The sequence below is a fragment of the Muricoccus roseus genome (assembly GCF_900141905.1).
Taxonomy (GTDB): Bacteria; Pseudomonadota; Alphaproteobacteria; order Acetobacterales; family Acetobacteraceae; genus Roseomonas; species Roseomonas rosea.
In genome coordinates this window covers 112,695-165,667 of sequence record NZ_FQZF01000011.1, presented here as the reverse complement: position 1 = coordinate 165,667, position 52,973 = coordinate 112,695, and the positions used below count along the sequence as shown (strand labels likewise).

Here is a 52,973-nt window from a genome sequence, read left to right as displayed (position 1 = left end):
CCTCCATCGCATGTGGGCCGATGGCACGGAGTTCCGCTGGGGCAAGGAGGCGCAGGCAGCCTGATACAGCGCGGAGAGGATGGAGCTTCGGGCAGGACGGGTCAGTCCGATCCTGCTCGTCTGAGGTCCCGTCGCCGGGACGCGGGAGGCAGTGAGGCCGGGAGTAGTGCTGTGGAAACCCCCTGGGGCGAACCACGCGTCTTAGATTGGCCCGCTGGCTCCTTTCTGACCGCATGATGTGGCGGCCTCGTGCCGACCACGGACGGAAGCATGACACCGGCGACGTGGTACTCACTCGAGGGGCTTGACGCCCGAAGGCCCATTACGGAAGGCACTATGGATGACCGGGTAATCCGCGAGATCCAGGGGCGGATGCGCGGGGGCATTTTCGACCCCGAGGTGGCGGAGAAGCAGAAGAAGGAGACGGAGCGGGCCTACGAGCAACAGCAGCGCACCGCCGAGCGCACTTACGACCGCATCGCAGATTACGCCGGAGACACCTTCGCCGACATCTTTCTGGACACGGAAGGCGGCTGGGATCAGACCATGAAGCGCCTGGAGCGCACCGCGGTCGCCACCTTCGCGCGCATTGCCTTCGAGGCCGCGGCGCGGCCGATCATCATGCCGGTGATCCAGAGCTTCCAAGGGGTGATGGGAGGGGGGCAGGCGGTACCCGGCGGAACCGCGTCCACGCTGATGGGCGGCGTTGCGACTAGCGGCGCCCCTCAGGCAGTCCAGCCGAATGGCTTCAGCGCGCGCGAGGTAGGCGGTCTATTCGACAGCTCGTTCTTCGGCGGCACGCAGAAGTTCAGCGACGGCCTTGTTGGGCGATTTGACCGTTTTGCCCAGACGAATATCGGTGGCTTCCTGGATCGCCCCCTCTACACGGTCGGGACCGACACGAGCGCGGCGGTGTTTCCGGGCGAGGCAGCACAGTTCAGCACGGACGTGTCGATCGGCCAGGCGGCAGGCGGCGCAGTGGGCGTGATCGGCGGCGCGTGGGGCATCTACTCCGGCATCCAGCAGGGTGGAGCCAAGGGCGCGGCGAATGTCGTCAGCGGGACGGCGGGGCTCGCGGGCGGTGCGGCCACGCTGGCCGGCGGCGCGGCTGCGGGCGGCATCATCGGCGCGGTAGCCACCGTGGCCCCCTACATCGCTGCCATCGCGGCGATTGTCGCGATGATGCTCCCGGCCCAGAAGCCCTCCGACAAGACGCAGACCTCCACCGTGGATTTCTCCACGGACGGGATGACGGCGGGCGGACTGACCGGCGACCGCTATTCCAAGGACAACGCCGAGACCGCCACGAACATCGCAACGGCGTTGCAGGATCTGGCCAACAAGATCGGTGAGAGCTACGGCTTCACGGCCGGCGGGCGCATGCTGGTCGCGGCAGGTTCGCGGGATGGCCTGGTCCTGCAGCACGGCGCGGCCGGCTACCGCTTCAGCAATGACGAGGCCGGCGTCTCGGGCCTGCTCAAGAAGGCGACGAGCCTCATCCTTGAGGAGAACGCCCCGGCGCTCAGCAAGGATCTGGCGACCACCTATGCGACGGTCGGCGCCTCCGATCCGGACAAGCTCATCGCGGCCTTGGATTGGACCAACACGGTCTACAAGGAGCTGAACAAGACCTCCGAGGAGCTGGCCGGCAGCACGAACCAGTTCGCCGAGGCCATGAAGGCCCTGCGGACGCCGTTCGATGAGGTGATCGCCAAGGCCAAGGAGTTCGGCCTGGCGACCGAGACCATCGCGGAGCGCCAGAAGGAGGCCACGGACAAGCTCATCAAGGAGCGCGATCAGACCCTCCAGGACATCTTCACCAACATCTCCGACCGGGTTCTGGTGGCGACGGGCGGTGACACCTTCGACCGGCAGATGCAGGTTTACTACCGCCAGCAGGACGCCCAGCGCCGCGCCATGGAGGAGCAGGTGCGCCAGCTCGGCGCGGGCGCCAATGTGGTCCAGGACGTGCTGCGCGCCATGGTCGGGGCCATGGAGGCCGAGGCGGAGGCGATGGCGCGCCAGAACGAGGGCGCCCTCCTCACGCAGGAGCGGGATGCTCTCCGGGGCCTCTCCTCGCAGGGCAACGTACTGACCACCTTCCTGAACCGCGAGGCGCTAACGGATGCCAGCCCGCAGCAGCAGTTCCTTGCGGCCCAGGAGACCTACCGGGCGGCGCTGGAGCGGGCGAGCCAGGCAGAGGCGCATAACGCGGACCTCGGGTCCGTCACCAGCGCCGCATCCGAGCTGCTCAAGGCGACCGGGTCCTTCTACGGCGAGGGAGCCGAGGCTGCCCTGATCCGCACGGGCGTGACGAACCAGGTCCGGGCGCTCGGCGCGGATCTTGGCCTGCCCGGCTTCAGCGACAGCGCCAAGGTCGAGCAGACCCTCAACCGCTGGATCGAGGTCAGCACGGACAGCACGGCCGCGCTTGAGGGGCTGCGGGATGAGGTGAACCAGCTCAGGGAGGAGATGCGTCTCCATCGCATCGATCGGGTGGATGACCGCGCCGTGCGCTCCGATGACGAGTTCCTGAGGCCTCGCGCGGCATGACCCAGGCGGTTGATCCGATCTGGGCCGTGGCGGTGGCCAGTCCCGCGGCACGGGCGCCGATCCGCGTGCCCTACGGCATGACCGGCGCCCTCCCGGGCTCCACCTTCCGCATGCCCGCCCTGGGTTCCTCGGAGCCGCCGGTCAACTACTTCAGCGACCGCGGCTGGACGGGAGAGCCGGACGACCCGGACGCGCCCAACGTGGACTGGCCGGCCCGGCTGCTGGAGCCCCCGGCGATCGAGATGGCCGTCCCGATCTATCCGACCGAGGCGCGGCGGTTCGAGACCAATGCCGGCGAGGTCATCCTGGCGAACGGGGATGGCGCGCTGGACAACCTCACCACCGACTGGCGGCTGGCCGGCCGGACCTGCGAGGTGTTGCGCGGGCCCTATCAGAAGGGCCGGCGTGCCCCTCGGGCGTCCATCGTCACGGTGGCGCGGTTCCGCATCGCGCGCCTGGCCGCCGGCTCCTCCCGGCTGCGCCTGCCGCTGGGCAGCGCCGTGGGCGAGCTTTCCATGCCGGTCTGCGGCACCTATGCCGGCACGGGCGGGCCGGAGGGCACGGCCGCCATGGCCGGCCAGGAGAAGCCCTGGCGCGCGGGCCTGCACCGCAACGTCGCGCCCGTGCAGATCCACCCGGGCCTGCTCGCCTATCAGCTGCATGACGGCCGGATCCACGAGATCATGTCCGTGCGGGCGCGCGGCGCCGCGGTGGCGCCGGCCGGCGACTTCCCGACCTGGGCGGCCCTCGCGGCGGCGGTCGTGGCCGGCGGCACCTACGCCACCTGCCTCGCCCTCGGCATCCTTCGCATCGGCACCCCGACGACCTCCCTGACCGTCGATTTCCGCGGCGCGGCTCCGGCCGGCACGGGCTACATCGGCATCCCGGCGGTCATCGCGCAGCACCTCCTCCGCACCCAGGGCGGCATCACGGCCGACCGGGTGGACGTGGCGGACTTCGTCGCCTGGCCCTGGAAGGAGGTCCGGCTGGACGGGGCCGGCCTGTCGGTCGCCGGGGCCCTGGACAAGCTGGCGGCGGGTGTCGGCGGCTGGTGGGGCGCGGACCTCGCCGGCCGGTTCCGGGGGGGCAAGCTTGCCCGGCCCGAGGCCACCGCGCCGGTTCTGGCCATCCAGCCCTGGATGCTCTCCGCGCCGCCTGACGAGATCCCGGAGAGCGCCCAGCCGCCCTGGTATCGGGTGCGGGTGGCCTATCAGCTGCTCGGCGTCACCCAGGCTGGCGAGAACTTGGTGGGGACGGTCAGCGAGGAGATGCGCGCCTTCTGGGGCCAGGGCTATCAGGTCGCCACCTCCTACAGCGTCGAAACGCAGGCCTACGGCGCGGCGGTGGACGGGCCGCTAGTCGAGAGCGCCTTCGACACCTTCGATGACGCGGAGGACTACGCGGACGAGCTGCTGCGCCTCCACGCCGCGCCGCGCCGCGGCTGGCGCATTGGCATCCGCTCGGATCAGGCCTGGCGCTTCTGGGACGCGGTCCGGCCCGGCGCCGTGGTGTCGCTCATCTGGCCGCATGTCCGGGCGCTGCGCGACGGCCGCCCGATGGTGGTGCGCCGCTTCTCGGCCCGGGGTGACCGGATGGCCTTGGAACTCTGGGGGTAGAATGGGAGCGGTGATCTCCTGGGTGAACGCGCTGGAGCGGTCCGGCGCGGTCATGAGCGCGACCAGCGAGGCGGGGGGGCTCGGCGTGCGCTCCGTCCTCTCGCCGACCATCGCCGAGGTCTGGCGCAGCAATGAGGGCGGCGCGGCGACGCACCGCATCGAGATCGACCTGGCGGCTCATCTCCCGCTGCGCCTCTTCGCCTTCGCCGCGCCACGCGACGGCGTGCGGCCGGGGGCGGGGGCGACCTGGCGGGTGCGGGTGAGCAACGGCAGCATGGGCGCCAGCGAGGCGCTGAACTCGGGCGTGCTGCAGGCGGACGGCCCCACGGGCACCGCGGCCTATCTGGGCCCGGCCGGGGTCACCGGGCGCTATGTCCAGTTCTCCTTCTACGGCGTCGCCGGCGACCCCTACTGGCAGATCGGGCGCCTCTGGGCCGGGGACACCCTGCTGGTCGAGAGCGGCATTGCCATGGGCTGGCAGCGCGGGGCGGTGGACACGGGCTCCTCCGAGCGCTCCCCGCTGTCCGGCGTGCGGAACACGCAGCGTGGCGCGGTGGCGCGCCGCCTGGACTTCTCCTTCCCGAGGCTGACGCCTGCCGAGGCGGAGGCCCTGGATCAGATCGCCCTGGATGTCGGCACCACGGGCCAGGCCTTCGTCTCTCCCTTCGACGGCAACAAGCCCGCCATGTTCGGTCGCTTCACGTCCCCGCCCGACCCGGCACAGGTCCGGCACCAGCGCTTCTCCGCGCGCATCACCTTCGAGGAGGACCTCTGATGGGAACGCCAGTCCTGGGCGGCGATCGGGTCCTCGTCACCACCACGACCACCGGGACCAGCGCCTATGTGCTGGGCGCCGCTGCGGCCGACACCTTCCTCACCCCGGCCGCCGAGGGCATCCCGAGCGGCTCGCGGGTCATGTACACGGTGCAGGACAGCCTGGACGCGCCCACCCTGTTCGAGAAGGGCGAAGGCATCTTCACCGCGGGCTCCCCCGCGACGCTGACCCGCGCGCAGATCAAGGGCGGCTCGAACGGCACCTCGGCCGTCAACTGGAGCGCGGGGCCGAAGTACATCTTCCTGAGCCTGCACGCCGACAAGGTGGCGATCCGCGACACGGACGGCCGCATCCCGCACACCCAGGACGCACCGGGCCGCATCAGCCAGCTCCGGCGCGACACCGGCTTCTCCGTGCCGAACGACACCCTGGCGGACATGGCCTGGGACGTACGCGGGCCCGACAGCCTCGGCGTCATCGGCGCCGGCTCTGGGCCCTTCGGCCAGTTCACCGTGCAGGAGGCGGGGGTCTATGCCGTGGAGGCGACCCTCACCTTCGCGGGCAATGCCACTGGGCAGCGGCGCCTGGTGATCGTGGTCAACGGGGTGGAATGGGGCGCGGACCGCAAGCCGGCCGCGGGCACCGATGTCGTGGAGCTGGGCGTCAGCAAGCTCCTGGCCCTGGCCGCCTCGGACATCGTGAAGGCCCGCGCCTACCAGAACAGCGGTGGCGGCCTGATCGCCGGCGGCAACACCCTCAGCACCTTCAGCATCGCCAAGATCGGCGGCTGAGCCGCCCACCACCCCCTTCATTCGGAGTAGCGGCATGTCGGACACCGTCCCGGCAGAGGTCGTGACGACCCTGCTCGTCAGCGGCGTCGCCACCCGGCCGATGCGCTTCTGGGCCCATGAGAGCGTGCGCTTCACGCTCCAGTTCCGGGACGGCCCTCGCGGCGCGCTGATCGATGTGGACGCCGCGGAGATCTCGGTCGTGTTCCGCCCGCCTGGCGGCGCCGAGCAGATCATCCCCCAGGACTACGTCCAGCGCCTGAGCACCGGCATCTACACCTTCGCGGCCGTGCCGGCGCTCCCTGGCCCGTGGAAGGTCTTCGCGCGCTGCACCACCCCCTCCAGCACTGTTGCTGTCCGGATCTTCCGTGTCGCGCCTATCCCGGCAGGGGCTGTGCCGCCGCCCACCACGCTGATCACCGACGCATCGAAGCTGTTCCTGCTGCTGTCGCGTGACGGCTCCTTCATCTCCGCTTGACGAGGAAGCACATGTCCGGATCGCTCGCCTTTGGCACCAAGGGCATCGACGTTGCCATTGCCGAGACCCCCGCCGGCCAGCGCGCCATGTCGGCCTTGCAGCCGGGCACGGCGCCGTCTACCGCGGTCATGCACCAGTCCTTCACGGGAGCCCTGCTGCGGACCGTCGGCGGCAAGCTGACCGAGGCGCCGATCTCGCCATTCGACATCCTCAAGACCCCCTTCGACGGCACCGACTGCACCGCCTGGCTCACCACCCTGCTGTCCCGGGGCGGGGATATCTGGCTGCCGGATGGGGACTACCTCATCGCCAGCGCCGGGCCGGACAGCGGCGGGGTCAATGTCGTGCTCACCAAGTCCACCCGTATCCGCTGCGGCTCCGGGGCGCGGTTCTTCACCAATGCGCCTGGGCTCGACAACGACATGATCCGCTTCACCGTTCCGCCGAACGGCGCCGGCCTGCCGGCGAAGGGGATCGACTTCTCCTGGACCGGTGGGGTGTTCGACCAGGCGCAGCAGAAGGGCTCCACCTCCATGCCCTTCATGGCCGAGTTCCCCTCGCCGAACCCGGGGGCCTCCTCCACCTGTGACGGCCTCTCCATCCGCGGCGACTTCAAGGACCTGAACGGGGCGACCTGGGCGGGGATCCGCCGCTGCATCGTCAAGGACGTGGTCTTCGATGCCGGGGCGCATTGGCAGAGCGCCGGTGGCGATGGCGGGCTGTTCATCGGGGGCGTCCGCAAGGCCAGGGTGGAGGGGAACACCTTCAAGGGCTGCCGCGATGTCGGCTTCTACGCCTCCGCTTCGGATGACGGCGTGGTCGGGGGCAACTACGTGGTCCGCAACAACGACTTCCTGCACTGCTTCCATGGCGCCGCCATGAAGCGCGGCGTGCTGGGCTTCAACATCTCGGACAACTACGGCGAGGGCTGCGTCCGGATGGTCACGATCGACTATATCGTGGCCTCCGCCTATGGCGGCTCGGTGCGGAACAACACGGGCAAGAAGTGCCACGTCCTGGCGCGGGTGGACCAGGGCCGCAACATCACCGTCCAGGACAACCTCTCGATCGAGGCCGGCGCCTTCCTGGCGGATGGGGCGACGCCGGTCGCGGTGATGTCTCCCTATATCGTGGTGCTCCAGGGCGCGCAGGACTGCATCGTGGTCCATAACAACAGCACGGGCATCCACCCCACCGTCGCGGCCAACTACCCCACCTCGGGCTATGCCTATGCCGTCTCCAATGCCCAGGACGATGCCACGATCAAGTCCCAGAACAACCGCCTCATCAACAATCGGGCGACCGGCTGGCGCGGCCTGGGCGTGGATCAGGGCATCAACACCACCATGGTGGACAATGAGCTGATCGGCGGCACAGTCCCGCAGTTCCTGCTTGGCGGCAGCGGCCAGTACGAGGTGCGCGTCAACCAGGCCACCCGGCGCCGCGACTACTCCCACGGCATCAACCTGGCCGATGGCTCGCCCACCAATGTGGCGCTGGGGCGGCGCGGCAACGACAATCACGGCATCTACTGGGGCACGAACCTGATCGGGTTCGCCATCGCCGGCACGGCGCAGTTCATCGTGGACAACCGTGGCGTGCGACTGCCCGGCATCGCCACCTACCCCGATGACGCCGCGGCCCAGGCGGGCGGCCTGGTGCCCGGCAACCTCTACAAGACGGGCGACGGCACGCTGCACGTCGTGGGCTGACGCCAGGCCCTTCACCACCACCCACATCGCAGGAGCATGGCATGGCCATCCCGGAGGGCAGCCTGACGGCTGCCAGCCCCACCTCTGACTGGTTCGCGCCGACCGGCCCCTTCCGCATCTGGCGCGATGGCGGCACCGGCACCCTGGCGCTCCACGAGCGGGCCGCCGGCGACACCGGCAACGGCGTGGATACCGGCGCCACCCTGACCGCCGCCGGCTCCATGCAAGGCGAGGCGGGATACCGCGGCACGAGCGAGTTTCGCCTGGTGCTGACCGGCGCCGGCCCTGTCGCCTTCAAGGTCTTCGGCTCGTGACCTTGTGGCCGGTTCTCCGGCCGGTCCTGCGGCCGGCGCTGCGCGGCATGTTCGACACTGGCGACGCAATCCGCATCGTCGGTCCAGCCGCCTTCGCTGGAGCATTCAGCCGCACCACGGTGGGCAATGCGCGGCCGGCATCGGGGGCGGGCTGGGAGGCATACGCCATCGACCGGCCGAGGTTTACGGGCCCGGGTCGAGCGCTTCTGTGGGAGAACCTCCGCGCCAATCTCCTGCTGAACTCCGTGGCGCCGGCCACGCAGTCCGTCACCGTCACGGCGCAGGCCTATACCCTGACCTTCGAGGGCACGGGCAGCGTCACGCTGTCGGGGGCTTCGACGGGGACACTCGCCGGCACCGGGGCCAACAACCGTGTCTCGCGGACCTTCACGCCCACGGCGGGCAGCCTGACACTGACCGTCACGGGAGACGTGCGCCTGGCGCAGCTGGAGGCCGGAGCGTTCCCCACCTCCTGGATCACCACCGGCGGCAGCGCCGTCACCCGCGCCAGCGATGTGGCGACCTTCGCCCCGGCGAACGGCCAGCGCGGGACCCTGCTGGGGACGGTCACCTTTCCATTCCTCGACGCCTATCAGGCGCCGGTGCTGGTCTCGGCCAACGGCAACATCGCGAATGGCTTCTGGTGGCGCGTAAACAGTGCGGGGACGCTGGTCGCGCAGGGGGCGGTGGGGGGCGCGGCCAGCCAATCCGCCGGGGCTGTTGCCAGCCCGGCCGGCCACCCCCTGAACTTCGCACTGGCCTGGGACGAGGTGAGCGCGGTTCTGCGCGTTGCCGGGTCGGCCCCGCTGAACTTCGGTGGGATGGTTCCCGCCGCCGGGCTCAACCGGGTCAGCGTCGCGGGGCATTCCTCGTTCCCGACCTTCTTGGAAATGCCCCGGCTCGACTACTACGCCGCGAGGCTGCCAGACGCCCAGCTGCAGGCGTTCGCGGCATGAACCCCCGCTTCCGCGCCGCGCTGCGGCAAACAGGGGAGGCCTAGAAGATGCCCACCCCCATCCGGCGCGCCTACCGCACTTTCCGTTTCCTCTTCGAGCGGGAGCCGTGGGTGTTCGAGGTCATCTTTGGCTTCTTCACCGCCGTCTTCTTCCTCCTGCTCTGGGTGGACTGGCGCGACGGCCCGGCCTTCGGCTCCATCGTGGTCCTCTCCGAGGTGCGGCCGGAGGACTTCTGGAAGTGGGCCGGCATCGGTGGCGGTGCCTTCCAATGCGGTGCCGCCATCGCGAGCGACCGTGGCGTGCCCTACCTGAAATGGCCTCGATGGATCTGCGCCGGCTGGCTCTCCGGCCTCTGGGGCGCCATGTCGGCCGCCGCCTGGATCGCGGCGCCCTTCACGCCCACGGCAGCCATCTACGCGGCTTGCGCCGTGGCCAACCTCTATGTCGCGTTCCATGTGCTCTGGGAGGACGAGTATCGGCGTCCCCGCCGGGCGGGGGGGTAGTCCGTGGACCCTGTGCAAGCGGCCGGGGCGGTGTTCTCGCCCGCCACCATCGCCGCGATCGGCCCGACCGCCGCCGTCATCCTGTTCATGGGCATCATGCTCTGGGTCTGGGTGCGTGGCCGGGAGGAGCGGCAGGCCAAGATCAATGAGGACATCGCGAAGTCCCTTCGCGAGGATCAGCGCGAGCTCTTCGAGCGCCAGGCGGGTGAGATTGAGGGGCTGAAGGTGGACAGGATCGCGCTTGAGGCGCGGCTGAAGGCCACCGAGGAGCTGGTGAGCAAGCTGCGCGGCTGCCTCTACGAGCAGTACGTGTTCTGGCGCGAGGCGAACCACGCCGCCAACAACGCTCGGGACCTGCTGGTCAAGGCGCGGATCATGTCCGTGCAGGACTTCGAGCCGCTGCCCGAGCCGCGGCTTCCGAAGGCATAGTCCGCGCGGACGCAGCTCCCGCCGCTAGGAGCGCCCACCCGCATAGACTACCAGGGCCAAGCTGACGACGAAGAGGATGACACCCGTCGCAATGAAGAACTTCTCAAACACTGAGTGATCCCTCCTTGCCCAAATAGCGTCCGACGCCTGGCCGGGCGGCCGGGCACCATGAGAACTGCTGCGGCGGCTGTGTGGTGGGGGACCTGCCCGCATCCTAACGGAGCACCGCCCGAAGCAGCAGCATAAGGCATGCCAGCGAGATAGCGATAGCAATGCCCGCGTAAATCGTTGCCCTCATCAGCTGTGACCTCCGGGCATCTACTTACCATGCCGCCGCCCGGCGGTCAGCCGTCACTGAGGAGGTGCATCGGCAGCACGGCCTTCTCCTTCGCGGCATTGCGGATCTCCTCCGCTTGGGGCGCGGTGGGGTCCACGAGAGCATAGAAGCGCCCCATGAAGGTCTCGTAGCGGACCAGCATGACCTTCCTGCCCTTCCCCGGATCAAGGATTGGGTAAATCGAGAGCACCCGGGCGCTGCCTGGGGGAATGTCGTCAGCCATTCCACGCCTCCTCGGCCGGAGAGGCTGAGTGCCGTGCCGCCCGCCGCTGATCACTAACCTGTCCGAAGTTTTCGCACCCGCAGCCCGGGCGGTCATCCGGGGTACCTCTGACAATTTGGAGAAGACGATGAGTGACAGCCCCGAGCTGCCGCCCGCGGAGCCGCATGCGCCCGCGGGACGGATGAACCCTGCCCAGCTGCTGGTGGGCCTCGCCGCCCTGTCCCTCGCCGCCTGCGGGGTCGGCCTGATCGTGCTGGTGGACATGCCCACCGAGAAGGCCGTCATGGTGGCCGGCTTCGTCGGCGCCGCGGTGGGCTGGGCCGGCAATGTGGTGGCCTACTATTTTGGCTCCAGCGCCGGCAGCGCGGCCAAGGACGCGCAGCTGAGCCAGACGGTGCGGGGGATGTTCCGGTGAGCGCCTCTCGCTTCGCCACGCTGATCGACGGCGTGCTCGGCCGCGAGGGCGGCTACTCCAACCACCCCTCCGACAAGGGCGGGGAGACCATGTGGGGCATCACCATCGCCCGGGCCCGCGCGGCCGGCTACAGCGGCCCCATGCGCGCCATGCCGCGCGACACGGCGGTGGAGATCTACCGCCTGTTCTACTGGACCCAGCCGGGCTTCGACCGGATCGATGAGGTCGCGCCGGAGCTGGCCGAGAAGCTGCTCGACATCGGGGTGAACATGGGGGCCGCCGTGGCGGGGCGCTTCCTGCAACGGGCACTGAACCACCTCAACGGCCGGGGCAGCCTCTATGGCGACCTGGTGGTGGATGGGATCTGCGGCGCCATGACCCGGGCCGCGCTGAACTCGCTCATCCAGCGGCGGGGGAAGGAGCTGGCGCTCCGGGTGCTGCTGGCCATGGCCACGGCGCAGCAGTCCGTCCGCTACGTCGAGATCACCGAGGCCAATCCCGCCCAGGAGGACTTCGCCTGGGGGTGGCAGGTCAATCGGGTGGTGACCGCGGCCTGACCCTGGCACGCTTGCCGGAGCCGGATCCCGCTGCTCCTTACTTCGGGAAGAAGGTCAGGCCGGGCGGGGCGGAGGAGCGCCCCGCCCGGCCCCTCGGTGCATCTGGTGCAACCCGGCGGCATCGTGTTCGTTGCTGCACCGCACGCCCGTGGTGAACCCGGAGGCGGGTTCCGCAAGTCCGTCCCCCTGGGGCCGCTCCCCTGTACGACGCAGCCACGGCTCCCCTTTCGCGGCTATGAGATTATGCGGACGCGTCTATCCGGCCCTGGAGCAGAAAGACGCTCTGGCCTGCGCCATCGCCCGTCTGCTGCTCTATACGGACCTGGCGGCGTTGCTGGGCGTGGATCAGCCGAACGTAGGCTGGGCCTACTATCTCCCGATCCGTCCACCTAGCCGGGGGCACTTGCGGAACGAGGGGGAGGTAGTAGCAGCCTCCCGGACCATCTCCGCGACAATGACGAGCTGATCCACCAGGGCTGCAATCTCTTGGTCGCCTGCCGTGATCACCGGTTCGTTATCCGCCATGACGGGCTTGTACCGTCCTACTATGGGCCCAGCAAGCTCGGTGCGGGGCACAGGCCACACGGGCTTCTGGCCGTCGGCGTGCATCGTCAGGAGCCCTGCACTCGCTGTGGATGCCGCAGCGCCGGGCCGCGGAGCGGGAGCTGTGCGAGACGGGGCTGCCCTGATTACTCCTTGATCAGCAGCCCCCAATCGTCGTCGGTATCCGCAACGACAATATTGATGAGGCAGTGAGCGTCACTGTTTCCTTGGGGTTGGATATAGCTGAACAGCCTGCTCTGCACTTTCCCCGAGAAGCTGGCGCCAGTTTCTGCATTCTGAATACTTACATAGTCGCCAACGGACGGGAGCAGGCCAAACTGCTGCTCCGTGAAGGCGACCGGCATGGTGTCGCCCTCATCCCGCGGGCGCGCATCTCTTGCGGCCATGTGCTGGAAGTTCGCGAAATACTTCACTTCATTCCTCATTCTTGAGCGTTCCGCCGTGCCGCCGGAGCGGCGCGGGGGCCCAGGCTGTTTGCACCAGCCCGAGCCGCATGGGGTTAAGCCATGCACGGATGAACCGCCCCGCTACCTCCGGCCGGAGGCGGGGCCAGTAGAGTTGTCATCACCAATGCTGACAAGCCCAACCCCCGCCCCTTACCTCGGCGGGAAGCGCAACCTCGCGCGCCGGGTGATCGCCCGGATCGAGGCCATTCCCCACCGCACCTATGCGGAGCCCTTCGTGGGCATGGGCGGCATCTTCCTGCGCCGCCAGAGCCCCGCGCCGGTGGAGGTCGTCAACGACTTCTCCCGCGACGTCGCCAACCTCTTCCGCATCCTCCAGCGGCACTACGTCCAGCTGATGGACACCCTGCGTTGGCAGATCACCAGCCGGGCCGAATGGGATCGGCTCAACGCGGCCAATGCGGACACCCTGACCGATCTGGAGCGGGCTGCCCGGTTCCTCTACCTCCAGCGCCTCACCTTCGGCGGCAAGGTGGCAGGCCGCAGCTTCGGCGTGGATCCACGCACCTCGGCGCGCTTCGACGTGAACAAGCTGGGGCCGCAGCTGGAGGCCATCCATGAGCGCCTGGCCGGCGTGGTGATCGAGTGCCTGCCCTATGCCGCCTTCCTGGCGCGGTACGACCGGCCGGGCACCCTGTTCTATCTCGACCCGCCATACTTCGGGTGCGAGGGCGACTATGGGGCGGGCATGTTCAGCCGGGAGGACTTCGCCCGCCTGGCGGAGATCCTGGGCGGGCTGAAGGGACGCTTCCTGCTGTCGCTGAACGACACGCCGGAGGTGCGGGAGACCTTCTCGGGCTTCTCCTTCGAGGAGCTGCCCGTCACCTACACGGTGGGCGCAAAGCACGGCGGCGGAGGCAAGCGGGGGGAACTGCTGATCAGCGCCCCCGCCTGATCACGGGGGCGGCTCGAATGGGCCAGGATGGGCTGGCACCTCGGCGCGGTGGCGGTCCATCCAATCCTGGGCCGGGCCGAAGAGCCACTCCCCGTGCGCCCATCCCAGGTAGCGGAGCATGGCCAGCACGGCGGCGCTCGCGTCCCGCACGTCACCACCCGCCGCTAGATAGGCAGCCTCGGCCCTGGCCAGGCATGTGAGCTGGTCCTGGCCCTCGCCGCGGGCTGCCCGGTAGGCGAGCCCGGCTGCGCTCAGGTGGTCGCGGGGCCACCCAAGGTCATCGGCCGCCAGGGCGTTGGCGGGCATCGGCAGCGGTCGGTCGTGAAGGAAGTCAGGCCGCCACCGGCTCCGCCAGCGCCCGGCCGAAGGCGTCACGGATCGCGGCCATGCAGGCGGCGGCATTCTCGGCCATCCGGCGCTCGGCCTTCTTCGTGACCTCCACCTCATCGATCGCCTCGGCCGCCTGCTCGGCCGCCTCGGCGAAGCCGTCCCGCATCTCCTCCAGCCAGCCGCGGACCTGCTCCTCGTCGCCCTGCTCCCGCAGGCCGGCGATGATGTTCTCGACCTCGATCGTCATGCGGCCGGGGGTGGGGTTCTTCTGCATCAGGCGGGTGATGCGCTGCGCGACCTCCTGCTGGACGGACGGGCGCTGGGGCTGCTTGGCCATGGTCGGGTCCTCTGTGGGTGTGGCGAGTGAGGGTTGCCTAATATAGGTGGCGTTCCCTTTGTGTTCCAGTTTGATTGTCGATCCGGAGGGTTGTGAAGCCGCCCAGGTCAGCCATGATGAAGCCAGCGCGCTAACCGGGTAGATGGCCGGGTATATCGGCGGTGGCGGCGGGATAACAGGATGTGATTTCAACGGCGAAGCGGGCACAGTCGTATAGCCCCTGCGGCAACGCGCAGGGCCTCGGCGCGCGCTCGGGCGCCTTCCTGCGCTTCGCCTGGCAGGCGGCGCGGCTGGGGCTGGGCGGCGGCTTCGACCTGCTGCTCGCCTCCTCCACCCCGCTGACGGTCGCGCTGCCGGCCTTGGCGGCGCGGCGGCTGCGCGGCGTTCCCTTCGTCTTCGAGATCCGGGATCCCTGGCCGGAGCTGCCGCGCGCCCTGTCCGAGGCGCATCTGGGCGGCGGGGTGCCGGGGCCGGTGCTGGCCGGGATGGAGGCGCTGGCGAATGCCGCCTGCCGCCGGGCCGAGGCCGTGATCGGGTTGACGGAGGGGATGGCGGAGACGGCGGTCGCGCGCGGCGCCGATCCGGCGCGGGTGCATGTGGTGCCCAATGGCTGCGACCTGGACCTGTTCGGGCCGCATGTCGCCCCCTGGCGGCCGCCCGAGGCGGCCTCCTGGGAGGTGCTGGCCGTCTATGCCGGCGCGCATGGGCGGGCGAACGGGCTGGATGCCGCGATCGAGGCCGCGACGGCCCTTCGCAACGGTGGGGAGCGTCGAGTGCGGCTGGTGCTGGTGGGCGAGGGCGGCGAGCGCGCGCGGCTGATGGAGGAGGCGAACCGCCGGGCGCTGCGGAACGTCACCTTCCTCGACCCGTTGCCGAAGACGCGGCTGGCCGGGCTGCTTTCGGGCGCGGGGATCGGGCTGCATCTCCTCGCGCCCATCCCGGCTTTCGCGGAATGGACCGCGCCGAACAAGCTAATGGACTACCTTGCCGCCGGGTTGGCGGTGGTGACGAACGCGCCGGGGCGCGCCGCGCGGCTGATCGAGGCCGGCGCGGCGGGGGAGGCCTGCGGCATCGCCGTGGTGCCGGGCGATGCGCAGGGCCTGGCCGGAGCCCTGGCGGCGCTCGTCGCGGGGCCGGCCCGCCGCGATGCGATGGGCCGGGCGGCGCGGGAACGCGCGGTGCGGCTCTGGGACCGGCGGCTGCATGCGTCGCGCTTCTGCGACGTGCTGGAGGCTGCGCAGGCTTCCGCGATGCGGCGCCGCGCGGCCGGGGCAGGTGCGCTTGCTTCCTGAACTGCACCTCATCGCCGCGGCGCGGCCGAACCTGCCGAAGCTGGCCGCGCTGCTGCACGCGCTGGCCGAGGCGCCGGCCATCTGCGCGCCGGTTCTCGTGCATACCGGCCAGCATCATGACACGGCGATGTTCGGCGGGCACCTGGCCGATCTCGGCCTCGCGCCGCCGGATGTGTCGCTCGGCATCTCGGGCGGGGGACATGCGGCGCTGACCGGGCGCACGATGATGGCCTGCGCCGAGCTGTGGGCCATGCGCCGGCCGGCGATGGTGGTGGTGGCCGGCGACGTGGACGGCACGCTGGCGGCGACGCTGGCCGCGCGCAAGCTCGGCATTCCCGTCGCGCATCTCGAGGCCGGGCTGCGCTGCGGCGACCTCGACATGCCGGAGGAGATCAACCGCCGCGCGGTGGATGCGGTGAGCACGCTGCTCTGGGCGCCGGACGAGGCGGCGGCGGCGCGGCTGCTGGCGGAGGGGCATGATCCGCGGGCCGTGCGGGCCGTCGGGAATGCGATGATCGACAGCCTGCGCCGTGCCCTGCCCGCGGCGCGCGCGCGGGCCCTGCCGGCGAGACTCATCCCCGGCGGCTATGGCGTGCTGACGCTGCACCGGCCCGCGAATGTGGACAGCCCGGATGCGCTGCGCGCGTTGCTCCAGGCCGTTGCGTCGGCGACACGGAAGCTGCCGCTCGCCTGGCCGGTTCATCCGCGCACGGCCCAACGCCTTTCGGAATTCGGCCTTACCGTGCCAGAAGGCGTCATGCCCCTTCAGCCGCTCGGATACCTTGATTTCCTTGGCTTGATTGCAAGTGCGCGCCTTGTCGCAACCGACAGTGGTGGCGTGCAGGAAGAGGCCTGGGCGCTCGATCTTCCCTGCCTCACGCTGCGTCCTTCGACGGAGCGGCCCGTGACGCTGGAGGCGGGCACGAACCGGCTCGTGCCGCCCGCGCGGCTGGCGGAGGCGGTGGGCGCGGTGCTGGCGGGCGAATGGCCGCGCGCGCGGCCGATCCCGCTATGGGACGGGCAGGCGGGCGCGCGCATGGTGGCGCATCTGGCGGAGCGGCTCGGCGCCGCGCATCGGGAGGTCGCGGCATGAGCGGCGCGCGGAGGGGAGGGCCGGAGCCCTCGGCGAAGTCGGCCGCGCTGAAGCGGACCGCGGCGCGCGAGGCGCCGCTGGTGCTGATGCTCTCGGCCGCGCATCCGCCGACCGATCTTCGCATCGTCGGCAAGGAAGGCGCGGCGCTGGCCGAGGCGGGCTGGCGCGTGACGCATCTCGCCCCCGCGCCGCTGCGGGGCGCGCGCGACGTGCCGCAGAGCCAGGCGGGCGTCGAGATCGTCACCTATCCCCGGCCGAGCGGCTGGATCGGCCGCCTGCGCGCGGCGCGGGCGTTGGCGAAGCGCGCGGCGCGGCTGAAGCCGGACGTGATCCACGCGCATGAGCCTGACAGTTGGTACGCTGCCATCCTGGCCGCGCGGCAGACCGGCGCGGCCGTCGTGCTCGACGTGCACGAGCACTATCCCTCGCGGCTGGATGCCAGGTTGCCGGGCCTGTTCCGTGGCCTGGGCCGCAAGGCCGTGCGCGCGGCTTGCCGGTGGATGGCGGCGCGGGCCGATGCGGTGGTGGTGGCGAAGGACGGGCTGGAGGATGCCTTCCCCGAGGCGGAGGTGGTGCCGGTCCGCAACTATGCGGCGGCGGTGCCGGTGGAGCCGCGCGCGCATCGCCATGGGCCGGTGACGCTGACGCATCTCGGCGCGCTGACGCGCGAGCGCGGGGCCTTCGAGATGCTGCGCGCCCTGGCGCGCTGCCCGGAGGGCACGCGGCTTTCACTGATCGGGCGCTTCACCGATGCGTCGGAGACCGACTTCCTCTCCGAGGCGAAGCGGCTGGGGCTGGCGGGCGCCGTGGAGCGCCATGGCTGGTTGCCGCACGAGGCGGCGGTGCAGCGGGCGGCCGAGGCGGATATCGGCCTGGTGCTGTTCCAGCCCGGCGTCGAGAACCACCGGCTGGCGCTGCCGCACAAGCTGTTCGACTGCATGCTGGCCGGCCTGCCCATCATCGTGCCGGACTTCGCCGAGGAGGTCGCGGCGGTGGTGCGGGACACCGGCTGCGGCGTGCTGGTGGACACCGCCGACCCGGACACCGTGGCCGAGGCGGTGCGCGCCCTGGCCGACCCGCATCTGCGGGCCGAGATGGGCGCCGCCGGCCGTGCCGCCGCGCTGGGCCGCTTCGGCTGGGCGGGCGAAGCCGAGCGGCTGATCCGGCTGTATCAGGAACTGGCACCGCTGCCCCAGGCCGAGCGGCCGCGCGACGTGGCGCCCATGGCCGCTGCCCCGGGCCAGCCAGCCGCCGAGGCGGTGCCTGAGCCGTCCGCCGCGCCCGGCCCCTCGGTGCCGGAGCCGGTCCATTCCGCGCCGGTCCAGCTTTCGCCCACACCGCCGGCGCCGGTGCAGCCCATGCCCGCCCAGGCGCCCGAGCCAGTCCCAGCGCCAGCTCCAGCGCCCGTCCCAGCGCCGGTGGCGGCTCGTCCGGCGGAGCGCGTCGCGCCGCCAGTGATCCCGGCGCCCCGTCCCGCTCCCATGCAGGCTCCGGCTCCCAGCGCAGCGGACGCCTTCGCCCACCTGTCCGCGGCGATCCGCGGGGCGCGGCCTCATTCCCCTTCGCCCGAGCCAGCCGGACTGACGGGAGAGGCCGCGCCGCGGCTGCTGCTGGATGCGGCGCTGGGCGCGGCGCAGGAAGTTCCGCCCGTGCTCGCCGCGCTGCTCGCGCGCCAGGAGGCCGAGCCGGCGCCCGGGCCGTCGCCGGTCCTGCTGCCCGGCGAATTGCCGCCGCCTTCCCAGGTGCTCGGGCCCATGCCGGAGGCGGTGCCGGGTGTGCTGCCGATGGCAAGCGCGCCCACGCCATCGGCGGCGCTGGGGTCCATGGTGCAGGCGCTGCGGGCTGGTGCGCCCCCCGTGCCGCGGCCGGCCGCCCCGGCCGAGCCCGTCTTCTCCCTTCTGGCCGGGATGCGGGAGGCCTCCGAGGCGCCTTCCCCGCCGCCTGACACCCCCAGGCCCGTGCCGAAGCCGCCTGAACCCGTTCTCTCCGAGCTGACGGGCCGGGCCATTCCGGCTGCGCCGGAGAGAGGCGCGCCGGAGACGGGCGCGCCGCGGCTGCTCTCGGAGGCCGGTCTCTCCGGCGGCCGGGGGCTGCCGGCTTCGGTCGCCGCCCTGCTCGCGCGCGACGCGGCGGCGGTGGCGGAGGCGCCGGCGCTGCCGCCCATCGCCTCCGACGTGCCGCTGGTGGAGGCGGGGCTGCGCCTGGCAGACCGGCGGGCGCCCGATCCGGTGCCGCCGGAATGGCGCCTGCTGCAGGCCATGGCTGCGCCGCAACCCGCGGGAGTGGCGCAGCCGGCCGAGGGCCGCTAAGGGGGGCGCCATGGCGCCACAGCGCATTCTCCTGAATCTTGGCCTGGACCTCGCGCTGGCGGCGCTGGCCCTGCCGGCGGCGCTTTGGCTGGCCGCACCGGGTCAGTGGCCGCCCCTGGGGTGGTGGGTCGGCGGGCTCGCGGGCTCCCTGCTGGCCTTTGCGGCGGCGGCGCTGCCCCTGCGGCTGCCCCGGCAATACTGGCGCTATGTCGGGCTGCCCGACCTGCTGCCGGTGGTGGGGGCCACCGCCCTGGCGGCGGGGCTGTTCTGGCTGGGCCTGCTCGCTACCGGCGCCTGGCGGCCGCCCAATGGGGCTTTTCCGCTGCTGCATGCCGGGGTGATGGCCGCGCTGACCGGCGGGGCGCGCCTGCTGGGGCGCCTGCGCTCCGCGCATCGGGTGGGGCCGGTTTCGGACGTGCCGGCCCAGCCCGTGCTGCTGGCCGGCGGCGGCGATGCGGCGGATCTGTTCATCCGCGCCCTCATCGCGCAGCGCGCCCCGGGCTACCGGGTGGAGGGCATCCTCGCGCCGCGCGCGCGGCAGCGGGGGCGGCGGATCCTCGGCGTGCCCATCCTGGGCGCGGTGGAGGAGGCGGGCGCGGTGCTGGATGCGCTGCGCGCGGAGGGACGGCTCCCGGCGCTGCTGGTGCTGGCCGACCCCGCGCTGTCCGGTGCCGCGCTGGAATCGCTGCTGGACGCGGCGGACCGCCATGGCGTGCCGGTGCGCCGCGCGCCACGGCCCACGGCGCTGGACCCCGCCGCCGCGCGCCCGCAGGCGGTGCGCCGGATGGACCTGCGCCCCGTCTCGATCGAGGAGCTGCTGGACCGGCCGCAGGTGCCGCTCGACCGCGAAGGCATGGCGCGGCTGATCCAGGGCCGGCGCGTGCTGGTGACGGGCGCGGGCGGGACGATCGGCAGCGAGCTGTCACGCCAGATCGCGGCGCTGGGTCCTTCCACGCTGACGCTGCTCGATCATGGCGAGTTCGCGCTCTATGAGATCGACCTGGAGCTGTCGGAAAGCCATCCGGGCGTGGCGCGGCGCCCGGTCCTGGCGGATGTGCGGGACGAGGCGCGGCTGCGGCGGCTGATGGAGGAGATCCGGCCGGAGCTGGTCTTCCACGCGGCCGCGCTGAAGCATGTGCCGATGGTGGAGAACGATCCGCTGGAGGGGCTGCTGACGAATGCGCTCGGCACCCGGCTGATCGCGGATGCGGCGCGGGCGAATGGCTGCCGGGCGATGGTCTTCATCTCCACCGACAAGGCGGTGAACCCGACCAGCGTCATGGGTGCCTCCAAGCGGCTGGCCGAGATGTATTGCCAGGCCCTGGACATGCAGGCGCGGCAGGAGGGCGAGGACGCGCGCGCCGCGCGCGGCGGCGGCATGCGCTGCGTGACCGTGCGCTTCGGCAACGTGCTCGGCTCCACCGGCTCCGTCGTGCCGCTGTTCCGGCGCCAGTTGGAGCGCGGGGGGCCGCTGACGGTGACCCACCCGGACATGCGCCGCTACTTCATGACGGTGCGCGAGGCGGTGGGGCTGGTGCTGCAGGCCAGCGTGATCGGCGCCGAGGACCGGGAGGACCAGCCGAGGGAGCTGCGCGAGGGCGGGATCTTCGTTCTGGACATGGGCAAGCCGGTGAAGATCGTGGATCTCGCGCGCCGGATGATCCGGCTGGCGGGACTCCAGCCGGAGGTGGATGTGGAAATCCGCTTCACCGGCCTGCGGCCGGGCGAGAAGCTGTTCGAGGAACTGTTCCACGGCCAGGAACCGCCGCGGCCGACCGGCTTCCACGGCCTGCTGGTGGCGACGCCCCGCACGGCCGATGCCGCGCTGGTCGGGCGCGCGATCGACGAGGTATCCTCCGCCGCGCGCAGCGGACAGGCGCGGCTCGCCCTCGCCGGGCTGGCGCGGCTGGTGCCGGAATTCGAGCACGCGCCGAACACGCCGGTGGCCGGGCGGGCCTGATTTCGTCGGTTCTGGGCTGTTGGTTTGTCCCGGGGAGAGGAAGAAGGAATTCTTCCTCTCCCCGGCCCCCTCGCCTTCTTCTTTTTCTTCAGGTTGGAGTTGTCCGGCTGACGGTGCGCCTCGGGTCATCGACCCGAGGCGACCGCAACGGCAGGAAGGGCACTCTCAACCAGAGATCCCCTCGATCAAGGGTATCCACGGCAGTCAGAAGGGGTTCCAAGGGCCTCAGGCCCTTGGCGGGTGGGGGGGGGAGCCCTCCAACAGGAAGCTCTGATCAGCCCAGAACCTCTACCGCGCTGGCACAAGGCTCTTGCGACCCCGTTTCGTATGGGCTTCCTTGTCGCTCACGAAAAGGAGAGCGACATGCCTGCCCTTTGCCCGCGGCTTGGCGCGGCCTGACGCGATGGACGGCTCGGATGGTCCCGCCACCTGGCGCGACGGGCTGATCGCGAGGCTGGCGTTGCGGCATGCGCGGATCGGGGTGGTGGGGCTCGGTTATGCCGGGCTGCCGCTCGCGCTGCGCTTCGCCGAGATGGGCTTTCGGGTCGAGGGCTTCGACATCGATGCCGCGAAGGTGGAGGCGATCGGGGCCGGGCGGAGCCCGGTGCATGGGATTGGCGACCGCCGCGTGGCGGAGAGCGGGATGCGCGCCCATGCCTCGGCCGAGGCGGCGGCGGATTGCGATGTGCTGGTGATCTGCGTTCCCACGCCGATCGGGCCGCATAAGGAGCCGGACCTCTCGGCCGTGCGCGAGACGCTGGCGGCGCTGGCGCCGCATCTGCGGCCGGGCCAGGCGATTGCGCTGGAGAGCACGACCTATCCCGGCACGACGGAGGAGCTGGTGCTGCCCGTGCTGGCGCGGGCCGGGCTGCGCGTGGGGGTGGACGCCTTCGCCATCTATTCGCCGGAGCGCGAGGACCCCGGCAATCCGGAGGGCACGGTGGCCCGGGTGCCGAAGCTGGTGGGCGGTGCGACGCCGGCCTGTCTGACGGTGGGGCAGGCGCTCTATGCCCCCGTGGCGGGCGGGCTGGTGCCGGTTTCCTCGCTGGCGGTGGCGGAGCTGGCGAAGTGCTACGAGAACGTCTTCCGCGCCGTGAACATCGGGCTGGTGAACGAGCTGAAGCGCATCGCCCATGCCATGCATCTGGACGTGCATGAGGTGATCGACGCGGCCGCCACCAAGCCCTTCGGCTTCATGCCCTTCCGCCCCGGGCCGGGGCTGGGCGGGCACTGCATTCCGGTCGATCCCTACTACCTCGCCTGGAAGGCACGGGAACTGGGCGTGCCGAGCGATTTCGTGGAGCTGGCCGGGCGGGTGAACGACGCGATGCCGGCCTATGCCGTCGCGCGGCTACGGGATGCGCTGGACGACCGGGGCGTGACGCTGCGGGGCGCGCGGGTGCTGCTGCTCGGCCTCGCCTACAAGCCGGGCGTGCCGGATACGCGGGAGAGCCCGGCGGTGGAGATCTTCCGGCTGCTTGAGGAGCGCGGGGCGGTGCTCTCCTATCATGACCCGCTGGTGCCGCGCTTCCCGGCCACGCGGCGGCTGCATGGGGCCTCGCCGGAGCTGGAGAGCGTGTTGCTGGACGAGGAGGTGCTGGCCACGCAGGACGCGGTGGTGCTGGTGACGCCGCAGCCCGGGATGGACCTGACGCTGGTGCGGCGCGCGGCGCGGCTGGTGGTGGATACGCGCGGCGCGTTGCGAGGCGAGGGGCCCGGGGTGGTGGTGACGGCCTGAGGGTAGCGCTGGCCGCTTCAGCGCCGTGTCGCCGCGGGCGCCTGGGCCAAGACGACACCGCCCCGTGCTCTTCCCCCGTGCTCTTCCCCCGTGCTCTTCCCCCGTGCTCTTCACGGGCAGCCCCTGCGACGGATAAGAGCAGTTCCGTCGCACCGGGGCGGGTGCATCAGCCCGCCGATGGTCCGTCGCCGACCAAGGAGACGCCGATGATCGTGGACCTGCGGATCTACACCTGCCAGCCCAACCGCATGGCCGAGTTCGTGAAGCTCTATGAGACGATGGCCTGGGAGCTTCAGAAGAAGTATCTCGGCCGCTGCCTCGGCTGGTACACCACGGTGGAAGGCCCGCTGAACCGCGTCGTCCATCTCTGGGCCTATGACAGCCAGGCGGACCGCGAGCAGCGCCGCGCCGCGATGGCGGCCGACCCCGCCTTCCAGGCCTATCTCGCCAAGGCCGCCGAGCTCGGCGTGCTGCAGGAGATGGAGAACCGCATCGTCGCGCCGGCGCCCTTCTACCGGGCGCATCTCGAAGCGCAGCAGCAGAAGTAACGGGAAAGGGCCGGGGGATGTCCCCGGCCCTTCCACCAAGCCGTTCCGGCGCGCCGCGCTGGGCCTAGAGGCGCGACTTCAGGAAGGCGTTGACGCGGTCGAGCAGGCTCTCGCCCTCATGCACCGCATGTCGGCCGCGCTTCTCCGCCTCATGCCGCGCACGGCCGAACAGGCTCCAGCCGCGGTCCCGCGCATCCTCATAGGCTTCATGCCCATCGGCGCGGGCGCGCTTGAACAGGTGCCAGCCCCGGTCGCGCGCATCCTCATACGCGTCCTCGCCGCGGTCACGGGCATGCCCGAACAGGCTCCAGCCGCGGTCCCGCGTATCCTCATAGGCCTCGCGGCCGTCGGCGCGGGCGCGCTTGAACAGGCCCCAGCCCTGGTCGCGCACATCCTCATAGGCATCCTCGCCCCGCCCGCGCGCATCCCGGTAGAGGGAACGGCCGCGGTCCCGCGCGCCTTCGTACAGATCTTCGCCGCGCTCGCGCGCGTCGTCGTAGAAGGAGGAGGCGTAGCGGCGCGCGCGGTCGGCGAAGCGCTCGCTCTCCTTCCGCGCACGGCGCAGGAGGGGCCGCGCCTCGCGCTCGGCATGGTCCGCATAGCCGCGTGCCCGATGCGCGATCCGCCCGGCCTCATGCCCCAGCGAGCCGATGCCGTGCCGCGCCTCGTCCGCCAGGGAGCGCCCGAGCCGCCAGGCGCGGTCGGAAAGGCGCTGCGGCAGCGGCTTCGGCCGGCGCATGGTGTACATGCCGACCGCAGCCCCCGCGAGCAGCGCCGCCGCCCCGAGCATGAGCCCGGCCGGGCCGAGCGGGTTCATCTGTGCTTCCAGCAGGAAGGAGGTGCGGCGCGGCGGCGGGCCGGAGAGGGACGAGGTCTCGGCCAGGTCCTCCTTCGGCTCGTACAGGTTGTCGCGCCGCTCCTCGCGGCCGGGCTGGTCGGAGGATTGGCTGGGCTTGGCGATCTTGCTCATCATCAGGTCCGTCAGTTTCGGGGCGAGGCGGCCCAGGGCCGGAATCATCCACCCGCCACCCCCCACGACGAGGTCGCGCACCGGCGTCTCGCAGGCATAGAGGATGGCGCGCGCCACCACGCGCGGGTGGTAGCTCGGGGGCGGGTTCCTGGTGCCCGGCGTCCCCATGAGGTTGCGGGCATGCTCCATATAGGGCGTGTCGATCGGGCCGGGTTTCACCAGCGTCAGGCTGATCGGGTAGCCCTCCGCGTCGAATTCCGTGCGGAAGCTCTCGGTGACGCCCTTCACGGCGAACTTCGCGGCGGAATAGGCCCCCTGCAGCGCCATCGCGCGGTCGGACAGCACGCTGCCCGTGTTGACGATGGCGCCACCCTTGCCCTTCAGGTGGCGCGCCGCGACGAGCGTGCCGTGCACGACGCCCCAGTAGTTCACGTCGAACAGCCGCCGCTGGTCCTCCAGCGGCACGTCCTCCAGCTCGCCATAGATCGCGACGGCGGCGTTGTTGCACCAGGAATCGAAGCCGCCGAAGACGCGGATGGCGGCCTCGCTGATGGCCTCCATCTGCGCCATGTCGGCGACATCGGCCACGACAGGCTCCGCGCGCCCGCCCTTGGAGCGGATCTCGTCCGCGAGGGCGTTCAGCGCCTCCTCGTTGCGCGCGGCGATCACCACCGCCGCCCCCTGCTGCGCCGCCATCCGCGCGGTGGCGAGGCCGATGCCGGAGGTGGCGCCGGTGATGACGACGACCTGCTCGGAAAGAGGTTTCAGGGTGACGGAGGGCATGAGCTGGTCCCTGGCATTGCGGGGTCTCAACGGCGAAAGCCTTCCAGGGTTCCGCCGCATCCCCCGGGGTCGGAAGAGCCCTGCTGGACGTTCCGCAGGCCAGAAACGTTCCCCCGAACCGGCCCCCCGGACTGGCCCTTGCCGATCCCGCCCGCGGCCTATCCCACCACGGCCCGTGTCACCCGCCCCTCCGCCTCCGCGAAACCGACCTCCGCGATCACCGGCAGATGGTCCGAGGCCTCCCGCGCCGCCTTGTCCGTCCAGCTCCGCAGCAGGGCAGCACGCGGGCGGGCGTAGATCCGGTCCAGCGCGAAGAGCGGGCGCCGGACGGGGAAGGTGCGCGCCCGGGTGCGGGAGGGGAGGGTGCCCAGGAAGGCGCGGTCCACCGGGCCATGCGGCTCCCAGTCGTTGAAGTCCCCCATCGCCAGCAGCGGGTCCGCCGTGGCCCGCGCGATGGCGGCCAGCCGGGCTGCCTGCGCCCGCCGCTCCCCCCAGCCCAGGCCGAGATGCGCGGTCAGCAGCCGGAGCGTCCCGCCAGGCGTCTCCACCCGCGCCGTGATGGCGGTGCGCGGCTCCCGCCCGGCCACCGAGATGTCGTGGAGCGCCGCCTCCTCCAGCGGCCAGCGGCTGACCAGCATGTGGCCGTAGCAGCCATCCGTGGCGCGCAGCGTCGGCGCCTCCACCGCGTGCCCGCCCAGCGCGTCGCGCAGGGCGGTGAAGGGCAGTACCCCTGGCCGGCTGCGGCCCTCCACCTCCTGGATGGCCACGATATCCGGCGCGTGCCGCAGGATCAGGTCGATGGCCCGCTGCAGGTCGTGCCGCCCGGAGGGGCAGACAGCGCCATGGATGTTCCAGGTCATGACCCGGAACGAGGATGCGTCCGTCATGCGGGAGGGCTACTCCCGGCGCAGGCGCCGGAACAGGGTCTGCAGGCCCCAGGTGACGCCGGCCCAGACGGCGAGCACGAGCACCAGCATCCCGATATTGCGCGGCGTCGGGTTTTCCAGGATGCGCGACAACCCCTCCCCGACGAGGGAGAGCAGCGCGATCCCGGGCAGCAGCCCCAGCGCGGTGCCGATCATGTAGTCCAGGAAGCGGATCCGCATCGCGCCCGCCACCAGGTTCACCAGGGTGAAGGGCGCCACCGGCAGCAGGCGGATGGTGGTGACCGCCAGGATGCCGTTGCGGTTCACCGCCTGGCTCACCCGGCTGATCCGCGGCCCCAGCACGCGGCGCAGCAGGTTCGGCCCCAGCTTCCGCCCGAGCCCATAGGTGGCCGCGGCCGAGACCATGGCGCCCACCGCCGCATAGGCCAGGCCGGGCCAGGTGCCGAAGGCGGCCGCCGTGCCGAGGATGAGCACGTTCACCGGGAAGGCCACGAAGCCCAGCAGCAGGAACAGCCCCACGGAGAAGGCGGGGCCCCAGGACCCGCCGGCGGTCAGCGCGTTCCGCATCGCCTCCGGCGTCATGTAGCCGGCGATGGGCGTCATCTTCCAAAGCAGGAACAGAAGCGCCACCGGCACCAGCATCAGCGCGGCGCGCGCCAGCAGCGGCCAGGGCTTGCCCGAGGGCGGCGCGAGGTCGGGATGGCCGAGATAGTCCGCCAGCGCCTCGCCCGTCTCCATCGGCCGGCGCGGATCGGCCGCGCGCTCGATGCCCGGCAACAGGCTGCGCGCGGGCTGGTCGCCATCCTCCACGTCGCGCAGGCTCTTGCCCCCGGCGGAGAGCCCGTCCACCGCCTGCAGGATGGACCCGGTGGCCTTGATGCGGGCGGAGACGGCTGCGGGCGGTACGCCGGTATGCTCCGCGATCAGCCGGTCGCGCACGCGCTCCACGGCCGCGGCCTGCTCCGCATCCCGTGCCTCCAGCACGAGGTCGCATTCCGTATCCGTGCCCATGGAGCGGTTGCAGAGGTTGGAGGAGGCGACGCGCAGGAGGCGGTCATCCACCGCCATCACCTTGGAATGCACCATCACCTCCGAATCCGCTCCTCCATTGCTCACATGCGGGAAGACGAGCCGCACCCGGTCCCCCAGCCCCGCGCGCCGGATGGCCCGCATGAAGCGGATGCGCCCGGCGAGCATGGTGCGGTGCTCCAGCCAGGTGTGATGCGTCTTCGGCGCGACGATCAGCGCCTCCAGCGAAGGCCGCTCCTTCATCCGCCGGATCAGGGCCCGCGCCAGCCGCCCGCAGGTAAGGAACTGGTTCTCGATGTAGAGGATGCGCTCCGCCGCCCCGATCATGTCGAGATAGAGCGCCTCCACCTCCCGCACCTCGGGTTCGGCCCCCTGGCGGGGCATGGTGCGCGCGATGCCGAGCCGGGCCTCGCGGAACTCAGGCTCCACCGAGGCGGGCCAGGGATCGTGCTCCGCCTCGATGGGCTCCGGCAGTTCCAGGCATTCCTCGCAGGCGCGGTTCCAGCGCTCGCGCACCAACTCCTCCAGCGCCGCCGCGGCCCCTCCGTCCACCAGCATCTGCACGTCGTGGAAGGGGGGATAGGGCTTGCCCGCCGGGTCCACCCGCGCGGGGTCCAGCGGATCATGCGCGCCCCGGTCCCAGCGCCGGATCGTCAGGTCCAGCCCGCCGGAGAAGGCCACCTTCCCGTCCACCACCACCACCTTCTGGTGGTGGGAGGCGCCGAAGGGCGTGCGGTCGTCGAGGCACAGCTCCACGGCCTCCGGCGTGTTCCAGCGCAGGTGCAGCGCGGGCAGCGGCTCGCGCTCCAGCGCGTAGAGCACCGAATAGTCCCAGAGCAGCAGCTTCACCGAGAGGCCCGGCCGCCGCTCCACCAGCGCGGCGAGGAAGGCGCCCAGCTCCTCCGGCAGCCCGTCCTCCGGCGGCGCCTCGCCGACGAGGCGGGTGCGGCTGTCGATATCCCAGCCCAGCACATGGATGCTCTGGCGCGCGTTCAGCATCGCCTCGCGCACCGCGGCGAAATAGGTGGCGCCGTCGGCCAGCACCGCCGCCCGCCGGGCATGCGCCACGCGCCAGGCATTGCGGCCGGGGGCCAGCAGGGAGGCGGGAGGGGCGGCCGCCGGGCGCTCGGGCGCCGTGCGGGGCCGCGCGCGAGGGGGCGCTTCGGTCAGCATCGCTCCCGCTAACGCAGCAGGAGCAGCTTCGTTCGCCCGCTGCACGAAGCGCGGCCTGCCTCTTGCTAACTTCACGGAGAGGGGCGCCCCGGGCCGGCCTGACCATCGGGGCCGGACCATCGGGGCGAAATCGTTCGGGGGACTGGAATGCTGTGGGATCTGGCGCGGGCCGAGGGCCCGGTTGCGGCGGCGCAGGCCGCGCTGGACCGGATCGAGGCATGGGACGACCCGGCCCTCTTCATCACGCGCGTCTCGCCCGAGGCGGTGCTGGCAGAGGCCCACCGCCTGGAGGCCGAGGGCCCGATGGGCCGCCCCCTGCACGGCATCCCCTTCGTGGTGAAGGACAATATCGACGTCGCCGGCCTGCCCACCACGGCCGCCTGCCCGGACTACGCCTATACCCCGGCCGAGGACGCCCCCTGCGTCGCCCGGCTGCGGGCCGCCGGGGCCGTCCTACTGGGCAAGGTGAACCTGGACCAGTTCGCCACGGGGTTGGTGGGGGTCCGCAGCCCCTATGGCACGCCGCGCAACGCCATCGCCCCGGACTGCGTGCCCGGCGGCTCCTCCTCCGGCTCGGCCAGCGCCGTCTCGGCCGGCATCGCCGCCTTCTCCCTCGGCACCGACACGGCCGGCTCAGGCCGCGTGCCGGCGGGGTTCCAGAACATCGTGGGCCTCAAGCCCAGCCTTGGCCTGGTCCCCAGCCGGGGCGTCGTGCCCGCCTGCCGGTCGCTGGACGTCGTCTCCCTCTTCGCCCTCACGGCCGGGCAGGCCGCCACGGTGCTGGAGGCCATGGCGGGCCCTGACGCCGACGACCCCTATTCGCGCCCCGCCCCGCCGGGCTGGCGCGCCACGGGCGGCACCCTGCCGCCGCATCTGCGCGTGGCCGTGCCGGAGGAGGTCGATCTCGTCTTCGACACGCCGGACGATGCCGCCCTCTTTGCCGCCGCCCTCTCCCGGCTGGAAGCCCTGGGCGCGACGCTGGAGCGCGTCTCGATCGCGCCCTTCCTCGCCCTGGCCCGCCGCCTCTATGACGGCGCCTGGGTGGCCGAGCGCACCGCCGCCCTGCGGGAGGTGGTGGAGAACCACCCGGACGCCCTGCACCCCGTCACCCGCATCATCCTGGAAGGCGGGCTGCACCGCCGCACGGTGGACGCCTTTGAGGACTTCCACGCCGCGGCCCAGACCCGCCTGCTCTCCCGCGCCCTTTTCGCGCGCTTCGACCTCCTGGCCGTTCCCACCGCGCCCGGCATCCCCACGCTGGAGGCCGTGGCGGCCGAGCCGATCGCGGCGAACAGCCGGAACGGCACCTACACCAACTTCGTGAACCTGCTGGACCTCTCCGGCATCGCGCTGCCCTCCGGCTTCCGGGCGGACCGGCGCCCTGCCGGCATCACCCTCCTCGCCCCTGCCTTCGCCGAGGCCCGCCTCTGCGCCGTGGCCGCCGCGCTTCACCACGCGGCGGGCCTGCCCCTCGGCGCCACCGGGGAGGCCACGCCCGCGCCCATCTCCGCCGCCGGTACCGAATCTGGTCCCGAATCTGGTACCGAATCTGGTACCGAATCTGGTACCGAATCTGGTACCGAATCTGGTACCGAATCTGGTACCGAACCGGGCGAGATCGCCCTCTTCTGCATCGGCGCCCATATGTCCGGCCTGCCCCTCAACGGGCAGATCACAGGCCTCGGCGGCCGCTTCCTCCGCACGGACCGGACGGAACCGGCCTACCGGCTCCACGCTCTGGGCAACCGCCCCGGGCTGATGCGCGTGGCGGCGGGCGCGGCGACCCCGGGCGCGGCCATCGAGGGCGAGGTCTGGGCCCTTCCCGCCGCTGCCATCGGTCCCCTCCTCGCCCAGGTCCCGGCGCCCCTCGGCTTCGGCACCGTCGCGCTGGCATCCGGGCCATGCCTGGGCTTTCTCGCCGAAGCCGCGGGGGTGGAGGGCGCGCCCGACATCACGGCCCATGGCGGATGGCGGGGCTGGCTGGCGGCGCAGGCCGGCTGAAAGGCCGCTTCCTCGTCGCTCCGGCCGCAACGCCTCACCCGGCGGGTGGCGGCGCGACCGGCAAGGCGGGGGTGACGGGCTCGATCCGCAGGGTCTCGTTCCGCATCAGGGCAACGCGGCGCAGGGCGGCGTAGCGGGTGGAGCCGTCGGGCGCCCGGCCGACCGCGTAGAGCCAGACGGTGAGCTGGCCGTCGGCCACGAGCTTACGGGCGATGCGCTCCACCTCCGGCCCGCTGCCCAGGGCGGAGAGCTCGGCGGCGGTCAGGCCGATGGTGACCTCGTCGCGCGGGCTGACGACCTTGAAGAGCCGGACGCCCGCCTCCTGTGCCAGAGCCGGCATGACCAGGGCCGGCATGGCCAGGGCGGCGGCGATCGTGAGGGCGAGGCGGCGGCCTGGGCCGGCATGCTGCATCTGGGTGGTCCTCCCTGCCCGCGGCTCCTGCCGCGCGGCCGGACTGTGCCGCGAGGTCAGACGGGACCGCAATGTTCCGGGAGCGGCGTGTGGAACGCTATCCCAGCGCTTCCCGCCCATGCGGGGCGGTGAGGTCCTGGACGGGGCCCAGAGGCACGATGCCGGTCGGGTTGATGCCGGGGTGGCTCTCGTAATAGTGGCGCTTCATGTGCCCGAAGTCGCAGGTCTCGCCGAAGCCCTGCGTCTGGAACAGGTCCCGCAGATAGGGAAAGAGCGCGGGAAGGTCCGCGATGCGGCGCAGGTTGCACTTGAAGTGGCCGTGATAGACGAGGTCGAAGCGCACGAGGGTGGTGAAGAGCCGGATATCGGCCTCGGTCAGCCGCCCGCCCATGAGGTAGCGCTGCCCGGCCAGGCGGCGGTCCAGCGCATCCAGCGTCTCGAAGAGCGGGCGCACCGCATCCTCATAGGCGGCCTGCGTGGTCGCGAAGCCGGCCTTGTACACGCCGTTGTTCACGCGGTCGTAGACCGTGGCGTTGAGGTCGTCGATCTCGGCCCGCAGATCCTCGGGGTAGTGGTCCTCCGCGCCGCCGAAGGCGTGGTCGAGCATGCGGATGATCTCGGCAGATTCGTTGTTCACGATCGTCCGGCGCTGCCTGTCCCACAGCACGGGCACGGTGACACGGCCGGAATAGAGCGGATCGGCCGCCGTATAGACCTGGTGGAGGAAGGAGGCGCCGTTCACCGTGTCGGGGATGACGCCGGGGCCTTCCTCGAAGGTCCAGCCATCCTTGCCCATGCGCCAGTGGACGACGGAGAGGGTGATCGCCCCTTCCAGCCCCTTGCGGGCGCGCATGATCAGCGCGCGATGCGCCCAGGGGCAGGCGAGGGAGACATAGAGGTGGTAGCGCCCCGGTTCCGCCGCGAAGCCGCCTTCGCCGGAGGGGCCAGGGCGGCCATCGGGCGTGATCCAGTTCCGGAAGGCGCTTTCCTTCCGCACGAAGCGGCCGCCCGTGGCCTTGGTATCGTACCACTGGTCCTGCCACTGGCCGTCCACGAGCAATCCCATCGCGCCTCTCCCGGTCCCTTTCCGTGCAACGCCGTGGGGCGCCCTTCGGATCAGCCGGCGCGATAGGCGGAGAGGATGGCCTGGCCTTCGGCCCCGGCGCGGCTCGCCCATTCCGCGATGACGGGCTCGGCCGCGCCGCCGAGGGCCGCGCGCAACGGGGCGCCGCTGGCGAGGGTGACGCCATTGGCGCGCATCCGCGCCTCGTTCTCGGCCAGGCGAGTGCCGATGGCGCGGAACTGGCGCGCTTCCGTCTCCTGCGCGGCCCGCGCCACCGCATCCCGCGCGGGGGCGGGCAGGGCCCGCAGGGCGGCCGTGTTGCAGAAGGCGAGGCTGAGGGGAGAGGCGTAATCGAGGACGGTGAAGTGGGGGAGGATTTCCCACAGCCGCGCGCCGGCGCCGCCATCGCCGGAGGAGAGTACCGCGTCCATCTCCCCGCTGCGCAGGCGCGGCATGGCGTCGGCGAAGGAGATCTGGGACGGCGCGGCGCCCGCGCGCTGCATCACCGCGGTGCTGGCGGCGTCATAGGTGCGGATCTTCAGGCCGCGCAGGGCTTCGGGGCCGGTGATGGGATGGCGGGACCAGAGGCCGCTGGCCGGCCATGGCGTGGCGTAGAGCAGGGTGACGCCACGGGATTCCAGCGCGCCCGCATAGGCCGGGCGGGCCACCCGCAGCAGGCGCGCCGTATCCTCGGCGGAGGCGGTGAGGAAGGGCAGGGCGGAAAGGGCGAAGATCGGTGCCTCGGCCGCGAGCGGGCCGGTGAAGGCATCTGTCGCCTGCACCCGGCCCTCGGCGGCGGCGCGGATCATGGCGGCGGAGCGGAGGCCGTCCGGCGCGTCGAAGCCGGGGGCCACGGTGAGGGCACCGGCGGAGAGGCGTGTCGCGGCTTCGGCGAAATGCGCGATGCCTTCGCCGGGCATGGCGGTGGCGGGATATTCCGTGACGATGCGCCAGGCATCGGCGGCACGCGCATGGCGGGAGAGGGTCAGGCCGGGAAGGAAGGCCGGAAGCAGGGCGGAAAGGGCGCGGCGGGGGAGCATCGGCGGGCGACTCCGGGACTGTCCGGATCGAGTATCGGCGCGCGGTGGCGTGGGGCAATGGTGGCTTCTGCCCTTGCCCCGCCGCCTCTCCGGGGCCGCGCCCCTCCTCCAGCCGCATGTGGGGAGGAGAGGCGCGGCGCCCGGGCGAGGGGATCAGCCCGCCTTTTCGGCTTCCGGCCGCCGGCGCAGCGCGCCGAGGCCGAGCAGGCCGATGCCGAGCAGCGCCAGGGAGGCGGGTTCGGGCACCGGGATGGTGGCCGTGGTCTCGCCCGTGAAGGTGCAGGGGGCGGCCGCGCAGAGGAAGCTGGAGCTGAACAGGCCGGTGAAGCCGCTCCCCGCCAGCGTGATGTCCAGCGAGAAGACGGGATTGTCCACGCTGATGGTGCCGAAGGGCAGGCCCCCCGGCGCGGAGGTGATCGTCGCCGCGGCGGTGGTTCCGGCGGGGAAGGCCGCGGGGTTGAGGAAGTCGGCATCCGCCAGGTTCAGGGGGAAGCCGAGCACGACGACCGACACCAGGAGCGAGACCAGCCCTTCCGCTCCCGTCAGGGTCGCGCCGTTGCCGTCGAGCGAGTAGGCGAGCGTGCCGCCATTCGCGAAGGCCTCGTCCGTCAGCACGGCCTGCGCGAAGAAGCTGGCCTTGTTCGATGGGGCCGGCGTCACCTGCTCGAAGGACAGGATGACATCCGCGCGTGCCGGGGCGGCGGAGAGAAAGGCAAGCCCGGCGGTCAGTGCCAGGGCCTTCGGGTTGAGCAGCATAGGGGCTCCTTCCAGTTCTTGGCGCCGCAGCGCGTGGGATGGAAGGAGCAACATCGAGGCCGCGGAATTTCGCGTTGCAGAACAGAGCGATACGAGAAGGCGAGTGGACGCGGGGCCTGTTCCGTCAAGTTCTTCGACAAGCCCGGGTGGCTCACGTCACCCGGGCTGGCCCGCGCCGCCTATTCCGCCGCCTGCCGGGCGTTGGACAGCACGCCGCGGCGCAGCTGGTCTTCCTCGATGCTCTCGAACAGGGCGCGGAAGTTGCCCTCGCCGAAGCCGTCGTCGCCCTTGCGCTCGATGAACTCGAAGAAGACAGGGCCGATGACGTTGGCGGAGAAGATCTGCAGCAGCAGGCGGGCCTTGCGGTCCTCCACCACGCCCTCGCCGTCGACCAGCAGCCCGTTCTTTTTCAGGCGGGGCAGGTCCTCGCCATGGCCGGGCAGGCGGGCGTCCACCTTCTCGTAATAGGCGTCCGGCGGGGCGGGCATGAAGTTGAGGCCGGCCTCGCGCAGGCCCTCGATGGTGCCGTAGATGTCGTCGCAGCCGCAGGCGATGTGCTGGATGCCCTCGCCCTTGTAGGCGCGCAGGTATTCCTCGATCTGGCTCTCGTCATCGGCGCTCTCGTTCAGCGGGATGCGGATGCGGCCGTCGGGAGAGGTGAGGGCGCGGGAGAAGAGGCCGGTATACTCGCCCTTGATGTCGAAGTAGCGGATCTGCCGGAAGTTGAAGATGCGCGCATAGAAGTCGTACCAGAAGTCCATCCGGCCGCGGAACACGTTATGCGTCAGGTGGTCGATGTAGTAGAGGCCCGCGCCCACCGGCCAGGGGTCGCGCGCGCCGAGCCATTCGAACTCGGCGTCATAGGCGGAGCGGCCTTCGCCATACTGGTCGATGAAATAGAGCAGGCTGCCGCCGATGCCCTTGATGGCGGGGATGTTGAGGGTCTTGCCCTCGGTGGCGGGCTCGGCGCCGTTCCTCACCGCATGGTCGAAGGCGTGCTGCGCGTCCACCACGCGGAAGGCCATGGACGGCACGCAGGGGCCGTGCTCAGCCGCGAAGCGCACGGCGTGGGAGCCGGGCTCCTCCGTCAGGAGGTAGTTGATGTCGCCCTGGCGGTAGAGGGTGCTCTTCTTGCCGCGGTGCCGGGCAACGGCGGTGAAGCCCATCTGGCGGAACAGGGCATGGAGCTTCTCGGGCTCGGGGCTCGCATATTCGACGAAGCCGAAGCCATCCGTTCCGGCCGGGTTGTGGTCGGAGATGACGGCGCGGGGGGCGTCATGCGGGAACGGGCCCATGGAAGTCTCCTCTGCGTTTCCTGGAAGCCTAGTCCGGACCGGGCGCGAGAAGCGTGCGAACTTGGCCCGATCCTGGCGCTGGACGCACGCTTCGTGCGCCGTATGATCCTTCGATGCATGAAACGGTTACGCTCAACCCGATCGACCTCCGGCTGCTCGCGGCCCTGCAGGAGGATGCGCGGCTGACCAACCAGCAGGCGGGGGAACGGGTGGGGCTCTCCCCGTCCCAATGCTCGCGCCGCCGCCTGGCGCTGGAGGCGGCGGGGGTGATCCGGGGCTATCACGCCGAACTGGCGGCGGAACCGCTCGGGCTGCGGCTGCTGGTTTTCGTGCAGGTGACGCTGGCGACGCATAGCCGCGACAATGCCCAGCGCTTCCGGGAACTCGTCTCCCGCCTCGAGGAGGTGCAGGAGGCCTATGCCATGACCGGCGATGCCGACTACCTCATCAAGGCGGTGGTGCCGGACCTCAAGGATCTCTCGGCACTCGTGAACGACGTGCTGCTGCCGCATGAGAGCGTGGCGCGGGTGCGGTCCTCCATCGTGCTGGAGCGGATCAAGGAATCGAACCGACTGCCCCTGGGGGCGCTGCGGCGGGGGTAGCGCGACGGCGCCGCTGAATGCCTGTGGGGAATGAACAGCATAGCCGGTCGGCATTGGAGGTTCGGGTCTGGAGGGATCAGGTTCTGGGTCACGGAAGCGGCGCCTCCGCCGCGGAACACAGAGCTGAAAGGGACCTTCCCATGCGCAAGATGATCGCCACGCTGAGCCTCGCCACCGCCCTGGTCGCGGGTGTGGCCGCCCCCTCCTTCGCCGAGGGCGACTATGTCTCTGGCCCGACCGCCTCGGGTGCCTTCAGCCAGGCCGATGCCAGCCGCACGCCGCTGGCCGGCGCCAGCAACCAGGGCGCCAACTTCGACATGTCCCGCCAGGGCGCCTGAAGCGCCTGCCTCCGAACCCCAGGGAGAACACCCCCATGCGCAACCTCTTCAACATCGCCACCCTTGCCGCCGCCCTCGTCGGCGGCGCGGCCTCCTCCCCGGCGCGGGCCGAGGGCGAGTATGTCGCGGGCCCCGTCGCCTCGACAGCATGGGGCCAGGGCGAGAGCCGCACGCCGCTGGCCGGCGAGATCCGCCAGGGCAACGCCAATTTCGACATGAGCCGCCAGGGCGCCTGAGCCCCTCCCCGGCTCGCCTTCCCCGCCAGCCTCGCCGTCCCCTCCCCGGGGCGGCGGGGCTTGCCGTTTTCCGGGCATAGCAACGTCGCGGCCATCCTCGCGAACGGCCCGTGCCTTGACGCTCCGGGAGCCGGATGGGAGCGTCCCGCCATGGTGCGCATCCGTGAACTGCCGTGCCCTCATGGCGGATGACGCGCTGAAGGCGGTCAAATCCGCCGATCGCGTCCTCACGCTGTTCGAGCTGCTGGGCCGCTGGGGGCGGGAGATGTCCCACAGCCAGATCGCCGAGGCGCTCGACATCCCGAAGAGCAGCCTCACCCAGTTGCTGCGGAACCTCGTTGCGCGCGAATGGCTCCGCTTCTCGCCGCTCACCAAGGGCTATTCGCTCGGCCCGGCCATCGAGGCGCTGGCGCGCCGCGCGATGCAGGCGCGGGACCTGGTGCAGCTCGCGCAGCCCATCCTGGCGACGCTGACCGCGACGGTGGGCGAGTCCTCCGCGCTCAACCTCCTGAAGGGCGACATGGCCGAGGTGGCGGCGACGGTTCTGGGGCCGCAGCGCCTGGTCTCGCATATGCGGCTCGGCGACGTGGCGCCGCTTTACGCCACCTCGGGCGGCAAGGTCATCCTCGCCTTCCTGCCGCGCGAAATGCAGGAGGATTATCTCTCGCGCGTGGTCTTCGAGCCGAGCACGCCGAGGACCCTGCGTGATCCGGCGGCGCTGCGCCGGCAGCTCGCCACCATCCGGCGCCGCCGCACCGGCCATTCGATCGAGGAGTGGACGCCGGGGATCGTCGGCATCGCGCAACCCGTGCTGACGCGCGCGGGGAGCGTGCTGGGCGCGATCAACGTCGCCATGCCGCGCCTGCGATACGACAAGGCGGGCGAGGTGCGGATCATCGAAGCACTGGCGCGTGCTACCGCCGCACTGTCGGAGAGGGTGGAGGGCGCGCCGCCGGCCTAGGGTCGTGGTGTCCTCAGGCGTCTCCGGCCAGGTCCCAGCCGGGGCGGCGATGCGCGAGACGTTCGCGGGCACCCTCGCCCGGAAAGATCGAGGCCAGGTCATAGACGCCGCCGATCTCCGCCGCGCCGTGCGGCAGGAAGGCAGTGAGCGCGGCGTCGAAGGCGCGCAGGGCGGAGGGCCGGTCCAGCGCCTCGATCAGCAGGACGGAGCCGAAGGATGCCGGGCCGTCCGGTGCCCGGGAGCTCGCCCAGGCCGGAGCGGGCTCCTGAGCCTCATGCCGCCCAAGCCGAAGGGCGACCACGCCCGGAGCCTCGGCGAGAGAAGCCAGAACGCCCTTCGCCTCGCCGTCCGCGGGCTGGCCGGGCAGGCGCATCACGGCAAGGGACGCGCCGCGGCCGAAGCCGGCGCGATGCGCGACGGTGCAGGGCGCGCGGAGGAAGTTCCGAAAGCTCGGGCGCATGGCGGCCGACCAGGGCGTGGGGTGCTGCAGGAGGTCGCGATACTCCGGTGTCGCCAGCGCGGCGAGGCTCTCCAGCTCGTAGAGCGTGAAGTAGCGATGCACGGGGTGGTCCCGGTCCACATAGCGGCAGCCGCTGCGGAAGCCGGGGGCGGCGACGCGCTCCGGCACATGCTCCCGCGTATGCCAGCGGTCGTATTCCGCCTCGCGCCCGCGTTCGATATCGTTCCAGAGCGCGAGGAAGGCGGTGCCGCGCGCCGTCATGCCTGCCCTTCCGGGGCGACGGATTGCGGACGCCCCGCGAGCTGCGCGCCGCCGGCGACATGCAGCACCTCCCCCGTGATGAAGCGCGCCTCCCCGGAGGCGAGGAAGGCGACGGCATTCGCCACGTCCTCGGGCGTGGCGAGCCGTGAGAGCACGCCGAGGCGGAGATGCCGGCGCTCGGTTTCCGGGCCGCTTTGGGAGTTGAAGGCGCTGCGGACATAGCTGGGCGCCACGGCGTTCACCGTGACGTTGAACTCGCCGAGCTGCACGGCGAGCGAGCGCGTGAGGCCCACCAGCCCGGCCTTGGAGGCCGTGTAGGCCGGGCCCGCGCCGCTGAGCCATGTGCGCGAGGCCATGTTGACGATGCTGCCGCTGCCTTGCGCGCGCCAGAAGCGCATGGCCGCATGGGCGAGGAGCATCGGCACCGTCAGGTTGATGCGCATCACCGCCTCCCAATCCGCGAGGGAGATGGAGGCGATCTGATGCCCCGCGCTGAGGCCGGCATTGTTCACCAGGCAGTCCAGCCGGCCATGGCGCTGCGCGATCTGCTCCATCGCCCGTGCGGCTGCGTCAGCCGCCACGAGGTCGAGCGCGATGTGAGAGGGCGGGAGGCCGAACTCGGCCTCGAGCGCGGCCGCGCGCTCGCTCAGCCGGGCGGCGTCCCGGTCCAGCATCACGGGCAGCATGCCCGCACGCGCCAGGCGGCGGCAGATGGCGAAGCCCAGCTCTCCCGCACCGCCCGTTACCGCCGCGACGGGCCGGCCCGCGCTGCTCATGCCCGCGCCGCCCATGCCTGGTACGGGCAGCTGGCGTTCCACCGGTTCCGTGGCGGCATGGCGATCCTCCTCTCCCGGCCAGCCATGCGCTTGACGCGCATGGGATCGAGTGCACTGATCTGAACACGTTCAAGACAATGAACCAAGGGGCGGCGCCATGGAGGAAACCAGTGATCGGGCTGCCACGGAGGCCGAGGAGGTGGCCGATCGCCGCCGGATCCGCGAGCTGCTCCAGAACTGGGTCGTCTGGCGCGACGCCGGCCATTGGGAACGCTTCCGCACGGTCTGGCACCCCGATGGGCGGATGATGGCGACCTGGTTCCAGGGCTCGGGTGACGAGTTCATCCGCGTCAGCCAGGAGGGCTGGGCCAAGGGCGTGAGCATCCTGCACTTCCTCGGCGGCATCTCGATCGACCTCGCCGGAAGCCGCGCGGTCTCGCAGACCAAGATGACCATCTCCCAGCGAGGAGTGGTGGAAGGCGTGTCGTGCGACGTGGTCTGCACCGGCCGCTTCTACGACTTCCTGGAGAAGCGGGACGGGCGCTGGGGCATCGTCCTGCGCCAGCCCATCTATGAGAAGGACCGGCTGGATCCGGTGACGCCCGGCGCGGTGCCGCAGCTCGACGCCGCGCTGCTGGCCCGCTTCCCCGAGGGCTACCGCCACCTCGCCTATATCCAGACCCGCATCGGCTACACGGTGAAGCCGGACATGCCCGGGCTGAAGGGACCGGAGGTCGAGGCGCTCTACGCGCGCGGCGCGGCCTGGCTGCGGGGCGCCCCCATCTGAAGCGGCGCCTCGTCGCCCCTGGGTGATTTGGCGCGCGGCGCCGGGGCCGGGCATCCTGCCCCGAGCATGGATGCATGGATGCATGGATGCAGGGGGGGCAGCGCTTGGGCGCCGAGGGGTTCGACGTGGTGGTCGCCGGCGGCGGCGCGGCCGGGATCGGCGCGGCGGTGGGCGCGGCCCAGGCCGGGGCACGCACGCTGCTGTTGGAGCGCTACGGCTTTCTCGGGGGCGCGGCGACCAATGCGAATGTGCTCACCTATTGCGGCCTCTACCAGGCAGGCGAGACGCCGCGCCGGGCCGTGGCTGGGGTGGCCGAGGCCATGCTCGCCGGGCTGAAGGCGCTGGGCGGGGACATCACCCCCCGGCGTGGGCAGACCGGCAACTGGATCGTCGTCTTCGACCCCGAGGCGCTGAAGCGCGCGGCGGACCGCGTTGTCATCGCTGCGGGGGTCGAGACTTGGCTGCATGCGCGGCTGACCGGGGCCGTGCGGCGGAACGGCGTCCTGGAGGCCGTGCGGGTGACGGACCATGCCGGCACGCACGAGATCGCGGCCCGCGCCTTCGTGGATGCGAGCGGCGAGGCGGATCTCGGCGTGCTCGCGGGCCTTCCCATCGCCTTCCCCCGGCCGGGGCTGGATGGGGTGCAGCCGGGCTCTGCGCCGCTCCGGCTCGGCGGCCTTACGCCGGGCGCCATGCCGGACCGCGCCTGCCTCGCCCGTGTCGCCGCCGCCGCCAACCGCCTCCTCCCCAGCCCCTGCGTCCGGCCGGAGGGCGGGATCTTCATGCCGATGCCAGGGCCGGGCGAGGCCTGGTGGATGTGCATCGACCTGAACACCGACGGCCTTTCGGCCCCGGACCTCACCCGGGCCGAGCAGAGGGGCCGGGAGGCGGCCTGGGCCTGCATCGAGGCGCTGCGGCAGGAGCGGGGGATGGAGGGGGCGCATCTCCTCTCCACCGGCCCGCAATTCGGCATCCGCGAGACGCGGCGATGCACCACGCGGCAGATGGTCACGGGCGAGCAGGTCGTGGCCGGCGCGCGCTCCCCGGACGGCGTGGCCCGTGGAGCCTGGCCGATGGAGGTGCATGAGGCGCCGGGCCGCGTGGCGCTGACGCCGGTGGGCGCGGAAGGGTTCTTCGACATTCCCCTGCCCGCGCTGCAGGCGGCGGGCATCGACAACCTCTGGTGCGCCGGGCGGGTGATGGGCGCGGACCGGGCGGCCTTCGGCTCCGTGCGGGTGATGGGGACGGCGCTGGCAACCGGCCACGCGGCAGGCGTGGCCGCGGCGCTGCGGTCGGCGGGAGTTGGCGAGGTGCAGGCGGAACTGCGGCGCCAGGGGGCCTTGGTGTAGGTCGTTTTGCGGCGTTCTGAACTGCTGGTCTGTCCCGGGGAGAGGAAGAAGGAATTCTTCCTCTCCCCGGACCCCTCACCATCATCTTCTTTTAGAAGCTTGGAATCACGGGGCTGACGGTGCGCCTCGGGTCATCGACCCGAGGCGACTGCAGGGGCAGGAAAAACACCCGTCCACCAGAAACCCCGCCGATCAACGGTATCCACGGCCGTCAAACGGGGTTCCAAGGGCCTCAGGCCCTTGGCGGGTGAGGTCCGGAGAGGGCGGAGCCCTCTCCGGCAGGCCTCCGGCCAGGCCAGAACGCGACGGGCCGCCTCAGTGCGGAAGGGCGCGCAGCGCGGCCAGCACGTCGTCCGGTTCGGCGCGGCGGGTGAAGTCCACATCCACGAAGGACCAGCGGACGATGCCCTCCCGGTCCACCACGAAGGTGGCGGGCACGGGCAGGAACCAGGAGCTGCTGCCTTGCCGTTCGCCGAGGTCCAGCTTGTCCCGGCTCAGCAGGCTGCGATAGGCGGCCGGCGTCTTGAAGGCCACGCCGCAGGCCAGGGCGAGGCCGTGATCGACATCGGAGAGGAAGCGGAAGCCTGGCGGGGCCTTGAAGCCGGGGCGGAGGGCGTTGCCGCTGGTCTCCGGCGAGACGGCCACGAGGCTCGCGCCCTCGGCCCGCATCGCGGGCAGGCATTCGAGCATCGAATCCAGCGCCGCCACGCAGATCCGGCACCAGTGGCCGCGGAAGAAGGTGACGACCAGCGGGCCCTTCTCCAGCAGCTCGTCCCGTTCCACCAGATGGCCGGTGGGGCAGGGCAGCATGAAATCGGGGAAGGGCTCGCCGACGGACAGGGCGTGCAGCCCCGTGCCGTTCCGGCGCAGCTCGGCCACCGCTTCCTTGATCGCGGCCATGACGCCGGGCGAGTCCGCCGCGCCGTCCCTGATGCCGTCGAGGATTTCACTCAGCCTCATCTGGCCCTCCTGTAGGCAGCAATCTGAGCGCTTCGCCCGAAGGAGTCAGCCCGCCGACCGGGCATGGTTTCGATGCCCCCCTGTTATCAGGCCTGCCTTATCAAGCCATCGCCTGGCGTATCCACTCCGCCCAGCACAACGCTTCGCGGTCCCGTCCGGGTGCGGCGACGATCTGCACGCCGAGCGGAAGGCCATGCGGGCCGGTGCCTGCCGGCACGCTGACCGCCGGGGCGTGCAGGGCGGTCCAGAGCAGGTTGAAGGCGGGATCGCCCGTCCAGGCGATGCCCTCCGGTGCCTCGCCCGGGGCGGCGGGGGTGAGGACGGCGTCGTATTCCGCGATGGCGGCGGGAAAGGCGGCCTGCGCGGCGGCGAAGGCGGCACGTGCCTCCTCCAGCGCGCGGGCGGGCAGGGCGAGGGCGGGTTCCAGCTTTTCCAGCAGGGCGGCGGAGATCCGGTCCCGGTGATGGGCCAGCTCCCAGGCCAGGGCCTGGGCGCTTTCCATGTTCATCACCGTCGGGTGGGCCTCGGCCGCGGCCATGACGGCGGGCGGAAGCACGCCGCGCGTCACCCGGGCGCCGGCGCGGCTGGCGGCCTCGGCCGCGCGCTCCATCAGGGCCAGGGTCTCGGGCGCGGCCTTGTCGGCATGGGGGCCGAGGCAGAGCAGCAGGCGGGGGGCGCGGTCTGGGTGGGTTTCGGGGTTGCCCATCTCCCGGCCGCTGACGGCGCCGATCAGCAGGGCGCAGTCGGCCACCGTGCGGGCCAGGGCCCCGATGGTGTCGAGCGATTCGCTCATCACCTTCATGCCGGCGCGGTGGATGGAGGCATGCGTGGGCATGAAGCCGACGATGCCGCAGAAGGCGGCGGGGCGGAGCACACTGCCCGCGGTCTGGGTGCCGAAGGCCAGTGGGAACAGCCCCGCGGCCACGCCGGCCGCGGAACCGGAGGAGGAGCCGCCCGGCGTGTGGGCGGGGTTCAGCGGATGGGTGGTGGGGCCGGGGTGGCGGGTGGCGAATTCGGTCGTCACCGTCTTGCCCATCACCACCGCCCCCGCGGCGCGGGCGAGGGCGACGCCGGCGGCATCGGCGCGCGGCACATGGCCCGCCCAGATCGGCGAGCCGTAGCCGCAGGGCATGCCCCCGACATCGAGCACGTCCTTCACGCCCAGCGGCAGGCCGTGCAGCGGGCCGAGGGGGGCGCCGGCGGCGGCGCGGGCATCGGCCGCGCGGGCCTCGGCCAGGGCGGCCTCGGGGTCGAGATGGGCGAAGGCACGCAGCACCGGCTCCCGCTCGCACGCGCGTTCGAGGCAGGCCTCCATCACCGCCGTGGCGGTCAGCGTGCCCTCTCGCAGGCGGCGGGCGGTGTCGGTGGCGGAGAGGGGGCTGGCACTGGTCATGGCGCCGGGAGTGTCGGCGCCGGGCGGGCCGGGGGGAAGGGGCTTTTCGGTGCCCTTCTCAGCCCAGCAGCGCGGCCGCCAGCCAATAGCAGAGGGCCCCAACCGCCGCGGCGGCGGGCAGGGTGACCACCCAGGCCCAGACGATCCGCCGCGCGACCCCCCAGCGCACCGCCGAGGCGCGGCGGGAGGCGCCCACGCCCACGATCGCGCCCGTGACGGTGTGGGTGGTGGAGACGGGGATGCCGAGCCAAGTGGCGCCGAAGAGGGACAGCGCGCCGCCGGTTTCCGCGCAGAAGCCCTGCATGGGCCGGAGATCGGTGATGCGGGAGCCCATGGTGCGCACGATGCGCCAGCCGCCCATCAGCGTGCCGAGCCCCATGGCCGCGTGGCAGGAGATGACGATCCAGAAGGGCACGTGGAACTCGGGCCCCAGCAGCCCCTGCGAATAGAGCAGGATGGCGATGATCCCCATGGTCTTCTGCGCGTCGTTGCCGCCATGGCCGAGGCTGAAGAGGGAGGAGGACAGGAGCTGGAGCACGCGGAAGCGCCGGTCCACCGCGAAGGGGGTGGACCGGCGCGAGAGCCAGCTGGTGATGAGCACGAGGAGGAGGGCGAGGAGGAAGCCGACGAGGGGGGAGATGACGATGAAGGAGGCGATGGTGCCCACCCCGCCCCAGAGCACGGCCCAGAACCCCGCCTTGGCGATGCCCGCCCCGATCAGCCCGCCGACGAGGGCGTGGCTGGAGCTGGAGGGGATGCCCCAGATCCAGGTGGCGACGTTCCAGGCGATGGCGCCCAACAGAGCGCCGCCGACCACCAGCGGATCGACCACCTCGGCCGAGATGATTCCCTTGCCGATGGTGTTGGCCACATGCAGGCCGAAGAACAGGAAGGCGATGAAGTTGAAGAAGGCCGCCCAGACCACGGCGACGCGCGGCGAGAGCACGCGGGTGGAGACGACGGTGGCGATGGAATTGGCCGCGTCGTGCAGGCCGTTCAGGAAATCGAAGAACAGGGCGATGAGGATGAGGCTGACGAGCAGCGGCATCCCGATGGTCATGGCGGTCATGCGGCGTGCCCCGCGGCTCAGACCTGTTCGATCATGACGGCCTGGATGAGGTCCGTCACATCCTCGCAGCGGTCCGCCACGGCCTCGATGCCGTCATAGACCATCTGCACCATCAGCTTGTGGCCGGGGGAGGGGCCGTCCACCGCGCCGCCGAACAGCTCGTCCATGCCGGATTGCAGCGCGCGGTCGGCCTCGCTCTCGATGGAATCCACCGCCTCGCACATGGCGGCGATGCCCTTGGCGTTGCCCGAGATGTCGCCCAGCAGCGGCATCCCGTCCCGCAGCCGCTCGCAGGCGCGCAGGATGCAGTCCGCCATCTCCAGCATCTGCGGCGTGACCGGCACCTTGTAGAGCAGCATGCGGCGGCCGGCATCCTTCATGCGGTCGATCACGTCATCCAGCGCATCGGTCAGGGCCAGGATATCCGAGCGGTCGAAGGGCGTGACGAAGACGCGGTGGATGGAGCGGATGGTGGCGCGGTTGATGTCATCCGCCTCGCGCTCGATGCGGCTGAGCTGGGCGTGATGGGCGGGGGCGTTCGCGGGTTCGGCCAGCATGGCGCGGAAGACCTGCGCGGCCTCCACCGTCTTCGCCGCCTGGGCCGAGAAGGCGGCCACGAAGATGTCGTCCCGCGGCATGAGGAAACGGAAGAGCTTCAGGACCATCGCACGGCTCCGGGGGGCGGACGGCGCTGCCCCTAGCCCAGAACCGCTGTCACGTCGATGTCACATTCGCCTCAGGGAGGCCTGTCTCCGGGCCGGGCCGCCTCATCGGCGGCCGTTGATCGAGGTCAAAGCAGAAAGGCCCGGCCTGGCCCAAACCCATGCGGCGAAGGAGGCCGGATGGTGGTCGATCGATTGGACGGCGGGGTGGCCAGGAAGCGCTTCTGCGACTCCTGGCGCGACCAGACGGAGAGGCGGATCCAGGCGCTGGTGGCCGAGCATGTGGTGCTGCGCGCCCTGTGCGACCGGCTGGAGGCCATCGCCGACGGCCTGCCCCGGCTGCCGCCCCATGGGGAACGCCAGCAGCTGGCCCGCCATCTCACCACGCTGATCACGCCGCATCAGGCGCGGGAGGATGACCTGCTGGAATCCCTTCTGCCGCCGGAGGGCGCCTCGGCGGTGGAGCGTTCGCTGGTGGAACGGATCCGAGGGCAGCACATCATGGATGCGGTGCACGCTCAGGACCTCGGCGCCGCTCTGGAGGCGGCCGGCCCTGGCGAGGACCCGGAGGCGCTGGGCTACATGCTCCGCTGCTTCTTCGATGGCTGCCGCCGCGCCATGGCCTTCGAGGAGCTGACCCTCCTCAACCTCTGCGGGCGGCGGCTCTCCCCCGGCACGGATGCCCTGCTCTCCGCCTGCCTGCGGACCGGGCCGGCGCTGAACTGAGGAACGCGGCTCAGGCCGCCTCCGCACGCTCCTGCAGGGCCCGGCGGTCGCGGATGGTGACCACGCGCCCCGAGGGCAGGCCGATCAGCCCATCGCGCTTCAGCTTCGTCATCTGGCGGCTGACCGTCTCGATGGTCAGGCCCAGCACATCGGCGATCTGCGCCCGGGTGAGGGGCAGGTCGAAGCTCGTCTCCCCCGGCTGGCGTGGGCCGCCGAGATGATGCGCCATGTCCAGAAGGAAGCTGGCCACCTTCTCCTCGGCGGTCTTGCGGCCGAGCATGAGCATGCGCGCCCGCGCCTCGTCCAGCGCGGCCAGGGTGCGGCGGAGCAGCAGCCGCTCCATCCGCACATGGTTCTCCAGCGCCGCCTCGAAGGGCTTGCGGGGGAAGACGCAGAGCTCGACATCGGTCAGGGCGGTGACGCTGTGCTCCGCCTCCTCCGCGAAGGGGCGTCCGACGAAATCGGCGGGGTAGAGCAGGCCGACGATCTGCTCCCGCCCATCCGCCGTGGCGGCGCTGAGCTTGAGCACGCCGGAGAGGAGGTTGGCGCAGAGAACCGCCTCCTCCCCCGCCCAGACGAGGGTCTCGCCCCGGGCCAGGCGGCGCTGGCGGCCGATTCGGTTGAGGGCGGTCAGTTCCTCGTCGCTCAGGCTGCCGCAGAGCGATTGGTCGCGGACCGCGCAATCGGAACAGACGGTGCTGATGGTGCGGCCCTCCTGACGATTTCGTGATTATAGGGAGCGACTGGTCCGTTTTGGACTGGAATATGCGGGTAGGCGGGTCGCGTCGGCGGAATGCCGCGGAAGGGGTGGCCTTTCGGCCACCCCCTCATGCCTTCCCGGCGCGGCTCAGGCCGCGGGGTGGTCCCGGTCGTCCAGCGGCAGGTGGAATTCGTGCCAGATGCCGTTCAGCACGCCGAAGGTGACGGCGAGGCCGAGGCCGAGGACCCAGGCGAAGTACCACATGGCGGGTTCCCTCTCAGTAGAAGTGGGGGTTGCGGCCGACCTCCTCCGTCGTCACCCGGCCCCACAGCACCCGGAAGACCCAGGCGGTGTAGGCGAGGACGAGGGGGAGGAAGATCACGGTGACCACCACCATGATGAACAGCGTCCTCTGCGAGGAGGAGGCGTTCCAGACGGTGAGGCTGGAGGTGGGGTCAATCGAGCTGGGCAGGATGTAGGGGAACATGCTCAGCCCGACCGTGGCGATGATCCCGAGCGCGGAAAGCGAGGAGCCCGCGAAGGCCGGCACCTCCCACTTCGCCCGGATGCCGAGCAGCGCGAGCGCGGCGCCGAGGAAGCCCAGGGCGGGGGCGATCATCATCCAGGGATGGGCGGCGTAGTTGGCCAGCCAGGCGCCGGTCTCCCGCACCGAGGTGGTGCGGAGGGGGTTGGAGGGGCCCACCGGGTCCACCGCGCTGGTGATGCGGAAGCCGAGATCGCCCCAGGCCACGAAGGCCCAGCCCGCGGCGAAGAGGGCCAGCGAGAGCAGGGCCGCCACCGTCCCGAACCGCCGGGCCCGGTCATGCACCGGCCCGCGCTCGATCCGGATGGAGAGATAGGCCGCGCCATGCAGCACGATCATCGCCACCGAGAGCAAGCCGCAGAGCAGGGTGAAGGGCGTGAACAGGCCGAAGAAGCTGCCCTCGTAGAAGGCGCGCAGGTTGCCATCCAGCCGGAAGGGCACGCCTTGCAGCACGTTGCCCACGGCGACGCCGAAGACGAGGCTGGGGACGAAGCCGCCGATGAAGAGCGCCCAGTCCCAGCGTGCGCGCCAGGCAGGGTCGGGCCTCTTGGAGCGGTACTTGAAGCCCACCGGCCGCAGGATCAGCGCCGCCAGCACCGCGAACATGGCGAGATAGAAGCCGGAGAAGCTGACGGCATAGACGAAGGGCCAGGCGGCGAAGATGGCGCCGCCGCCCAGGATGAACCACACTTGGTTGCCCTCCCAGGTTTGGCCGACGGCGTTGATGACCATCCGCCGCTCCACATCGGTCTTGGCGACGAAGGGCAGCAGGGCGGCGGCGCCGAGGTCCCACCCATCGGTGAGGGCGAAGCCGATGAGCAGGACGCCCATCAGGCCCCACCAGATCAGCCGCAGCGCGGCGTAGTCGAATGCGAGATCCATGACGGTCCCCTCCTTCAGGCGACCATGGGGGTGGCGGGCAGCGAGCCGGGGGCGGGGTTCGGGTCCTCATGCCCGGCGAAGGGTCCCTTCTTCACCGTGCGGATGATGAGCCCGACCTCGATCACGGCGAGCACGCCATAGACGAGGGTGAAGCCGGCCAGCGTCATCCACAGTTCCGCCCGGCTGAGGGAGGAGACGCCGAGGAAGGTCGGCAGCACGCCCTCGATCGCCCAGGGCTGTCGGCCCAGCTCGGCCAGCACCCAGCCCAGCTCCGCCGCGATCCAGGGCAGCGGGATGGCGAGCACGGCCAGGCGCAGGAACCAGCGCTGGTCGAACTTCCGCAGGCTGCAGAGCAGAAAGGCGGTGGCGAAGAGCGCGATCATGGCAAAGCCGATGAAGGCCATGATGCGGAAGCTCCAGAACATCAGCGGCACGTTGGGCACGGTGTCCCAGGCGGCCTGCCGGATCTGCTCCGCCGTCGCCTCGCGCGGGTCCGCGACATAGCGGGTGAGGAGGAGGCCGTAGCCGAGGTCGCGGCCATGGCGGGCGAAGACCTCCCGCGCCGCGGCGTCACTCGGGTTGGCCTTGAGAGCCTCCACCGCGCCGAAGGCGAGGCGGCCGGATTCGATCCGCTCCTGCGCCAGCAGCACCAGCTCGCTCATGCCCGTCACCTGCTTGTCCAGGCTGCGGGTCGCGATGACGCCGAGCACCCAGGGGATGTTCACGGCATAGTCGGTGTGGCGTGTGGTGCTGTTGGGCAGGCCGAAGAGGGTCAGCCCGGCCGGCGCGGGTTCGGTGTGCCAGGCGGCCTCGATGGCGGCCAGCTTCATGCGCTGGTTGTCGGTCAGCGCGTAGCCGGATTCGTCACCCAGCACGACGACGGAGAGCGAGGAGGCCAGGCCAAAGGCGGCGGCCACCGTCATCGAGCGCCGCGCGAATCCGACCCAGTGCCCGCGCAGCAGGTAGAGCGCCGAGACGCCGAGCACGAGCACGGCGGCGATGACATAGCCGGCCGAGACGGTGTGGACGAACTTCGCCTGCGCGATGGGGTTGAACAGCACGGCGCCGAAGTCCGTCACCTCCATGCGCATCGTCTCCGGGTTGAAGGCGGCGCCCACCGGGTTCTGCATCCAGCCATTGGCGATGAGGATCCAGAGCGCGGAGAAGTTGGTGCCCAGCGCCACCATGAAGGTCGCGAAGAGATGGCCGAGCTTCGACAGCCGCTCCCAGCCGAAGAACATCAGCCCGACGAAGGTCGCCTCCAGGAAGAAGGCCATCAGGCCCTCGATCGCCAGCGGCGCGCCGAAGATGTCGCCCACATAATGGGAGAAGTAGGACCAGTTCGTGCCGAACTGGAATTCCATGGTGAGCCCGGTGGCGACGCCGAGCACGAAGTTGATGCCGAAGATGGTGCCCCAGAACTGCGTGACCGTGCGCCAGATCGGGCGGCCGGTCATGACATAGACGCTCTCCATGATGACGAGCATGAAGGAGAGGCCGAGGGTCAGCGGCACGAAGAGGAAGTGGTAGAGCGCGGTCAGCGCGAATTGCAGCCGCGACAGGTCTACGACGCCGGGATCCATAGGTTTGCTCCGCCCAACTGGCGGCCGCGCGCATGCGGGCGGTCCGCTCTCGGGTGGCGGCAATAGGCGCCCGGGGCGCCTCGCCTGCCCTGACATGGATCAAGGTAGCGCCTCCCCTGATGGGCGAGAGGGAAGGCATGTCGCAGCCCGCCCCGGACAAGCAACGCAACGCCCGCCGTCAGGCTTGGCTGAAGGAGGCCGCCAGGGCGGGTGGCCGCTGGAACGGCCTGGCCACCGGGCTGCTGCTGCTGGACGGGGTTGCGGCCATCGGCTTCGCCGGTGCCCTGGCGGGCGGGCTGGGTGCGCTGGAGGGCGGGATGGCGGCCGCCTGGCCCTGGCTGGCGTTGGGCGTGGTCTCGGCCGCCGGTCGCGGGGCCTGCGCCACGCTCTCCGCCCGGGCGGGGGCCGAGGCGGCGCGGCGGGTGAAGACCGCCCTGCGCCGCCGGATCACCGTGGCCAGCCTGGCCATCCCAGCCGGGGAAAGGCCGCCGGTGGGCAGCCTCATGGCCTCGGCGGTGGATGAGGTGGAGGCGCTGGACGGCTATGTCGCCCGGTTCCTGCCGGCCCGCCGCGCGGCGGGCCTCGTCCCCTTCCTCGTCCTGGGCGCGACGGCCGTCGCCAGCCCCCTCAGCGCGGGCATCCTGGCGGCGACGCTGGTTCCCTTCATCCTCGCCATGGCGCTTGCTGGCGGCGCCGCGGCGGACCAGGCGCGGCGGCAATTCGAGGCCCTTTCGCGCCTCTCCGCCCTGTTCGCGGACCGGGTGCGGAGCCTTCCGGCCGTGCTGGCCTTCCAGGCCGAGGCCGCCGAGACTCGGCGCCTCTCGGGTGCGGCGGAGGAACTGCGGGGGCGCACCATGGGGGTGCTGCGCCTCGCCTTTCTCTCCTCCGGCGCGCTGGAATTCTTCGCCGCTCTCTCCGTCGCGCTGGTCGCGGTCTATGCGGGCTTCAACCTGCTGGGGCTGCTGCCCTTCCCCGTGCCGGAAAGCCTGACCCTCGGCCCGGCCTTCTTCGTGCTGGCCCTCGCACCCGAATTCTACGCGCCCATGCGGCGCCTCGCCGCCGCCTATCACGACAAGCAGGCGGCCGAGACCGCCGCCGACCGGCTGGAGGCGCTCGAGGCCCTGGCGCGTAGCCCCGCCGCCCTGGCCAGGCCGATCCCCCGCGCGCCCGCCATCCGCTTCCGGGGCGTGACCATCCGCTATCCCGGCGAGGACCGCGCGGCGGTCGATAACTTCGGGCTCGAGATCGGGCCGGGCGAGGTGGTGGCGCTGCTCGGCCCCAGCGGCTCGGGCAAGACCACGCTGCTGAACCTCCTGCTCGGCCTCGCGCCACTGACAGGGGGCGAGGTGCTGGTGGACGGGCTTCTCCTGTCCGAGGCCGGGTCCTTCGCGCCCTCCATCGCCTGGATGGGCCAGGCGCCGCTCATCGTCCCCGGCAGCATCGCGGCCAATGTCGCCCTCTCCCGCCAGGATGCGCCGGCGCATGAGATCGCGGAGGCCGCGGAGCGCGCGGGGCTGGGGCGGATGCTGCGGGAGCGGCCGGAGGGGCTGGATTCCGTGCTGGACGAGCGCGGCGGCGGGCTTTCCGGCGGCGAGCGCCGGCGCATCGCCCTGGCGCGCGCCCTGCTGAAGGATGCGCCCATCCTGCTGCTGGACGAGCCCACCGCGCATCTGGATGCGGAAGCAGAGGCCGCGATGATCCCGGTCATCCTCGACGGCGCGCGTGGCCGCACCACCCTGATCGCCACCCATTCCCCGCGCCTGGCCGCCAGGGCCGACCGGATCGTGAGGCTCGCCTGACCATGTCGAATCCGGGGCGCCTGAAGGACCTCGTCGCCGCCGAGCGGGCGCGCCAGCGCGGTCGGCTGCTGATCGCCGGGATAGCTGCCGCGGTGGTCACCGCCGCCTCCGTGGCGCTGCTGGGCCTTTCCGGCTGGTTCATCACCGGGGCGGCGCTGGCGGGGGCCGCGGGCGCGGCCTCGGCCCAGGGCTTCAACTACATGCTGCCCAGCGCCGGAATCCGGCTGCTGACCATCCTGCGGACCGGCAGCCGCTATGCCGAGCGGCTGGCCGGCCATGACGCCGCGCTGCGGGCCCTGGCCCGGATCCGCCCGGCCCTGTTCGCCGGGCTGGCAGCCGCCCCTCCCGCGACCGCCATGGCTCTCTCCACCGGCGAGGCCTCGGCGCGTCTGGTGCAGGACGTGAACGCGGTGGAGGCGCGCTTCGTGCGGCTTTCCGGGGCCTGGGGCATGATGGCCTCCATCGCCACGGGCACCGCGCTGCTGCTTCTCGCCGGGCCGATGCCCGCCCTGGCCGCGCTGGCCGTGACGGGGACCTATCTCCTCGTGGCGGACCGGCTCGCCACCCTGCTCCAGGCGCCGGGGCGGGAGGCGCAGCGCGCCGCCGGGCGGCTGAAGGAGGATTTCGCCACCCTGGCCGGCGCCGCTTCCGAATTGCGCGCCTATGGGCTGGAGGGCTGGGCGGCGGAGCGGATCGGTGCCCGCAGTGCCGAGCTGGCCGAGGCGCAGCGCCGGGTGACGGGCGGCGCGGGCTGGTTCGAGCTGGCCCAGGGCGTGGCCACGGGCCTGGCCGCCATGGGGGCCATGGCCCTTTCGGCGGAGCAATCCCTGCCGATCGCCGCCATGGCCGCGCTGGGCGCCGCGATGATGGTGGATGGCGTGGCCGGCTTCGCCCGCGGGCTGGAGCGCCGCGGCACGCTGCGGGAGGCCGAGGCGCGGCTGGATGCGATACTCGGCATGGCGGAGCCGCCCCGCCCCGCGCGCCCCGCCCTGGCCGATGCGCCGGTGATCCGCCTGGCGGAGCCGGATGCCCTGCTGCGGCCCGGCATGGTGGCCGCCATCACCGGCCCCTCGGGCTGCGGCAAGACCACCTTGCTGGAAACCCTTCTCGCCCTGCGCCCGGTGGAGCCCGGCCGGATCAGCCTGGGCGGCGCCGACATCGCGGCCCTGCCGCCGGAAGCCGCCCGCCGCTGCTTCGCCCATGCGGCGCAGGACGCCGCCCTGCTGGCCGGCACCGTGCGGGAGAACCTGCTGCTGGCGAGCCCGGACGCCACGGAGGCCGAACTGTGGGACGCCCTGCGCGACGCCGCGCTGGATGCGCGGGTTCTGGCGCTGCCTGGCGGGCTGGATGCCTGGCTGGGCGAGAACGGCGCGCGGCTCTCGGGTGGGGAGCGGCGGCGGCTGGTGCTGGCGCGCGCCCTGCTTCGCCCGGCACCTTGGCTGCTGCTGGACGAGCCGACCGAAGGGCTGGACGCCGCGACCGAGATCCGCGTGCTGGAGCGCCTGCGCGCGCGGCTGGCGGCGACAGGGCAGGGCGCGCTGATCGTGACGCATCGCGCGGCGCCGCTGGCGCTGTGCGGGCGGGTGCTGGAGATGGGCGGCGAGCGGCGGGTGGCGGCGCTGGCGGCTTGAGGTCAGGCCCGATTCGGCTTCCAGCTCCGCCGCCTGGCTGATGGCAGAGGCCACGTCCTTCAGCATCTCACCGGCGCGGCCGGTGGGCGGGCGCCTTTTACGGCCGGAAGGTAGCGGAGCGGGCCTTCATTCATGCGGTGCGATGGGGCCGGCAATGGCCCGGGCGGGCGGCATGGGCTAGACCGGCTGGGCATCCTTCCTGGCCCGGGAGTCGTTCCCATCGTGCCGACGCGCACCGACCCGCTGCTCGATCCGCTGATCCTCGCCGCGCCGCCCGTGATCGACCCCGGCGCGCTGGGCCAGGCGCTCGCCGCGCATTGGGGGCTGGAGGGGGCGCTGCATTCCCTGGGCGGGGAGCGGGACCGGAACTTCCGGCTGGACCGGCCCGGTGCCGCGCCGCTGCTGGTGAAGGTCGCGCATCCGGACGAGGATCCGGCGATCACGGAGTTCCAGACCGCGGCGCTGCTGCATCTGGAGGCCACGGGACCGGACCTGCCGGTTCCGCGCATGATCCGCACGCGGGATGGCGGGACCGGCACCCCGCTCGCCGCGCAGGATGGGCGGCTCTGCCTGTTGCGCGTGCTGACCTTCCTGCCCGGGCGGGTGATGACGGAGGCACTGGCCTCCGCGCGCGAGCTGGGCGTGCTGACGGCGCGGCT

General features: G+C 71.7%; 52 protein-coding genes (1 of these 52 only partly in view). 30 read left to right on the top strand and 22 right to left on the bottom strand.

Translation table 11 applies throughout. From position 1 onward, the window contains the following. Positions 1-336: 336 nt before the first annotated feature. From BUB97_RS11350 to BUB97_RS11305, 10 genes are read left to right on the top strand one after another with little or no spacing between them, the layout of a single operon-like run. Complete coding sequence (locus BUB97_RS11350) at positions 337-2,553, top strand: hypothetical protein (RefSeq protein WP_073134764.1); 2,217 nt, start codon at positions 337-339, stop codon at positions 2,551-2,553. Further along, positions 2,550-4,169: a hypothetical protein gene (locus BUB97_RS11345; RefSeq protein ID WP_073134763.1), complete on the top strand. Its 1,620-nt coding sequence runs from the start codon at positions 2,550-2,552 to the stop codon at positions 4,167-4,169. The genes BUB97_RS11350 and BUB97_RS11345 overlap by 4 nt, the downstream gene beginning before the upstream one ends. 1 nt (position 4,170) lies before the next feature. Then, positions 4,171-4,944, top strand: a complete 774-nt coding sequence (locus tag BUB97_RS11340) for a hypothetical protein (protein WP_073134762.1) — start codon at positions 4,171-4,173, stop codon at positions 4,942-4,944. Further along, positions 4,944-5,735, top strand: coding sequence for a hypothetical protein (locus tag BUB97_RS11335; RefSeq protein WP_073134761.1), 792 nt, complete (start codon positions 4,944-4,946; stop codon positions 5,733-5,735). Before BUB97_RS11340 ends, BUB97_RS11335 begins: the two co-directional genes overlap by 1 nt. 34 nt (positions 5,736-5,769) lie before the next feature. Beyond that, a complete protein-coding gene (locus tag BUB97_RS11330) occupies positions 5,770-6,210 on the top strand; it encodes a hypothetical protein (RefSeq protein WP_073134760.1) in 441 nt (146 codons plus the stop codon). Between the two features lie 11 nt (positions 6,211-6,221). Then, positions 6,222-7,922 (top strand): right-handed parallel beta-helix repeat-containing protein, encoded by a 1,701-nt coding sequence (locus BUB97_RS11325; protein ID WP_073134759.1) that lies wholly within the window; start codon positions 6,222-6,224, stop codon positions 7,920-7,922. 41 nt (positions 7,923-7,963) lie between these two features. Further along, the gene (locus tag BUB97_RS11320) at positions 7,964-8,236 is read left to right on the top strand and encodes a hypothetical protein (protein WP_073134758.1); all 273 of its coding nucleotides are present in this window, start codon (positions 7,964-7,966) and stop codon (positions 8,234-8,236) included. Positions 8,237-8,283: 47 nt separating this feature from the next. Further along, entirely contained in the window at positions 8,284-9,192 is a 909-nt protein-coding gene (locus tag BUB97_RS11315; protein ID WP_139281331.1) for a hypothetical protein, read from the top strand. 47 nt (positions 9,193-9,239) lie between these two features. Beyond that, positions 9,240-9,695 (top strand): hypothetical protein, encoded by a 456-nt coding sequence (locus BUB97_RS26205; RefSeq protein WP_073134749.1) that lies wholly within the window; start codon positions 9,240-9,242, stop codon positions 9,693-9,695. A 3-nt stretch (positions 9,696-9,698) separates the two neighbouring features. Next, positions 9,699-10,124 carry a hypothetical protein gene (locus tag BUB97_RS11305; RefSeq protein ID WP_139281330.1) on the top strand — a complete coding sequence of 142 codons (426 nt, stop codon included), beginning with the start codon at positions 9,699-9,701 and terminating at the stop codon, positions 10,122-10,124. Positions 10,125-10,468: 344 nt separating this feature from the next. On the opposite strand, the gene BUB97_RS25830 is transcribed toward BUB97_RS11305, so the two are convergent. Then, the gene (locus BUB97_RS25830; protein WP_139281329.1) at positions 10,469-10,684 is read right to left on the bottom strand and encodes a hypothetical protein; all 216 of its coding nucleotides are present in this window, start codon (positions 10,682-10,684) and stop codon (positions 10,469-10,471) included. 127 nt (positions 10,685-10,811) lie between these two features. Here BUB97_RS25830 and BUB97_RS11300 point away from each other — a divergent pair, with 127 nt between their 5' ends. Both BUB97_RS11300 and BUB97_RS11295 read left to right on the top strand, forming a co-directional pair. Further along, on the top strand, positions 10,812-11,099 hold the full coding sequence (locus BUB97_RS11300) for a hypothetical protein (RefSeq protein WP_073134744.1): 288 nt from the start codon (positions 10,812-10,814) through the stop codon (positions 11,097-11,099). Further along, entirely contained in the window at positions 11,096-11,656 is a 561-nt protein-coding gene (locus tag BUB97_RS11295; RefSeq protein WP_073134742.1) for a glycoside hydrolase family 108 protein, read from the top strand. The genes BUB97_RS11300 and BUB97_RS11295 overlap by 4 nt, the downstream gene beginning before the upstream one ends. Positions 11,657-12,345: 689 nt before the next feature. Here the strand turns inward: BUB97_RS11295 and BUB97_RS25825 are convergent. Then, positions 12,346-12,645 (bottom strand): hypothetical protein, encoded by a 300-nt coding sequence (locus BUB97_RS25825; protein WP_073134740.1) that lies wholly within the window; start codon positions 12,643-12,645, stop codon positions 12,346-12,348. Between the two features lie 145 nt (positions 12,646-12,790). On the opposite strand from BUB97_RS25825, the gene BUB97_RS11285 reads away from it, so the two are divergent. Then, complete coding sequence (locus BUB97_RS11285) at positions 12,791-13,579, top strand: DNA adenine methylase (RefSeq protein WP_073134738.1); 789 nt, start codon at positions 12,791-12,793, stop codon at positions 13,577-13,579. Here the strand turns inward: BUB97_RS11285 and BUB97_RS11280 are convergent, their stop codons facing one another. Both BUB97_RS11280 and BUB97_RS11275 read right to left on the bottom strand, forming a co-directional pair. Then, positions 13,580-13,885: a hypothetical protein gene (locus BUB97_RS11280; RefSeq protein ID WP_073134736.1), complete on the bottom strand. Its 306-nt coding sequence runs from the start codon at positions 13,883-13,885 to the stop codon at positions 13,580-13,582. 25 nt (positions 13,886-13,910) lie between these two features. Continuing rightward, positions 13,911-14,246, bottom strand: a complete 336-nt coding sequence (locus BUB97_RS11275; protein WP_073134735.1) for a hypothetical protein — start codon at positions 14,244-14,246, stop codon at positions 13,911-13,913. A gap of 182 nt (positions 14,247-14,428) precedes the next feature. Between BUB97_RS11275 and BUB97_RS11270 the strand changes: the two genes are divergently transcribed. From BUB97_RS11270 to BUB97_RS11245, 6 genes are all read left to right on the top strand, one after another. Further along, positions 14,429-15,538 carry a glycosyltransferase family 4 protein gene (locus tag BUB97_RS11270; protein WP_073134734.1) on the top strand — a complete coding sequence of 370 codons (1,110 nt, stop codon included), beginning with the start codon at positions 14,429-14,431 and terminating at the stop codon, positions 15,536-15,538. After that, a complete protein-coding gene (gene wecB, locus BUB97_RS11265) occupies positions 15,528-16,631 on the top strand; it encodes a non-hydrolyzing UDP-N-acetylglucosamine 2-epimerase (protein ID WP_073134733.1) in 1,104 nt (367 codons plus the stop codon). Before BUB97_RS11270 ends, wecB begins: the two co-directional genes overlap by 11 nt. Beyond that, positions 16,628-18,940, top strand: coding sequence for a glycosyltransferase (locus BUB97_RS11260; RefSeq protein WP_073134732.1), 2,313 nt, complete (start codon positions 16,628-16,630; stop codon positions 18,938-18,940). The genes wecB and BUB97_RS11260 overlap by 4 nt, the downstream gene beginning before the upstream one ends. 10 nt (positions 18,941-18,950) lie before the next feature. Beyond that, positions 18,951-20,900, top strand: a complete 1,950-nt coding sequence (locus BUB97_RS11255; RefSeq protein ID WP_073134731.1) for a polysaccharide biosynthesis protein — start codon at positions 18,951-18,953, stop codon at positions 20,898-20,900. 403 nt (positions 20,901-21,303) lie between these two features. Then, complete coding sequence (locus BUB97_RS11250) at positions 21,304-22,638, top strand: nucleotide sugar dehydrogenase (protein ID WP_073134801.1); 1,335 nt, start codon at positions 21,304-21,306, stop codon at positions 22,636-22,638. A 206-nt stretch (positions 22,639-22,844) separates the two neighbouring features. Continuing rightward, positions 22,845-23,186, top strand: a complete 342-nt coding sequence (locus BUB97_RS11245; protein ID WP_073134730.1) for an NIPSNAP family protein — start codon at positions 22,845-22,847, stop codon at positions 23,184-23,186. Positions 23,187-23,250: 64 nt separating this feature from the next. Here the strand turns inward: BUB97_RS11245 and BUB97_RS26200 are convergent, their stop codons facing one another. The 3 genes from BUB97_RS26200 to BUB97_RS11230 form a co-directional block, all read right to left on the bottom strand. Then, positions 23,251-24,939 carry an SDR family oxidoreductase gene (locus BUB97_RS26200; protein WP_073134729.1) on the bottom strand — a complete coding sequence of 563 codons (1,689 nt, stop codon included), beginning with the start codon at positions 24,937-24,939 and terminating at the stop codon, positions 23,251-23,253. Positions 24,940-25,097: 158 nt separating this feature from the next. After that, entirely contained in the window at positions 25,098-25,826 is a 729-nt protein-coding gene (locus BUB97_RS11235; RefSeq protein ID WP_245818274.1) for an endonuclease/exonuclease/phosphatase family protein, read from the bottom strand. Positions 25,827-25,835: 9 nt separating this feature from the next. After that, positions 25,836-28,028 (bottom strand): VTT domain-containing protein, encoded by a 2,193-nt coding sequence (locus tag BUB97_RS11230; protein WP_086062119.1) that lies wholly within the window; start codon positions 28,026-28,028, stop codon positions 25,836-25,838. 147 nt (positions 28,029-28,175) lie between these two features. On the opposite strand from BUB97_RS11230, the gene atzF reads away from it, so the two are divergent. Next, positions 28,176-30,029 (top strand): allophanate hydrolase, encoded by a 1,854-nt coding sequence (atzF, locus tag BUB97_RS11225; RefSeq protein ID WP_073134728.1) that lies wholly within the window; start codon positions 28,176-28,178, stop codon positions 30,027-30,029. Positions 30,030-30,063: 34 nt separating this feature from the next. On the opposite strand, the gene BUB97_RS11220 is transcribed toward atzF, so the two are convergent. The 5 genes from BUB97_RS11220 to hppD all read right to left on the bottom strand — a co-directional run bounded on the left by BUB97_RS11220 (position 30,064) and on the right by hppD (position 34,595). After that, on the bottom strand, positions 30,064-30,441 hold the full coding sequence (locus BUB97_RS11220; protein ID WP_073134727.1) for a hypothetical protein: 378 nt from the start codon (positions 30,439-30,441) through the stop codon (positions 30,064-30,066). Positions 30,442-30,538: 97 nt separating this feature from the next. Continuing rightward, positions 30,539-31,507, bottom strand: coding sequence for a glutathione S-transferase family protein (locus BUB97_RS11215; RefSeq protein WP_073134726.1), 969 nt, complete (start codon positions 31,505-31,507; stop codon positions 30,539-30,541). Positions 31,508-31,557: 50 nt separating this feature from the next. Next, positions 31,558-32,544: a TRAP transporter substrate-binding protein gene (locus BUB97_RS11210; RefSeq protein WP_073134725.1), complete on the bottom strand. Its 987-nt coding sequence runs from the start codon at positions 32,542-32,544 to the stop codon at positions 31,558-31,560. A gap of 153 nt (positions 32,545-32,697) precedes the next feature. Next, the gene (locus BUB97_RS26550; protein ID WP_073134724.1) at positions 32,698-33,300 is read right to left on the bottom strand and encodes a PEP-CTERM sorting domain-containing protein; all 603 of its coding nucleotides are present in this window, start codon (positions 33,298-33,300) and stop codon (positions 32,698-32,700) included. Between the two features lie 179 nt (positions 33,301-33,479). Continuing rightward, a complete protein-coding gene (hppD, locus tag BUB97_RS11200; protein WP_073134723.1) occupies positions 33,480-34,595 on the bottom strand; it encodes a 4-hydroxyphenylpyruvate dioxygenase in 1,116 nt (371 codons plus the stop codon). Positions 34,596-34,708: 113 nt separating this feature from the next. Here hppD and BUB97_RS11195 point away from each other — a divergent pair, with 113 nt between their 5' ends. The 4 genes from BUB97_RS11195 (at position 34,709) to BUB97_RS11180 (ending at position 36,732) form a co-directional block, all read left to right on the top strand. Next, entirely contained in the window at positions 34,709-35,197 is a 489-nt protein-coding gene (locus BUB97_RS11195; protein ID WP_073134722.1) for an Lrp/AsnC family transcriptional regulator, read from the top strand. 140 nt (positions 35,198-35,337) lie between these two features. Beyond that, on the top strand, positions 35,338-35,535 hold the full coding sequence (locus BUB97_RS11190) for a hypothetical protein (RefSeq protein ID WP_073134721.1): 198 nt from the start codon (positions 35,338-35,340) through the stop codon (positions 35,533-35,535). A 35-nt stretch (positions 35,536-35,570) separates the two neighbouring features. Continuing rightward, positions 35,571-35,771, top strand: a complete 201-nt coding sequence (locus BUB97_RS11185) for a hypothetical protein (RefSeq protein ID WP_073134720.1) — start codon at positions 35,571-35,573, stop codon at positions 35,769-35,771. Positions 35,772-35,934: 163 nt separating this feature from the next. Further along, positions 35,935-36,732: an IclR family transcriptional regulator gene (locus tag BUB97_RS11180; RefSeq protein ID WP_217659637.1), complete on the top strand. Its 798-nt coding sequence runs from the start codon at positions 35,935-35,937 to the stop codon at positions 36,730-36,732. Between the two features lie 13 nt (positions 36,733-36,745). On the opposite strand, the gene BUB97_RS11175 is transcribed toward BUB97_RS11180, so the two are convergent. Both BUB97_RS11175 and BUB97_RS11170 read right to left on the bottom strand, forming a co-directional pair. Continuing rightward, positions 36,746-37,453: a hypothetical protein gene (locus BUB97_RS11175; protein WP_073134718.1), complete on the bottom strand. Its 708-nt coding sequence runs from the start codon at positions 37,451-37,453 to the stop codon at positions 36,746-36,748. Continuing rightward, positions 37,450-38,229, bottom strand: a complete 780-nt coding sequence (locus tag BUB97_RS11170; protein ID WP_073134795.1) for an SDR family NAD(P)-dependent oxidoreductase — start codon at positions 38,227-38,229, stop codon at positions 37,450-37,452. The genes BUB97_RS11175 and BUB97_RS11170 overlap by 4 nt, the downstream gene beginning before the upstream one ends. Before the next feature lie 157 nt (positions 38,230-38,386). Between BUB97_RS11170 and BUB97_RS11165 the strand changes: the two genes are divergently transcribed. Both BUB97_RS11165 and BUB97_RS11160 read left to right on the top strand, forming a co-directional pair. Next, on the top strand, positions 38,387-39,016 hold the full coding sequence (locus BUB97_RS11165; RefSeq protein ID WP_073134717.1) for a nuclear transport factor 2 family protein: 630 nt from the start codon (positions 38,387-38,389) through the stop codon (positions 39,014-39,016). A gap of 74 nt (positions 39,017-39,090) precedes the next feature. Beyond that, positions 39,091-40,365 carry an FAD-dependent oxidoreductase gene (locus BUB97_RS11160; protein ID WP_086062117.1) on the top strand — a complete coding sequence of 425 codons (1,275 nt, stop codon included), beginning with the start codon at positions 39,091-39,093 and terminating at the stop codon, positions 40,363-40,365. A 315-nt stretch (positions 40,366-40,680) separates the two neighbouring features. Here the strand turns inward: BUB97_RS11160 and BUB97_RS11155 are convergent, their stop codons facing one another. The 4 genes from BUB97_RS11155 to BUB97_RS11140 form a co-directional block, all read right to left on the bottom strand. After that, complete coding sequence (locus BUB97_RS11155; protein WP_073134715.1) at positions 40,681-41,325, bottom strand: peroxiredoxin-like family protein; 645 nt, start codon at positions 41,323-41,325, stop codon at positions 40,681-40,683. A gap of 100 nt (positions 41,326-41,425) precedes the next feature. Then, complete coding sequence (locus BUB97_RS11150; protein ID WP_073134714.1) at positions 41,426-42,718, bottom strand: amidase; 1,293 nt, start codon at positions 42,716-42,718, stop codon at positions 41,426-41,428. A gap of 58 nt (positions 42,719-42,776) precedes the next feature. Beyond that, positions 42,777-43,787, bottom strand: coding sequence for an inorganic phosphate transporter (locus tag BUB97_RS11145; RefSeq protein ID WP_073134713.1), 1,011 nt, complete (start codon positions 43,785-43,787; stop codon positions 42,777-42,779). 17 nt (positions 43,788-43,804) lie between these two features. Further along, positions 43,805-44,452, bottom strand: coding sequence for a DUF47 domain-containing protein (locus BUB97_RS11140; protein WP_073134712.1), 648 nt, complete (start codon positions 44,450-44,452; stop codon positions 43,805-43,807). Positions 44,453-44,629: 177 nt separating this feature from the next. Here BUB97_RS11140 and BUB97_RS11135 point away from each other — a divergent pair, with 177 nt between their 5' ends. Then, complete coding sequence (locus BUB97_RS11135) at positions 44,630-45,175, top strand: hemerythrin domain-containing protein (RefSeq protein WP_073134711.1); 546 nt, start codon at positions 44,630-44,632, stop codon at positions 45,173-45,175. 10 nt (positions 45,176-45,185) lie between these two features. Here BUB97_RS11135 and BUB97_RS11130 read toward each other — a convergent pair whose 3' ends face one another. From BUB97_RS11130 to BUB97_RS11115, 4 genes are all read right to left on the bottom strand, one after another. Then, the gene (locus BUB97_RS11130) at positions 45,186-45,773 is read right to left on the bottom strand and encodes a Crp/Fnr family transcriptional regulator (protein ID WP_245818276.1); all 588 of its coding nucleotides are present in this window, start codon (positions 45,771-45,773) and stop codon (positions 45,186-45,188) included. Between the two features lie 249 nt (positions 45,774-46,022). Next, positions 46,023-46,139 (bottom strand): cytochrome bd-I oxidase subunit CydX, encoded by a 117-nt coding sequence (cydX, locus tag BUB97_RS11125; protein WP_073134709.1) that lies wholly within the window; start codon positions 46,137-46,139, stop codon positions 46,023-46,025. 13 nt (positions 46,140-46,152) lie between these two features. Continuing rightward, positions 46,153-47,301, bottom strand: coding sequence for a cytochrome d ubiquinol oxidase subunit II (gene cydB, locus BUB97_RS11120; protein ID WP_073134708.1), 1,149 nt, complete (start codon positions 47,299-47,301; stop codon positions 46,153-46,155). A gap of 14 nt (positions 47,302-47,315) precedes the next feature. Further along, complete coding sequence (locus BUB97_RS11115; protein WP_073134707.1) at positions 47,316-48,884, bottom strand: cytochrome ubiquinol oxidase subunit I; 1,569 nt, start codon at positions 48,882-48,884, stop codon at positions 47,316-47,318. A 137-nt stretch (positions 48,885-49,021) separates the two neighbouring features. Between BUB97_RS11115 and cydD the strand changes: the two genes are divergently transcribed. The 3 genes from cydD to BUB97_RS11100 all read left to right on the top strand — a co-directional run. Beyond that, entirely contained in the window at positions 49,022-50,683 is a 1,662-nt protein-coding gene (cydD, locus tag BUB97_RS11110; protein ID WP_073134706.1) for a thiol reductant ABC exporter subunit CydD, read from the top strand. 2 nt (positions 50,684-50,685) lie between these two features. Next, positions 50,686-52,314, top strand: coding sequence for an amino acid ABC transporter ATP-binding/permease protein (locus BUB97_RS11105; RefSeq protein ID WP_073134705.1), 1,629 nt, complete (start codon positions 50,686-50,688; stop codon positions 52,312-52,314). A gap of 222 nt (positions 52,315-52,536) precedes the next feature. Further along, positions 52,537-52,973, top strand: the beginning of a protein-coding gene (locus tag BUB97_RS11100) for a phosphotransferase (RefSeq protein ID WP_175562617.1). It continues 586 nt past the right edge of the window; only the first 437 of its 1,023 coding nucleotides appear in the window; it begins with the start codon at positions 52,537-52,539; its stop codon lies beyond the right edge, outside the window.

What these genes read in the sequence shown, in the direction of transcription:
- BUB97_RS11350 (WP_073134764.1), top strand. Translation starts at nt 337, where the DNA reads ATGGATGACCGGGTAATCCGCGAGATCCAGGGGCGGATGCGCGGGGGC.
- BUB97_RS11345 (WP_073134763.1), top strand. Translation starts at nt 2,550, where the DNA reads ATGACCCAGGCGGTTGATCCGATCTGGGCCGTGGCGGTGGCCAGTCCC.
- BUB97_RS11340 (WP_073134762.1), top strand. Translation starts at nt 4,171, where the DNA reads ATGGGAGCGGTGATCTCCTGGGTGAACGCGCTGGAGCGGTCCGGCGCG.
- BUB97_RS11335 (WP_073134761.1), top strand. Translation starts at nt 4,944, where the DNA reads ATGGGAACGCCAGTCCTGGGCGGCGATCGGGTCCTCGTCACCACCACG.
- BUB97_RS11330 (WP_073134760.1), top strand. Translation starts at nt 5,770, where the DNA reads ATGTCGGACACCGTCCCGGCAGAGGTCGTGACGACCCTGCTCGTCAGC.
- BUB97_RS11325 (WP_073134759.1), top strand. Translation starts at nt 6,222, where the DNA reads ATGTCCGGATCGCTCGCCTTTGGCACCAAGGGCATCGACGTTGCCATT.
- BUB97_RS11320 (WP_073134758.1), top strand. Translation starts at nt 7,964, where the DNA reads ATGGCCATCCCGGAGGGCAGCCTGACGGCTGCCAGCCCCACCTCTGAC.
- BUB97_RS11315 (WP_139281331.1), top strand. Translation starts at nt 8,284, where the DNA reads ATGTTCGACACTGGCGACGCAATCCGCATCGTCGGTCCAGCCGCCTTC.
- BUB97_RS26205 (WP_073134749.1), top strand. Translation starts at nt 9,240, where the DNA reads ATGCCCACCCCCATCCGGCGCGCCTACCGCACTTTCCGTTTCCTCTTC.
- BUB97_RS25830 (WP_139281329.1), bottom strand. Translation starts at nt 10,684, where the DNA reads ATGGCTGACGACATTCCCCCAGGCAGCGCCCGGGTGCTCTCGATTTAC.
- BUB97_RS11300 (WP_073134744.1), top strand. Translation starts at nt 10,812, where the DNA reads ATGAGTGACAGCCCCGAGCTGCCGCCCGCGGAGCCGCATGCGCCCGCG.
- BUB97_RS25825 (WP_073134740.1), bottom strand. Translation starts at nt 12,645, where the DNA reads ATGAGGAATGAAGTGAAGTATTTCGCGAACTTCCAGCACATGGCCGCA.
- BUB97_RS11285 (WP_073134738.1), top strand. Translation starts at nt 12,791, where the DNA reads ATGCTGACAAGCCCAACCCCCGCCCCTTACCTCGGCGGGAAGCGCAAC.
- BUB97_RS11280 (WP_073134736.1), bottom strand. Translation starts at nt 13,885, where the DNA reads ATGCCCGCCAACGCCCTGGCGGCCGATGACCTTGGGTGGCCCCGCGAC.
- BUB97_RS11275 (WP_073134735.1), bottom strand. Translation starts at nt 14,246, where the DNA reads ATGGCCAAGCAGCCCCAGCGCCCGTCCGTCCAGCAGGAGGTCGCGCAG.
- BUB97_RS11260 (WP_073134732.1), top strand. Translation starts at nt 16,628, where the DNA reads ATGAGCGGCGCGCGGAGGGGAGGGCCGGAGCCCTCGGCGAAGTCGGCC.
- BUB97_RS11255 (WP_073134731.1), top strand. Translation starts at nt 18,951, where the DNA reads ATGGCGCCACAGCGCATTCTCCTGAATCTTGGCCTGGACCTCGCGCTG.
- BUB97_RS11250 (WP_073134801.1), top strand. Translation starts at nt 21,304, where the DNA reads ATGGACGGCTCGGATGGTCCCGCCACCTGGCGCGACGGGCTGATCGCG.
- BUB97_RS11245 (WP_073134730.1), top strand. Translation starts at nt 22,845, where the DNA reads ATGATCGTGGACCTGCGGATCTACACCTGCCAGCCCAACCGCATGGCC.
- BUB97_RS26200 (WP_073134729.1), bottom strand. Translation starts at nt 24,939, where the DNA reads ATGCCCTCCGTCACCCTGAAACCTCTTTCCGAGCAGGTCGTCGTCATC.
- BUB97_RS11235 (WP_245818274.1), bottom strand. Translation starts at nt 25,826, where the DNA reads ATGACGGACGCATCCTCGTTCCGGGTCATGACCTGGAACATCCATGGC.
- BUB97_RS11230 (WP_086062119.1), bottom strand. Translation starts at nt 28,028, where the DNA reads ATGCTGACCGAAGCGCCCCCTCGCGCGCGGCCCCGCACGGCGCCCGAG.
- atzF (WP_073134728.1), top strand. Translation starts at nt 28,176, where the DNA reads ATGCTGTGGGATCTGGCGCGGGCCGAGGGCCCGGTTGCGGCGGCGCAG.
- BUB97_RS11220 (WP_073134727.1), bottom strand. Translation starts at nt 30,441, where the DNA reads ATGCAGCATGCCGGCCCAGGCCGCCGCCTCGCCCTCACGATCGCCGCC.
- BUB97_RS11215 (WP_073134726.1), bottom strand. Translation starts at nt 31,507, where the DNA reads ATGGGATTGCTCGTGGACGGCCAGTGGCAGGACCAGTGGTACGATACC.
- BUB97_RS11210 (WP_073134725.1), bottom strand. Translation starts at nt 32,544, where the DNA reads ATGCTCCCCCGCCGCGCCCTTTCCGCCCTGCTTCCGGCCTTCCTTCCC.
- BUB97_RS26550 (WP_073134724.1), bottom strand. Translation starts at nt 33,300, where the DNA reads ATGCTGCTCAACCCGAAGGCCCTGGCACTGACCGCCGGGCTTGCCTTT.
- hppD (WP_073134723.1), bottom strand. Translation starts at nt 34,595, where the DNA reads ATGGGCCCGTTCCCGCATGACGCCCCCCGCGCCGTCATCTCCGACCAC.
- BUB97_RS11195 (WP_073134722.1), top strand. Translation starts at nt 34,709, where the DNA reads ATGCATGAAACGGTTACGCTCAACCCGATCGACCTCCGGCTGCTCGCG.
- BUB97_RS11190 (WP_073134721.1), top strand. Translation starts at nt 35,338, where the DNA reads ATGCGCAAGATGATCGCCACGCTGAGCCTCGCCACCGCCCTGGTCGCG.
- BUB97_RS11185 (WP_073134720.1), top strand. Translation starts at nt 35,571, where the DNA reads ATGCGCAACCTCTTCAACATCGCCACCCTTGCCGCCGCCCTCGTCGGC.
- BUB97_RS11175 (WP_073134718.1), bottom strand. Translation starts at nt 37,453, where the DNA reads ATGACGGCGCGCGGCACCGCCTTCCTCGCGCTCTGGAACGATATCGAA.
- BUB97_RS11170 (WP_073134795.1), bottom strand. Translation starts at nt 38,229, where the DNA reads ATGAGCAGCGCGGGCCGGCCCGTCGCGGCGGTAACGGGCGGTGCGGGA.
- BUB97_RS11165 (WP_073134717.1), top strand. Translation starts at nt 38,387, where the DNA reads ATGGAGGAAACCAGTGATCGGGCTGCCACGGAGGCCGAGGAGGTGGCC.
- BUB97_RS11160 (WP_086062117.1), top strand. Translation starts at nt 39,091, where the DNA reads ATGGATGCATGGATGCAGGGGGGGCAGCGCTTGGGCGCCGAGGGGTTC.
- BUB97_RS11155 (WP_073134715.1), bottom strand. Translation starts at nt 41,325, where the DNA reads ATGAGGCTGAGTGAAATCCTCGACGGCATCAGGGACGGCGCGGCGGAC.
- BUB97_RS11150 (WP_073134714.1), bottom strand. Translation starts at nt 42,718, where the DNA reads ATGACCAGTGCCAGCCCCCTCTCCGCCACCGACACCGCCCGCCGCCTG.
- BUB97_RS11145 (WP_073134713.1), bottom strand. Translation starts at nt 43,787, where the DNA reads ATGACCGCCATGACCATCGGGATGCCGCTGCTCGTCAGCCTCATCCTC.
- BUB97_RS11140 (WP_073134712.1), bottom strand. Translation starts at nt 44,452, where the DNA reads ATGGTCCTGAAGCTCTTCCGTTTCCTCATGCCGCGGGACGACATCTTC.
- BUB97_RS11135 (WP_073134711.1), top strand. Translation starts at nt 44,630, where the DNA reads ATGGTGGTCGATCGATTGGACGGCGGGGTGGCCAGGAAGCGCTTCTGC.
- cydX (WP_073134709.1), bottom strand. Translation starts at nt 46,139, where the DNA reads ATGTGGTACTTCGCCTGGGTCCTCGGCCTCGGCCTCGCCGTCACCTTC.
- cydB (WP_073134708.1), bottom strand. Translation starts at nt 47,301, where the DNA reads ATGGATCTCGCATTCGACTACGCCGCGCTGCGGCTGATCTGGTGGGGC.
- BUB97_RS11115 (WP_073134707.1), bottom strand. Translation starts at nt 48,884, where the DNA reads ATGGATCCCGGCGTCGTAGACCTGTCGCGGCTGCAATTCGCGCTGACC.
- cydD (WP_073134706.1), top strand. Translation starts at nt 49,022, where the DNA reads ATGTCGCAGCCCGCCCCGGACAAGCAACGCAACGCCCGCCGTCAGGCT.
- BUB97_RS11105 (WP_073134705.1), top strand. Translation starts at nt 50,686, where the DNA reads ATGTCGAATCCGGGGCGCCTGAAGGACCTCGTCGCCGCCGAGCGGGCG.